This window comes from Xenorhabdus griffiniae, assembly GCF_015163655.1.
GTDB lineage: Bacteria > Pseudomonadota > Gammaproteobacteria > Enterobacterales > Enterobacteriaceae > Xenorhabdus > Xenorhabdus griffiniae.
The window spans coordinates 1-57671 of sequence record NZ_JADEUF010000003.1 but is presented as its reverse complement, the minus strand read 5'-3'; the positions used below and the strand labels follow the sequence as shown (position 1 = coordinate 57671).

53 protein-coding genes, 10 tRNA genes and 1 pseudogene (1 of these 64 running past the window's edge) are annotated in these 57671 nt (G+C 43.3%); 18 read left to right on the top strand and 46 right to left on the bottom strand.

Features of this window, described 5'->3' with window-relative positions; translation table 11 throughout:
- Window positions 1–167, top strand: the 3' portion of a protein-coding gene (mnmC, locus tag IQ211_RS01650) for a bifunctional tRNA (5-methylaminomethyl-2-thiouridine)(34)-methyltransferase MnmC2/FAD-dependent 5-carboxymethylaminomethyl-2-thiouridine(34) oxidoreductase MnmC1 (RefSeq protein ID WP_189758849.1). Its footprint begins 1882 nt before the window's first position; only the last 167 of its 2049 coding nucleotides appear in the window; its start codon lies beyond the left edge, outside the window; the stop codon is at window positions 165–167.
- Window positions 168–265: 98 nt separating this feature from the next.
- Here the strand turns inward: mnmC and IQ211_RS01645 are convergent, their stop codons facing one another.
- From IQ211_RS01645 to hutI, 13 genes are all read right to left on the bottom strand, one after another.
- Window positions 266–799 (bottom strand): GNAT family N-acetyltransferase, encoded by a 534-nt coding sequence (locus IQ211_RS01645; RefSeq protein WP_189758874.1) that lies wholly within the window; start codon window positions 797–799, stop codon window positions 266–268.
- A gap of 5 nt (window positions 800–804) precedes the next feature.
- The gene (locus tag IQ211_RS01640; RefSeq protein WP_223281620.1) at window positions 805–1215 is read right to left on the bottom strand and encodes a hypothetical protein; all 411 of its coding nucleotides are present in this window, start codon (window positions 1213–1215) and stop codon (window positions 805–807) included.
- A gap of 1065 nt (window positions 1216–2280) precedes the next feature.
- A complete protein-coding gene (locus tag IQ211_RS01635) occupies window positions 2281–2556 on the bottom strand; it encodes a YfcL family protein (protein ID WP_189758848.1) in 276 nt (91 codons plus the stop codon).
- Window positions 2557–2577: 21 nt separating this feature from the next.
- Window positions 2578–3129, bottom strand: coding sequence for an elongation factor P hydroxylase (locus tag IQ211_RS01630; protein ID WP_189758847.1), 552 nt, complete (start codon window positions 3127–3129; stop codon window positions 2578–2580).
- A 21-nt stretch (window positions 3130–3150) separates the two neighbouring features.
- Entirely contained in the window at window positions 3151–3951 is an 801-nt protein-coding gene (locus IQ211_RS01625; protein ID WP_189758846.1) for a sulfite exporter TauE/SafE family protein, read from the bottom strand.
- Window positions 3952–4037: 86 nt separating this feature from the next.
- A complete protein-coding gene (gene aroC, locus IQ211_RS01620; protein WP_189758845.1) occupies window positions 4038–5123 on the bottom strand; it encodes a chorismate synthase in 1086 nt (361 codons plus the stop codon).
- A 416-nt stretch (window positions 5124–5539) separates the two neighbouring features.
- Window positions 5540–6475, bottom strand: a complete 936-nt coding sequence (gene prmB, locus IQ211_RS01615; RefSeq protein WP_189758844.1) for a 50S ribosomal protein L3 N(5)-glutamine methyltransferase — start codon at window positions 6473–6475, stop codon at window positions 5540–5542.
- Between the two features lie 107 nt (window positions 6476–6582).
- Window positions 6583–7947, bottom strand: a complete 1365-nt coding sequence (locus IQ211_RS01610; RefSeq protein ID WP_189758843.1) for an amino acid permease — start codon at window positions 7945–7947, stop codon at window positions 6583–6585.
- 92 nt (window positions 7948–8039) lie between these two features.
- A complete protein-coding gene (gene hutH, locus IQ211_RS01605) occupies window positions 8040–9572 on the bottom strand; it encodes a histidine ammonia-lyase (RefSeq protein WP_189758842.1) in 1533 nt (510 codons plus the stop codon).
- Window positions 9573–9586: 14 nt separating this feature from the next.
- On the bottom strand, window positions 9587–11281 hold the full coding sequence (hutU, locus tag IQ211_RS01600) for a urocanate hydratase (protein WP_189758841.1): 1695 nt from the start codon (window positions 11279–11281) through the stop codon (window positions 9587–9589).
- A gap of 302 nt (window positions 11282–11583) precedes the next feature.
- Entirely contained in the window at window positions 11584–12315 is a 732-nt protein-coding gene (gene hutC / locus IQ211_RS01595; protein WP_399477866.1) for a histidine utilization repressor, read from the bottom strand.
- A gap of 36 nt (window positions 12316–12351) precedes the next feature.
- Window positions 12352–13311 carry a formimidoylglutamase gene (hutG, locus tag IQ211_RS01590; RefSeq protein WP_189758840.1) on the bottom strand — a complete coding sequence of 320 codons (960 nt, stop codon included), beginning with the start codon at window positions 13309–13311 and terminating at the stop codon, window positions 12352–12354.
- A gap of 19 nt (window positions 13312–13330) precedes the next feature.
- Window positions 13331–14599 carry an imidazolonepropionase gene (gene hutI / locus IQ211_RS01585; RefSeq protein ID WP_189758839.1) on the bottom strand — a complete coding sequence of 423 codons (1269 nt, stop codon included), beginning with the start codon at window positions 14597–14599 and terminating at the stop codon, window positions 13331–13333.
- A gap of 181 nt (window positions 14600–14780) precedes the next feature.
- Between hutI and smrB the strand changes: the two genes are divergently transcribed.
- Window positions 14781–15326 carry an endonuclease SmrB gene (gene smrB, locus IQ211_RS01580; protein ID WP_189758838.1) on the top strand — a complete coding sequence of 182 codons (546 nt, stop codon included), beginning with the start codon at window positions 14781–14783 and terminating at the stop codon, window positions 15324–15326.
- A gap of 129 nt (window positions 15327–15455) precedes the next feature.
- Here smrB and sixA read toward each other — a convergent pair whose 3' ends face one another.
- The 4 genes from sixA to IQ211_RS01560 form a co-directional block, all read right to left on the bottom strand.
- Complete coding sequence (gene sixA / locus IQ211_RS01575) at window positions 15456–15938, bottom strand: phosphohistidine phosphatase SixA (RefSeq protein WP_189758837.1); 483 nt, start codon at window positions 15936–15938, stop codon at window positions 15456–15458.
- Window positions 15939–16390: 452 nt separating this feature from the next.
- Complete coding sequence (gene fadJ / locus IQ211_RS01570; RefSeq protein WP_189758836.1) at window positions 16391–18538, bottom strand: fatty acid oxidation complex subunit alpha FadJ; 2148 nt, start codon at window positions 18536–18538, stop codon at window positions 16391–16393.
- On the bottom strand, window positions 18538–19848 hold the full coding sequence (fadI, locus tag IQ211_RS01565; RefSeq protein ID WP_189758835.1) for an acetyl-CoA C-acyltransferase FadI: 1311 nt from the start codon (window positions 19846–19848) through the stop codon (window positions 18538–18540). The genes fadJ and fadI overlap by 1 nt, the downstream gene beginning before the upstream one ends.
- Window positions 19849–20140: 292 nt before the next feature.
- On the bottom strand, window positions 20141–20437 hold the full coding sequence (locus IQ211_RS01560) for a YfcZ/YiiS family protein (RefSeq protein ID WP_189758834.1): 297 nt from the start codon (window positions 20435–20437) through the stop codon (window positions 20141–20143).
- A 359-nt stretch (window positions 20438–20796) separates the two neighbouring features.
- On the opposite strand from IQ211_RS01560, the gene fadL reads away from it, so the two are divergent.
- Window positions 20797–22158 (top strand): long-chain fatty acid transporter FadL, encoded by a 1362-nt coding sequence (fadL, locus tag IQ211_RS01555; protein ID WP_189758833.1) that lies wholly within the window; start codon window positions 20797–20799, stop codon window positions 22156–22158.
- Between the two features lie 62 nt (window positions 22159–22220).
- Here the strand turns inward: fadL and mlaA are convergent, their stop codons facing one another.
- Window positions 22221–22973, bottom strand: coding sequence for a phospholipid-binding lipoprotein MlaA (gene mlaA, locus IQ211_RS01550; RefSeq protein WP_189758832.1), 753 nt, complete (start codon window positions 22971–22973; stop codon window positions 22221–22223).
- 185 nt (window positions 22974–23158) lie between these two features.
- Here mlaA and IQ211_RS01545 point away from each other — a divergent pair.
- A tRNA-Arg gene (locus IQ211_RS01545) sits at window positions 23159–23233 on the top strand.
- A 1259-nt stretch (window positions 23234–24492) separates the two neighbouring features.
- On the opposite strand, the gene IQ211_RS01540 is transcribed toward IQ211_RS01545, so the two are convergent.
- The 8 genes from IQ211_RS01540 to IQ211_RS01505 all read right to left on the bottom strand — a co-directional run bounded on the left by IQ211_RS01540 (window position 24493) and on the right by IQ211_RS01505 (window position 31070).
- A complete protein-coding gene (locus IQ211_RS01540) occupies window positions 24493–24651 on the bottom strand; it encodes a group II intron maturase-specific domain-containing protein (protein WP_223281619.1) in 159 nt (52 codons plus the stop codon).
- Between the two features lie 534 nt (window positions 24652–25185).
- Window positions 25186–26040 carry a tagatose bisphosphate family class II aldolase gene (locus IQ211_RS01535; RefSeq protein ID WP_189758830.1) on the bottom strand — a complete coding sequence of 285 codons (855 nt, stop codon included), beginning with the start codon at window positions 26038–26040 and terminating at the stop codon, window positions 25186–25188.
- Window positions 26041–26049: 9 nt separating this feature from the next.
- Window positions 26050–26484 (bottom strand): PTS galactosamine/N-acetylgalactosamine transporter subunit IIA, encoded by a 435-nt coding sequence (gene agaF / locus IQ211_RS01530; RefSeq protein ID WP_189758829.1) that lies wholly within the window; start codon window positions 26482–26484, stop codon window positions 26050–26052.
- 9 nt (window positions 26485–26493) lie between these two features.
- Window positions 26494–27336, bottom strand: a complete 843-nt coding sequence (locus tag IQ211_RS01525) for a PTS system mannose/fructose/sorbose family transporter subunit IID (RefSeq protein ID WP_189758828.1) — start codon at window positions 27334–27336, stop codon at window positions 26494–26496.
- Complete coding sequence (gene agaW / locus IQ211_RS01520) at window positions 27326–28114, bottom strand: PTS N-acetylgalactosamine transporter subunit IIC (protein ID WP_189758827.1); 789 nt, start codon at window positions 28112–28114, stop codon at window positions 27326–27328. The genes IQ211_RS01525 and agaW overlap by 11 nt, the downstream gene beginning before the upstream one ends.
- A gap of 10 nt (window positions 28115–28124) precedes the next feature.
- Window positions 28125–28607: a PTS N-acetylgalactosamine transporter subunit IIB gene (gene agaV / locus IQ211_RS01515; RefSeq protein ID WP_189758826.1), complete on the bottom strand. Its 483-nt coding sequence runs from the start codon at window positions 28605–28607 to the stop codon at window positions 28125–28127.
- Window positions 28608–28632: 25 nt separating this feature from the next.
- Entirely contained in the window at window positions 28633–29790 is a 1158-nt protein-coding gene (locus IQ211_RS01510; RefSeq protein WP_189758825.1) for an SIS domain-containing protein, read from the bottom strand.
- The gene (locus IQ211_RS01505) at window positions 29787–31070 is read right to left on the bottom strand and encodes a D-tagatose-bisphosphate aldolase, class II, non-catalytic subunit (RefSeq protein WP_189758824.1); all 1284 of its coding nucleotides are present in this window, start codon (window positions 31068–31070) and stop codon (window positions 29787–29789) included. The genes IQ211_RS01510 and IQ211_RS01505 overlap by 4 nt, the downstream gene beginning before the upstream one ends.
- A gap of 680 nt (window positions 31071–31750) precedes the next feature.
- Here IQ211_RS01505 and IQ211_RS01500 point away from each other — a divergent pair.
- The 4 genes from IQ211_RS01500 to IQ211_RS01485 all read left to right on the top strand — a co-directional run bounded on the left by IQ211_RS01500 (window position 31751) and on the right by IQ211_RS01485 (window position 35456).
- Complete coding sequence (locus IQ211_RS01500) at window positions 31751–32116, top strand: YkgJ family cysteine cluster protein (protein WP_189758823.1); 366 nt, start codon at window positions 31751–31753, stop codon at window positions 32114–32116.
- A 298-nt stretch (window positions 32117–32414) separates the two neighbouring features.
- A complete protein-coding gene (gene mtnK / locus IQ211_RS01495; RefSeq protein WP_189758822.1) occupies window positions 32415–33680 on the top strand; it encodes an S-methyl-5-thioribose kinase in 1266 nt (421 codons plus the stop codon).
- 9 nt (window positions 33681–33689) lie between these two features.
- Entirely contained in the window at window positions 33690–34784 is a 1095-nt protein-coding gene (mtnA, locus tag IQ211_RS01490) for an S-methyl-5-thioribose-1-phosphate isomerase (protein WP_189758821.1), read from the top strand.
- Between the two features lie 27 nt (window positions 34785–34811).
- On the top strand, window positions 34812–35456 hold the full coding sequence (locus IQ211_RS01485) for an L-fuculose-phosphate aldolase (protein WP_189758820.1): 645 nt from the start codon (window positions 34812–34814) through the stop codon (window positions 35454–35456).
- A gap of 88 nt (window positions 35457–35544) precedes the next feature.
- On the opposite strand, the gene IQ211_RS01480 is transcribed toward IQ211_RS01485, so the two are convergent.
- The 7 genes from IQ211_RS01480 to IQ211_RS01450 all read right to left on the bottom strand — a co-directional run bounded on the left by IQ211_RS01480 (window position 35545) and on the right by IQ211_RS01450 (window position 36283).
- Window positions 35545–35620, bottom strand: a tRNA-Val gene (locus tag IQ211_RS01480).
- Between the two features lie 22 nt (window positions 35621–35642).
- Window positions 35643–35718 (bottom strand) — tRNA-Lys (locus IQ211_RS01475).
- A gap of 30 nt (window positions 35719–35748) precedes the next feature.
- Window positions 35749–35824 (bottom strand) — tRNA-Lys (locus IQ211_RS01470).
- A gap of 30 nt (window positions 35825–35854) precedes the next feature.
- A tRNA-Lys gene (locus IQ211_RS01465) sits at window positions 35855–35930 on the bottom strand.
- 46 nt (window positions 35931–35976) lie between these two features.
- Window positions 35977–36052, bottom strand: a tRNA-Val gene (locus IQ211_RS01460).
- Window positions 36053–36097: 45 nt separating this feature from the next.
- A tRNA-Val gene (locus IQ211_RS01455) sits at window positions 36098–36173 on the bottom strand.
- Window positions 36174–36207: 34 nt separating this feature from the next.
- Window positions 36208–36283 (bottom strand) — tRNA-Val (locus IQ211_RS01450).
- Between the two features lie 270 nt (window positions 36284–36553).
- On the opposite strand from IQ211_RS01450, the gene gltX reads away from it, so the two are divergent.
- The 3 genes from gltX (at window position 36554) to IQ211_RS01435 (ending at window position 38389) form a co-directional block, all read left to right on the top strand.
- Complete coding sequence (gltX, locus tag IQ211_RS01445; protein WP_189761344.1) at window positions 36554–37969, top strand: glutamate--tRNA ligase; 1416 nt, start codon at window positions 36554–36556, stop codon at window positions 37967–37969.
- A gap of 201 nt (window positions 37970–38170) precedes the next feature.
- Window positions 38171–38246 (top strand) — tRNA-Ala (locus tag IQ211_RS01440).
- 67 nt (window positions 38247–38313) lie between these two features.
- Window positions 38314–38389: transfer RNA gene (locus tag IQ211_RS01435), tRNA-Ala, on the top strand.
- Window positions 38390–38501: 112 nt separating this feature from the next.
- On the opposite strand, the gene IQ211_RS01430 is transcribed toward IQ211_RS01435, so the two are convergent.
- From IQ211_RS01430 to zipA, 5 genes are all read right to left on the bottom strand, one after another.
- Window positions 38502–39254 (bottom strand): SDR family NAD(P)-dependent oxidoreductase, encoded by a 753-nt coding sequence (locus IQ211_RS01430; RefSeq protein WP_189760476.1) that lies wholly within the window; start codon window positions 39252–39254, stop codon window positions 38502–38504.
- Between the two features lie 158 nt (window positions 39255–39412).
- A complete protein-coding gene (locus IQ211_RS01425; protein WP_189760475.1) occupies window positions 39413–39628 on the bottom strand; it encodes a DUF3820 family protein in 216 nt (71 codons plus the stop codon).
- A 97-nt stretch (window positions 39629–39725) separates the two neighbouring features.
- On the bottom strand, window positions 39726–40922 hold the full coding sequence (locus IQ211_RS01420) for a NupC/NupG family nucleoside CNT transporter (protein ID WP_189760473.1): 1197 nt from the start codon (window positions 40920–40922) through the stop codon (window positions 39726–39728).
- A gap of 170 nt (window positions 40923–41092) precedes the next feature.
- Window positions 41093–43111 carry an NAD-dependent DNA ligase LigA gene (ligA, locus tag IQ211_RS01415; protein ID WP_189760472.1) on the bottom strand — a complete coding sequence of 673 codons (2019 nt, stop codon included), beginning with the start codon at window positions 43109–43111 and terminating at the stop codon, window positions 41093–41095.
- A 63-nt stretch (window positions 43112–43174) separates the two neighbouring features.
- Entirely contained in the window at window positions 43175–44110 is a 936-nt protein-coding gene (gene zipA, locus IQ211_RS01410; protein ID WP_189760471.1) for a cell division protein ZipA, read from the bottom strand.
- Window positions 44111–44330: 220 nt separating this feature from the next.
- On the opposite strand from zipA, the gene cysZ reads away from it, so the two are divergent.
- The 5 genes from cysZ to crr all read left to right on the top strand — a co-directional run bounded on the left by cysZ (window position 44331) and on the right by crr (window position 49530).
- Window positions 44331–45107 (top strand): sulfate transporter CysZ, encoded by a 777-nt coding sequence (cysZ, locus tag IQ211_RS01405; RefSeq protein WP_189760470.1) that lies wholly within the window; start codon window positions 44331–44333, stop codon window positions 45105–45107.
- Window positions 45108–45469: 362 nt separating this feature from the next.
- On the top strand, window positions 45470–46423 hold the full coding sequence (gene cysK, locus IQ211_RS01400; RefSeq protein ID WP_189760469.1) for a cysteine synthase A: 954 nt from the start codon (window positions 45470–45472) through the stop codon (window positions 46421–46423).
- A 442-nt stretch (window positions 46424–46865) separates the two neighbouring features.
- Window positions 46866–47123 (top strand): phosphocarrier protein Hpr, encoded by a 258-nt coding sequence (gene ptsH / locus IQ211_RS01395; protein WP_047767271.1) that lies wholly within the window; start codon window positions 46866–46868, stop codon window positions 47121–47123.
- A 124-nt stretch (window positions 47124–47247) separates the two neighbouring features.
- Window positions 47248–48975, top strand: coding sequence for a phosphoenolpyruvate-protein phosphotransferase PtsI (gene ptsI, locus IQ211_RS01390; protein ID WP_189760468.1), 1728 nt, complete (start codon window positions 47248–47250; stop codon window positions 48973–48975).
- A gap of 45 nt (window positions 48976–49020) precedes the next feature.
- Complete coding sequence (gene crr, locus IQ211_RS01385; RefSeq protein ID WP_047767273.1) at window positions 49021–49530, top strand: PTS glucose transporter subunit IIA; 510 nt, start codon at window positions 49021–49023, stop codon at window positions 49528–49530.
- Between the two features lie 149 nt (window positions 49531–49679).
- Here the strand turns inward: crr and cysM are convergent, their stop codons facing one another.
- From cysM to IQ211_RS01355, 6 genes are all read right to left on the bottom strand, one after another.
- On the bottom strand, window positions 49680–50561 hold the full coding sequence (gene cysM / locus IQ211_RS01380; RefSeq protein WP_189760467.1) for a cysteine synthase CysM: 882 nt from the start codon (window positions 50559–50561) through the stop codon (window positions 49680–49682).
- 132 nt (window positions 50562–50693) lie between these two features.
- Window positions 50694–51782 (bottom strand): sulfate/thiosulfate ABC transporter ATP-binding protein CysA, encoded by a 1089-nt coding sequence (gene cysA / locus IQ211_RS01375; RefSeq protein WP_189760466.1) that lies wholly within the window; start codon window positions 51780–51782, stop codon window positions 50694–50696.
- 14 nt (window positions 51783–51796) lie between these two features.
- Entirely contained in the window at window positions 51797–52630 is an 834-nt protein-coding gene (gene cysW / locus IQ211_RS01370) for a sulfate/thiosulfate ABC transporter permease CysW (RefSeq protein ID WP_189760465.1), read from the bottom strand.
- Entirely contained in the window at window positions 52630–53460 is an 831-nt protein-coding gene (gene cysT, locus IQ211_RS01365) for a sulfate/thiosulfate ABC transporter permease CysT (RefSeq protein ID WP_223281777.1), read from the bottom strand. The genes cysW and cysT overlap by 1 nt, the downstream gene beginning before the upstream one ends.
- Entirely contained in the window at window positions 53460–54497 is a 1038-nt protein-coding gene (locus IQ211_RS01360; protein ID WP_189760464.1) for a sulfate ABC transporter substrate-binding protein, read from the bottom strand. The genes cysT and IQ211_RS01360 overlap by 1 nt, the downstream gene beginning before the upstream one ends.
- 255 nt (window positions 54498–54752) lie before the next feature.
- A complete protein-coding gene (locus IQ211_RS01355; protein ID WP_223281776.1) occupies window positions 54753–55328 on the bottom strand; it encodes an RpoE-regulated lipoprotein in 576 nt (191 codons plus the stop codon).
- 392 nt (window positions 55329–55720) lie between these two features.
- Between IQ211_RS01355 and IQ211_RS01350 the strand changes: the two genes are divergently transcribed.
- Window positions 55721–55963 carry a hypothetical protein gene (locus tag IQ211_RS01350; RefSeq protein ID WP_189760462.1) on the top strand — a complete coding sequence of 81 codons (243 nt, stop codon included), beginning with the start codon at window positions 55721–55723 and terminating at the stop codon, window positions 55961–55963.
- Between the two features lie 148 nt (window positions 55964–56111).
- Here IQ211_RS01350 and IQ211_RS01345 read toward each other — a convergent pair whose 3' ends face one another.
- Both IQ211_RS01345 and IQ211_RS01340 read right to left on the bottom strand, forming a co-directional pair.
- On the bottom strand, window positions 56112–56534 hold the full coding sequence (locus tag IQ211_RS01345) for a GNAT family acetyltransferase (RefSeq protein ID WP_189760461.1): 423 nt from the start codon (window positions 56532–56534) through the stop codon (window positions 56112–56114).
- A gap of 453 nt (window positions 56535–56987) precedes the next feature.
- A pseudogene (locus IQ211_RS01340) lies at window positions 56988–57227 on the bottom strand (IS1-like element transposase); the annotation flags it as partial.
- Between IQ211_RS01340 and IQ211_RS01335 the strand changes: the two are divergent.
- Window positions 57186–57452, top strand: a complete 267-nt coding sequence (locus tag IQ211_RS01335; RefSeq protein ID WP_193836310.1) for a hypothetical protein — start codon at window positions 57186–57188, stop codon at window positions 57450–57452. The pseudogene IQ211_RS01340 and the gene IQ211_RS01335 sit on opposite strands and share 42 nt — an antisense overlap.
- The last annotated feature ends 219 nt before the right edge of the window (window positions 57453–57671 follow it).

Below are 57671 nucleotides of genomic sequence, written 5' to 3'. Positions count from 1 at the left end.
GTTCACGTGGATTATGTTCTGCTCCTTTAAGCGCAGAATTATTGGCTAGCCAAATTTTCGGGGAACCTCTCCCGCTTGATGACGAGACATTAGCGGCTTTACACCCAAATCGTTTTTGGGTTAGGAAGTTATTGCGTGGCAAAGCGGTAAGAACAGAAAAACCTTAAAGTAGTTTATGTTGTGCACCAGACATGGGAAAAATATGTCTGGTGTAAACCCCAAGATTTTTATTCCCCAAATCGATATCATTTTCAAATTCAGTAAGTTACTTAGGTATAGTGGCCACAGTAAGCAAACATCTCATTACACAACGTTGTTCTTCAGCAAAGCCATAATCGATTTCACTTTGTCGTATTTGCTGTAATGACTCAGAAAGTTGCTGCAACGCTAAGATCTCAAACCCCAATTTATGATAGAAAGGTGCATTCCAGTTAACATAACGAAAAGTTGTCAATGTCACAGCATTAAGATAGCGCTGTTCAGCAACCTGCATGACTTTTTCAATCAATGCCTTTCCAATACCTTTTCTTTGCCAATTTTCATGCACTGAAAGCTCCATAATATGTAACCCATCATCTAACGGCTTAGCTAAAATAAAACCAACAGGCAAAGCATCTTCATTAAGGGCAACCCAGCTATTGCCTTGCGCAATATAGTCCAAATGTTGCTGCTCCGTTTGCACATGACCATCGGCTATCCAAGCCAGCTCAGGTATAAACCTAAACAATTTCGCAGCAGAACGTTCTATTGCTGGTAATTGGCTTACATCTGATTTTTGTGTTAAGCGAATAGAAGGCATTGTGTTCAAATCATAAACCTCATTGTTGCAATAATGGCACCAGAAAAACCAAACATCATTGTGACCATCCATTTGGTTTGAGCAACTATTTTATTGGATAGCTCCTCATTTAAAGTTGATATTCTCTGATGTATAGATGAGATATCACTACGCACAGATGATATCTCCTTGTAAATCAGTGAATTAACCATTTCAATATCCGTTTTTGTTGCATAGTTTGATTTTATAACAGCAACATCCATTTTGATTTGAGCAACGTCTGATTCCAGATTTTCAACTCTTTTTTCCAATGTTATATTCATCGATTTTTTCTCAGCAAATCTTAATACGTCATAATTTATAGGTTCAGGTAATAAAAGTGCTTTGTTATTTTCAGCATACTCTCTGTCCAGGGCAACCGCATGAGTTATCAGCATGTTAAAACAAACAATTAATTAACACTAAAGTCTTGATGAGAACACCTTGTGTGGTTAATTATAGAGCAATAAGGTGAACCAACATTACGTCATATTCGCTTAAATATTGTGTATTGAATCCATTCTGAAACATATATTTAACAAAAAATCAACTCGTGCGGGAGCCCTGACTCTCTGTCACCACTTTGAATAAAGTTTCTTCCTAGTTTCATGTCACTATCTCCTGAAATATCCTTTTCTGTACGCATTAAACTTCCAGTTGCCATTTACAACCCGCTATGAAACTTGATATCTCCCCGCTTTGCGGGGAGATATCACATGCATCTTGAAGTTAGACTGGTATAGCTTTGACTTCCCAAGAGGAATTTATTCGTTTTTTAATCTGAACTCTTATTGATTTTCCACTTATAAATCCCCTTGCATCAGTGGGTTAATTAAGTAAGTAAAAGTCTCTTTATTTCCCTGTGTATCATGACCAAAATCTTAGCATCATTATTTACTTTAATCATCAGTCGTTCCATTAATAACATGATTATTTAAAAGCAATGATAAATAATTATATTCATACTCGTTAAAATCCAACATATTTATACATCATTTTAACGTAACATAAAAAAATTTCCTTAGATAATAGTAATAAATAGAATGTCATTATTTAGCCATCATTTATATTTAATTTCATTCAATATATTAACATCCTAATTATTTTAATATACTAATCCAATTTCAAGTTGCAGTGGAGATATATAAGACGCATCTTGAAAGGCAGTGTGTATATGACAACATTGTTCCGGCAAGGAGTGCTTAAAGCTATATTTTGGATAAATTTAACCGCCAGATAACTGTACTTTATATTTACTATAAAAAGATCAATAAAGATTTCATTATCACTATTTATTCTCATTATTGAGATACGCTACGCATTTTTTTGCCATTGAAGATAGGGGATTACTCAGTCCGAGCAAAAAATGAAGGGCTATATGAATAGCCCTAAATATCTAACTTCAAGATGCGTGTGATTTCATATCGTGTTGCAACTTGAAGTTTAATGCGTATATTAAAGAATTACTCTTTCGCACCATCCAGCAGTTTTCGCCAGGTTGCCAAAACCAAAACTTGATCCGGTGGAGTCAGCTCTCCCACTTTAATCGCTTTGTGGATGCTTTCTTCAACACGCTGATGAAGCTGTTCGACCGTATTTGCACCTTCTTGCTCTAATTCAGCAACAGCTAATGTCAGATGACCGCGGAGGTAACCACCAGCAAATAATTCATCATCACTGGCCTGTTCAACCATATCATCAATTTGCGCCAGAATGCGTGTTTCAAACTCTGCGAGCATTATTTTTTCCTCAACATCAAATTAATTAGCAAAACGATCTTCCGGATAAGGGAAATGCTCTGCTTTTAGTGGAGGCGTATTGTAGAACGATTGCAGACCTTGAATAAAGCGTGCAGCTCGTGCAGGTATCCCATTTTCAAGGTATTGCATGACTTGTACATGCACTTTCCGCTGAAAAACAAGGCGATCCGGCTCAAAATCACCTTCAAGGTTGTCACAACTGACATTAAAGGGAAATCCCGCAGCTACACAGAATAACCACTCCAGCGATTGTGGCTTAATCTCTACCTTTTCAAACGCTTCCTGAGTTTGAGCGTCACGCCCATCAGGGCAGTACCAGTAACCAAAATCGATCAGTTTGCGACGCTCTTCACCCGCAATACACCAATGAGAAATTTCATGTAATCCACTGGCATAAAATCCGTGGGCAAACACTATCCGGTTAAAGTCCACTTCATCATCTGCAGGCAGATAAATTGGCTCATCGTCACCTTTTATCAGACGAGTGTTGTAGTCATTACTAAAACAATTATCAAAAATTTCAATCAGTTGTTGATAATGATGTGCGGTCATGTATTAATGCCAGATCCTAAATCAAAAATAAAATGCCAGCCAAGAACGGACAGTATCTCCGTGCTGATCATAAAGAAGTTTGATGCTCATCAAGAAGGAAATTGTCACTAACAGCGGACGGATGAGTTTCTTCCCTTTGCTCAACACCAAACTCGCCCCTAATCGCGCACCGATTATTTGCCCTACCAGCATCACAACGCCCGCCAGCCATAATATCTGTCCACCAAGCACAAAGAATCCTAATGCTCCGATGTTAGATGCAAAGTTCAGTACCTTGGCATGAGCCGTCGCTTTCGCCAAATTGTAGCCACAAAGCATGACATAAGAGAGTGCGAAAAACGATCCCGTTCCTGGCCCAAACACGCCATCGTAAAAGCCAATGCCACAGCCGGCAAGACAACCAAACGCAATTGGGCCAAGACGACGTTGCCGATCTTCGGCGCCAATACTCGGTACCAATAGGAAATAAAGGCCGATAATGATCACTAATGCCGGCAATAAATAACGCAGAAAATCCGGTGACACAAATTGAACCAACAACGCGCCCAACATGGCACCAATTATCGTCATGACGATAGCAAAACGCTGGGAACGCAAATCCACGACACCACGGCGGATAAAATAAAGGCTGGCAGAGAAAGAACTACCTATAGCCTGTAACTTACTTGTTGCCAATGCCTGGACCGGAGAAACTCCCACCGATAGCAACGCAGGGATGGTCAATAATCCACCGCCCCCTGCAATAGAATCGATAAACCCCGCCACCAGCGCAACCAAAAAGAGGAGACCGTAAATTTCCGGCCCCAATAATGACCATTCCATTATGCATTTCACCAGAAAACTGCTTGCTTATTCTCATGATACCTTTCAGCATCAACCGAAGCGGGTATCAAAAGCCTCTTCCCAGCTTACCAGCGTGGAAGCGATGGTATCACATCAGCACACTGTGCCCGCTGGCGCAGTAAGTGATCCATCAACACAATCGCCATCATGGCTTCTGCGATAGGTACGGCACGAATACCAACACAAGGATCGTGGCGGCCGCGAGTCACCATATCCACTTCTTCTCCCTGACGAGTGATAGTTCTGCCTGGCACCATAATGCTGGATGTCGGTTTCAAGGCAATATGCGCAATAATTGGTTGACTACTACTAATTCCGCCTAAAATGCCGCCAGCATGGTTACTGGTAAATCCCTGCGTCGTCATTTCATCGCGGTTTTCGCTGCCACGTAAATTGATAACACCGAAACCATCACCAATTTCAACACCTTTGACCGCGTTAATGCTCATCAAAGCATGGGCAATGTCTGCATCCAAACGGTCAAAAACCGGCTCCCCCAATCCCGCAGGAACGTTTTCGGCAACCACACTGACTTTCGCACCAATGGAATCTCCCTCTTTTTTCAATGTCCGGAGTAATTCATCAAGCTGAGTCAACTTACTTGCATCCGGGCAGAAAAAAGGATTCTGTTCAACCAGATCCCAATCTTTCAGTTCACAATGAATATCGCCCATCTGAGTCAGGCAAGCACGAATAAGAATACCGTGTTTTTCGAATAGATATTTTTTAGCAATTGCCCCTGCTGCAACACGCATGGTGGTTTCACGGGCAGATGAACGCCCGCCACCACGGTAATCTCGCATCCCATATTTCTGTTCGTAGGTATAGTCAGCATGACCTGGGCGGAAAACATCTTTAATCGCACTGTAATCTTGTGAACGCTGATCGGTGTTTTCAATCATCAGGCCAATGCTAGTACCTGTTGTTACGCCGTTAAAAACGCCAGAAAGAATACGAACCTGATCGGGTTCACGACGTTGTGTCGTATAACGGGAAGTTCCCGGACGACGCCTGTCTAAATCAATTTGTAAGTCAGCTTCTGTAATAGCAATACCCGGTGGAACACCATCGACAATACATCCCAGTGCGATCCCGTGAGATTCACCAAATGTGGTGACACGAAAAAACTGCCCAATACTATTTCCTGCCATTCCTACCCTGCCATTATTCTCTGTGCATTTAAAAAGAGTGAATAACAATAACTCACCCAATGATTAAAACCTATCTTATTTCAGTAATTTTATTTGCCTTTTATGCGCATTAAACTTCAAGTTGCAATTTACAACACGCTATGAAACCTGGTATCTCCCCGCTTCGCGGGGGAGATATCACACGTATCTTGAAGCTAGATGGGTATATCCTTAATCTTTCGAGCAACAATATTGCTAAATAGCGTTTCAACATGATAGGAGTATTCCTTACCCCGCGCGGAGCGCGGGGTAAGGAACTCCAACATTTGATACTCTCAGTATTATGAAAACCTATTTAGCTACGACTCGAAATCCACGGGATATTGATACAATTTATATGAAATAGCCGTTTTAACCACTGGATGAATGAGAAAATATCAGTCTTTGAATGGCTGGAAATATTCCTGATATTCAACAAGCTGCTGGCGAGTCAGCACGAAAACACCGTCACCATAATCATGTTTGAATGTCAGCCATTTGAAGGGTACTTCAGGGTATTGCTCAATCAGGTGAACCATACTGTTACCTACTTCACATACCACTATTCCCTCTTCTGAAAGGAAGTCCGGGGCAGTTGCCAAAATACGACGAACCAAATCCAACCCATCAATACCTGCAGCCATGGCTAATGTAGGTTCATGATCGTATTCCTGGGGAAAATCACTCATATCTTCTTCATCGACATAAGGAGGATTAGTGACAATGATGTCGTATTTCACCGGTGGTATATCATGAAATAGATCTGAACGAATCGGGATTACACGATGAGAAAGTTTATGATTCTCTATATTTATTTCTGCCACTTCCAAAGCATCAGGAGAAATATCAACAGCATCAACTTCGGCTTCTGGGAAGGCATGGGCACAGGCGATTGCAATACACCCGCTTCCTGTACAAAGATCCAAAATTGTCGATGGCTGACGTGAGATAAGCCCTTCAAAATGCTCTTCAATCACATCTCTAATCAGTGAACGTGGAATCAAAACGCGCTCATCGACATAAAATTCATGACCACAGAACCAAGCTCGATTTATCAAATAAGCAACAGGAACACGTTCATTAATACGACGCAAGACAAGTTCCACGATGCGTTGACGCTCTGTTGATGTCAGGCGTGAAGCCAGCATTGAATCAGGGACATCCATAGGCAAACGCAATGAAGGGAGAACTAACTGCAAAGCCTCATCCCACGGATTACATGCAGTATGTCCACAATAGATACCCGATTCGCTAAAACGGCTAGTAGACCAACGCAACATATCTAAAATGGTACGCAGTTCTGCAACAGCCTCATCGGCTAAGATCTTATCCAAAAAACACCTCCAAACAACAAAAGATATATCAGCTCGCTAGTTTGCCATGATCCAGAACACAAATCAGCTTTCTTAACACAGCGTTATTTTAGGGTGATATAGGAGGGTTAGCCATGACTTGGTTTTTTCACCCATAAATAATAGCTAATAGTTAATAATACTATCCATACTATCCCTACGTATAATGCGATCCGAGTATTTGGGAAATAACCTAATACCGCAATAACAAATCCCATAAACGCAATAGCCAACGTTGGCGCAACAGGCCAAAAGGGAACAGGGAATTTAAGCTGTCTGGCCTCTTCTGCGGGCATCTTCCGGCGCATGATATATTGTGACAGCAAAATCATCAGCCATACCCACACAGTTGCAAATGTTGCGATGGAAGCAATAATGACGAAAACTTTTTCCGGCAACAAGTAATTCAAGAGGACGCCCACCAACAAAATTCCTGACATTGCCAGCACCGTCACCCACGGTACTCCATTTTTAGTCAGTTGGGTAAACGAGGCTGGAGCCTGTTTTTCTTGCGCCATGCCATACATCATCCGTCCGGCACCAAAAATATCACTGTTGATCGCGGAAATTGCGGCAGTAATGACGACAATATTTAAAATATTGGCTGCGGAATCAATTCCCAAGCTGGAGAAGATTTGGACAAACGGGCTACCATTTTGCCCCACTTGGTTCCACGGATAAATGCACATCAAAACAAACAGCGTAAGGACATAGAACAATAAGATACGGAATGGGACCGCATTGATTGCACGTGGGATAGATTTTTCTGGATTTTTAGCTTCACTGGCAGTGATACCAATAACCTCAATGCCACCAAAGGCAAACATCACGACCGTAAACGAGGCAATCACTCCCGCTATGCCGTTTGGCATAAATCCACCATGTTCCCATAAATTCGACAGGCCGGTGACATGCTCGGCTTCCTGACCAAACCCATACATCATGATGGCAAAACCGCCGACAATCATGGCGATAATCGCAACCACTTTGATGATAGACAGCCAAAATTCCATTTCACCAAATACCTTCACATTGCATAGGTTGATTGCACCAATAAAAAAGACAATGCCAAGTACCCAAATCCACTGGTCAACATGGGGAAACCAGAGCTTCATATAGATGCCAAATGCAGTGACGTCAGCAAGGCAAACAACCAGCATTTCAAAAACGTAAGTCCATCCGGTCAGAAAACCCGCCAATGGCCCTAAATACTGGGTGGCATAATAAGAGAAAGAACCTGGCGCGGAGCGATGTACCGCCATTTCCCCCAATGCCCGCATGACCATAAATACAGCTGCACCGCCAATGGCGTAAGCTAGCAATACCGCCGGTCCTGCGGCTTTAATGGCTCCCGCTGAACCATAGAAAAGACCGGTGCCAATTGCCGAACCCAGTGCCATAAACCGAATGTGGCGAACACTTAATCCTCGCTTGAGTTGTGAAATGTTTTGCATGATTTATCCTTATGTCTTTTATTATTAGATTGGAAGAGATAAATACTACGATAAGGCCGGAGCTTATCCGGCCTAAGACGATGAGTCTGTACTTAGTTTTCTAAGATATTCCCAGCAGGCAACAAGGCCGAAAGTTGCCGTTCAGCCAACAACTGAATTGCTGCATCAATATCCGGGGCGAAAAAGCGATCTTTATCATAATGTGCAACTTTCTCGCGGAGAATATGGCGGGCTTTTTCCAATATCGGACTACTCTTCAAGCCATGACGAAAATCCATGCCCTGGCAAGCCGTCAGCCATTCAATCGCTAAGATCCCTCGCACATTATCTGCCATCTCCCATAAACGACGCCCCGCGGCGGGTGCCATTGAAACGTGATCTTCCTGATTGGCTGATGTTGGCAAACTATCAACACTGGAAGGATGCGCCAGCGCCTTGTTCTCACTTGCCAGCGCAGCCGCAGTCACCTGTGCAATCATGAAGCCGGAGTTAACACCGCTGTTTTCAACTAAGAATGGCGGCAACTGGGACATATTGCTGTCCATCAACAAGGCAATGCGGCGTTCTGACAATGAACCTATTTCTGCCAGAGCAATAGCCAGATTATCCGATGCCATCGCAACCGGTTCAGCGTGGAAATTACCCCCAGAAATCACCTCATCTTCTTCAGTAAAGACCAGCGGATTATCAGAGACGGCATTGGCTTCAACCATAATGACATCAGCCGCATGGCGGATTTGGGCTAAACAAGCGCCCATCACTTGAGGCTGGCAGCGTAATGAATAAGGGTCCTGAACTTTCGGGCAGTTTTTATGGGATGCACAAATCTCACTTTGTTCTCCCAATGCCAAACGGTAAAGGGCTGCCACATCAATCTGGCCTTTCTGCCCACGGACTTCATGGATACGAGCATCAAAGGGTTTACGGGAGCCAAGAGCAGCTTCAACAGACATGGCGCCACAAACAATCGCTGATGCGAGTAAATCTTCGGCGGCAAATAGTCCTTTTAAGGCGAAGGCGGTAGAAGCTTGTGTACCGTTGAGCAGTGCCAATCCTTCTTTGGCGACAAGACACATCGGCTCAAGTCCCGCTTTTTCCAGTGCTACTTTTGCCGGCAGCCATTCGCCACGATAATGGGCTTTCCCTTCTCCCAACAATAACAAGCTCATATGCGCTAGTGGTGCTAAGTCACCAGAAGCCCCTACTGAACCTTTGCTTGGAATACAGGGATAAACTTCAGCGTTGACCAAGGCAATCAATCCCTGGATCACGTCCAGACGAATGCCGGAATAACCACGGGCAAGGCTATTGATTTTCAACACCATAATCAATCGGACAATTTCATCCGACAGAGGCTCCCCAACACCCGCCGCATGTGACAACACAATAGAACGCTGCAATTCTTCCAAATCTTGTTCTGCAATACGGGTATTCGCCAGCAAACCAAAACCGGTATTGATACCATAAGCCGTTTTATTTTCACTGATAATGCGGTTCACGCAAGCAACACTGCTCTCAATGGCAGGAAAGCATTGTTCGTCCAAACTAATGTGAACAGGATGCTGATAAACATGACGTAATTCTTCAAGTGTCATTTTTCCCGGATGAATAGTGATATTTTTCATTCTAACAACGCTCCTTATTTCGCATCAGTCACTGGCAGGTTTAACATTGGCAAGTTTAGTCCTTGCTCTTTCGCACACTGGATAGCCAATTCATAGCCCGCATCAGCATGACGCATAACTCCCGTTGCCGGATCATTGTGTAATACACGGGCAATGCGTTCAGCCGCTTCATCCGTTCCATCACAAACAATAACCATGCCGGAATGTTGAGAGAATCCCATACCAACGCCCCCACCATGATGCAAGGAAACCCACGTCGCACCACTGGCTGTATTCAGTAAGGCATTCAGCAATGGCCAGTCAGAAACAGCGTCAGAACCATCTTGCATGGATTCAGTTTCACGATTAGGGCTGGCGACAGAGCCAGAATCCAAATGATCACGGCCAATCACGATTGGGGCGGAAAGTTCCCCACGGCGAACCATTTCATTGAATGCTAATCCTAATTTGGCGCGATCGCCCAATCCCACCCAACAGATACGTGCAGGCAAGCCCTGAAAACTGATGCGCTCTCTTGCCATATCTAACCAACGGTGTAAATGGTCATCATTCGGCAGCAACTCTTTTACCTTGGCATCAGTTTTATAAATATCCTCAGGATCACCGGAAAGCGCCGCCCAACGGAAAGGTCCGATACCGCGACAGAACAGAGGACGAATGTAAGCGGGAACAAATCCAGGAAAATCAAAGGCGTGCTCAACACCTACCTCTTTCGCCATTTGGCGAATATTATTGCCATAATCAAAAGTAGGTACACCCTGTTTCTGGAAAGCCAGCATAGCTTCAACATGTGCGGCCATTGACGCTTTTGCCGCTTGGATCACCACTTCTGGTTCACTTTCGGCACGGCGGCAATATTCTTCCCATGTCCAGCCAGCCGGTAAGTAACCATGTAATGGATCATGGGAGCTGGTTTGGTCTGTCACCATATTAGGGTGCACACCACGGCGTACCAGCTCAGGTAAAATCTCTGAAGCATTACCACACAATGCTATCGAAATTGCTTTACCTTCCTGGGTATAACGTTCAATACGCGCCAAAGCATCATCCAGATCAACGGCCTGTTCATCCACATATTTAGTACGCAGACGAAAGTCAATGCGGCTTTGTTGGCACTCTATGGTTAATGAAGAGGCACCGGCCAATGTCGCAGCCAGTGGCTGTGCTCCGCCCATTCCCCCCAAACCGGCTGTCAGTATCCAACGTCCGGTCAAATTGCCGTTGTAGTGTTGGCGGCCTGCTTCGACAAAAGTTTCGTAAGTCCCCTGAACAATGCCCTGGCTTCCGATGTAAATCCAACTACCGGCAGTCATCTGACCATACATAGCCAGCCCTTTGGCATCCAGTTCGTTAAAATGTTCCCATGTCGCCCAGTGTGGCACCAAGTTCGAGTTGGCAATTAATACACGCGGGGCATTTTCATGTGTTTTAAACACCCCCACAGGCTTGCCTGATTGCACCAACAGGGTTTCGTCATTTTCCAGACTCTTTAAGGTTTCAACGATTTTTTCATAGCATTCCCAGTTTCTGGCTGCACGACCAATGCCACCATACACCACCAATTCACAGGGATTTTCCGCCACATCGGGATCAAGGTTATTCATGAGCATACGAAGTGGTGCTTCGGTTAGCCAACTTTTTGCTGTGAGTTGTGTCCCTCTGGGAGCACGAATGGTTACGTTGCTGAATTTATTATTTTGCGTCGTCACGGTTTTTTCCTATCTCATCGTTGTGAATTTTGTTAATTGTATAGTTGTATATACATGTACATTCAATAGGCAAAAATGTGACAGAGATAAAGTTAATAATGCGGTAAAAATATTTTTTTATTTAAAATCAAAAAGATGATATTGATTTATTTCGTGATAAACAGGGGAATATTTTTGCTGGCTTTGTGTTTAACATCACATTTATTTTACATTATTGTTACAGTGATGAATAAAAAACCTCTTCTACCCAACGGAAAAAGAGGGTTTTTACCGCTCAACTTTTTGTAGCTCCATTAGGGGAACTATGAACTAAAACGCCCTTTCAATTTATATCGATACCCAGGAAACAATAACCTGGCACTGGAAACAATAAATGCTTTCGACCAGGTTCGCCGGCTGATTAACAAACAAGGCGTATTTGCCTCAATTTGTAATAACCGACAAGAGAGGGCATCCCCCGCCACGGCTTCGACGATATGCTCCCCTTCGGTCAATGGCGCTACCTGGGATAAATAATCATGGGCCGTTTGCTGACGAAAATCTTGCCGCAAATACTCTGGTGCCGCCTGAACATTGACAAAACGATCTTCAATCTGCACAGGGACATCATTTTCATAATGTACAATGATGGAATGGTAGAGCGGCGCACCTACTGCAATACTGAATTCCGCAGCCTGCGTCATGTTAGCCTTCACTTCAGCAAGTTTCAGCACCTTGCAACTATGCCGGTTAGAGCGGGAAGCAATTTCATCGGCAATACTATGAATTTCAAATAACGCCGATTGTCCTTTCGGCTCAGAGACAAACGACCCCACACCTTGCAAACGGAATAGAAAACCTTCTGCTGTTAGCTCCCTCAATGCCCGGTTAGCCGTCATGCGACTACAGTTAAATTGCCTGACCAATTCCGCTTCCGAAGGGATCCGATCATACGGTTTCCACTCCCCCGTATAGATCTTTTCAATAATCACTTGTTTGACTCTTGCATACAAAGGCACTGGTTTGGCATATGTATCTGGTAAATCGTCTGTCACTATCCCTTCCTTCTCGCTTTTTATTCGTTCACCAACCTATTTATTCCACCAATGCACCAACTGCCATGCAAGGCGAGCCGCCGCTTTCCCCCCCATTCCCTGGATATCATATAAAGGGTTAAGCTCAACTAAATCTACGGCTTGCAATTTTTTGCTCTGACAGATGAGTTGAACCAATGGCAATAAACGCTCCAGCGGAACACCCAATGCCGCAGGCGCAGAAACGGCCGGCATTTGCCAAATTGGCAGCACATCCAAGTCGATGGTCATATAAATGATATCAACCTGATTAATTATATCTTGTAATTGCTGCTGTACCCTATCCAACATGGATTCAACGCAGTGGGTATCCCAAATAATGGTGACATCAAGATGGTTAGCTTCATCCAGTAATGCCTGGGTATTTGATGCCAAGCTGGCGCCAACACAACTGTAATTAAATGGGCGCTGGTGTTGCTGGCAGTAATGCGCAAGTTGCCGAAATGGGGTTCCTGATGTAGGCTGCGGTGAATTTCTCAGATCCAAGTGGGCATCAAAATTGATGATACCGACACGCTGCTGCGAAAACGCACGGTAAATTCCCATCCCATGAGCAAAAGCCGTTTCATGCCCACCACCAAAAATCAGCGTTTTCATATTATTCTGCTGGCATTCATAGACAGCATCACTGAGTGCCTGCTGTGCTTCACTCAATTCACCAGAATTAGCACGAATATTCCCCAAATCCACCAATCTATCGTGACCATCATAACTCGCCAGGTTTGCCAACGATTGGCGCAAATATTCTGGTCCCAATTTCGCTCCCGGACGTCCCTGATTCAATTTAACACCTTCATCACATTCAAATCCCAATAGCGCAATGTGGTGAGGAAATTCGGCTGGAGAGAAACTGGCTGGCTGTTTTATTGTCTGGAATAACCGTAACGCGTTATTGGCTTCAGCAAGATCATTGCGCCCTTGCCAAATGTTTTCGGATGTTGGATGCCATAAATTCATATTTTTTCCCTCACCACCATTAATTAAGGCCATTTAAATCATTACGATGCGTAATTTCGCCATGATAAATACGATAAACCAACGGGTTATGTCCCAGTTCGTATAAAATATCAACGGGGTTTCGGGCATCCCAAACAACAAAGTCCGCCGTAAAACCCGCGGCTAATTGACCATGACTACCCGCTCGTCCCAGTGCCTGAGCTGCATGAATAGTCACGCCTTGCCAGGCTTCTTCTGGTGTCAAACCAAATTGTACGCAAGCCATATTCATAATCAGGCGCAAGGAAGCAAAAGGGCTCGTACCAGGATTAAAATCGGTTGAAATAGCCATTGGAACACCGTATTGGCGCAATAATGCAATGGGTGGACGTTGAGTTTCTCGCAGGAAGTAAAATGCTCCCGGCAGTAATACTGCCACTGTTCCACTACGGCTGATAGCCTCAATACCCTTTTCATCCAAATGCTCAATATGATCAACGGATAAACCCTGATATTCAGCAACCAGTTCACTGCCTCCTAAATTGGAAAGTTGCTCAACATGACCTTTTACGGGAATATTCAAACGTTTTGCTGTTGCAAAAAGGCGTTTAGTCTGATTTAAAGTGAAACCAACGGTTTCACAAAATACATCAACAGCTTCGAATAACTGTTTTTGCCAGAGAGTAGGCAAAATGGAGTCACAAACTAAATCAATATAGGCATCAGGATCATGCTTATATTCAGGTGGGACGGCATGGGCAGAAAGTAATGTCGGGCTAATTTCGATAGGATTTTTCTGTGCCAATGCCTGCACAACCTTTAACTGTTTTTCTTCATTTATCAGATCTAGCCCATAACCTGATTTCATCTCAACTGTTGTCACCCCTTCAGCCATCAATGCATTGAGACGTTTCTGGGATACGCTTTCTAACTGTTGAACGGAACTGTTACGGGTGGCATTAACGGTAGAATTGATCCCTCCCCCTTTAGCACTAATTTCTTCATAAGAAACCCCATTCAAGCGCTGTTCCCACTCAGAGGCTCTATTGCCACCAAAAACTAAGTGAGTGTGGCAATCGATTAAGCCAGGTGTAATTAAGCGCTGCTCTGCGTCAATGATCTTACATTGGTTAGCTGGTACGCTATCTGTCGGTAATATCGCTAAGATTTTTTCATCCCGCACAATAAGGTCATGCTGTTCTAACATGCCGTAATGACTTTCACCATCAACGTTCTTAATTGCAGGATCCATCGTAGCAAGTTTGGCATTGCGCCATATGACATCAGTGTCTCTCAGTTCAATCGACATTGTACTATCCTGTTATCTTTCTTGTTTGTATCAGAACTCATGTTGTATATACATTTATTTTATAACCAAACATAATTGTCAAATCATTTTGTGAACAATTTGTTACTTAAAATGATAACTGTCAGGAAACATCACAAAAAATCATGTACACTTGCCAAAAGCAGTGAGTAAATGAATTGTAATGAAGAAGAAATATCAACTAAACTCAGAAGACATCAGTCTATTCAGAACGTCTGTTACAGGAACCCGTCGTATTGCACAAGATACGGTTTCCCATCCCCCGAAAAGAAAAAAAATTAACGCTGTTGCCCCTGAACGCTTGATGCAGGAGCAAACTGATGCCAGTTATTATTTTTCTGATGAATTCCAGCCAAATTTGGAAATGGAAGGCCCGACTCGTTACATTCGGGAAGGCGCCAGCCATCATTATGAATTAAAGAAATTGCGGCGTGGAGATTATTCCCCTGAACTTTTTCTGGATTTACATGGGCTAACTCAGTTACAGGCCAAACAAGAAATTGGGGCATTAATCGCTGCCTGTCGTCGCGAACATGTCTATTGTGCCTGTGTTATGCATGGACACGGTAAACATATTCTCAAGCAACAAGCCCCGCTATGGCTTGCCCAACATCCTGATATTATTGCCTTCCATCAAGCGCCCAAAGCGTGGGGAGGGAACGCTGCGTTACTCATTTTGGTAGAGATGGATGAGTTTACGCAGCGCTAATTTGGTCTTTATATACCAATCGCCTTTCAAGATGCGTCCTATATCTTCCGCTTCGCAAGGAGAAATCACACGCATCTTGAAGTCAGATTGGTATATTTAATTAAACTTCCTAATGGTTAAGGTGTCTGGTCAGGATTTCGCCGCTAATTGTGCAGGAGATGTTTGCCATAACAGACACCCTTTTTCTGTTTGGTGATCCAGCTCGACACAAGCAATGCTGGATGTAGCAAACATCGGCGGCGTTTGCCCAGGACAAAGCTCAGAAACCAAATAACCGACTAACGGTAAATGGGAAACCACCAATACAGATTTGTGTCCTTGTGTTGACAAGACGTGTAAATAGCTGGCAACCAACGCAACATCACCCGATGGCGTTAACTCAGCCAATAACTCTTCATTATCAGGAAGCGCCAAATTTTCTCGCACCGCCTTTAATGTTTGTCCTGCACGAATATAAGGACTGACCAAAATACAATCAATACCAGGCGTTTGTTGTGAAAGCCAACCTGCCATCTTCTGTGATTCTTGCCACCCTCTAGGTGTCAGCTCCCGTGCTGCATCACTGATTGCATCCAAAGCAGCATCACCGTGACGCATAATAAAAACGTACATAATCCACCGTTTAGTTAATTGCAAACCGATCTCAAAATACCCTATACACTCGTATTTCTTGAGATAAGCCATTGGTTATACGGCATTAAAACGTAAGCTCAAAAGCAATTATCAAGCTAATATTTGATATATGCCCTATGGATTTCCGAAGGATATAAAAACGTTTCAGTTAGGGCCAATCCGCATTCTGCCCTAAAACAAAGGTAAATAAAATGGCTAAAAAAATCGATATATCTCTTGTTATTTCGTAGATTCTTTTTATACCCATCTCACTTCAAGATGCATATTGTTTCTCCCCGCTAAGCGGGGAGAAACAATAAGTTATGTTGTCTTATAATGAGCAACTTGAAAGGTAACGTGTATAGATAAAAAATACGAATAAGGATTTAATTGCCATAAAAAATCGACTCTTAATTAAAAGAGCCGATCGGGTTATTTAAATAAAATTCAAGTTATGCGTGAAATTTCTTTTTCTGTTCAGCCATCTGGACTAAACGCTCACAGGGCGCAAACCTTTCGCCATATTGCGCCTCCAGACGACGTAAAATTTCTACAACTTTATCACTGCCAAGCTTATCAATATAACGGAATGGCCCTCCCAGGAATGGCGGGAATCCGATGCCAAATACAGCACCAATATCACCATCACGTGGACTTCTGATAATCCCCTCATCCAGACAGCGCACAGCTTCATTCAGCATGAGCATCACACAACGCTGGGCAATGTCAGCCGGCAACATTTTTATCGCTGGTTTGATCTTTAATAAGGAATAAATCGAAGCATCCACTTCTTTGGCTTTTTTTCTGCCCGTATACAAATAGAAGCCGCGGCCATTCTTCTTGCCTTTTCGGTCATCCTGCAAAATTGCAGATAAAATCTCTGGTGCCTCAAATCGACTGCCTAATTCTTCTACTAAAATAGGGATAATTTTAGTCCCCACATCTATGCCAACTTCATCCAGCAGATTGATAGGGCCAACAGGAAAACCAAAATTCAGTAAAGCATTATCAATATGTTCAATCGGCTCACCTTCCAATAAACAATAACCCGCCTCATTAATGTAAGGTGTCAGAATCCGGTTTACATAAAAACCCGCTTTATCACCAACAACAATCGCTGTTTTTCCCTGTTTCTTGGCTAACGCTACAGCAGTTGCGATCGTTTTTTCACTTGTTCCCTCATGTGGAATAACTTCCACCAGCGGCATTTTGTCTACAGGACTGAAATAGTGAAGACCGATCACCTGCTCTGGCCGAGTCGCAGTTTCAGCAATCTTATGGATTGGCAATGAAGAAGTGTTAGACGCAAAAATGGTTTCAGGTTTTGTATTCTCTTCAATCTCTGTAACCATTTTGCGTTTTAAGACTAAATCTTCAAATACCGCTTCAACAACAATATCAGCTTGCTTAAATCCACTGTAATCGGTCGTTCCTGTCAATAGAGACATCTGACGAGAACGCTCACTTGATTTCAAACGACGCTGTTTTACCCGCTTAGAAAGGAGATCCCATGTATATTTCAAAGCCTGATTAATACCCTTTTCATTAATATCTTTAATGCGGGCAGGCAAATTTCCTCGCGTCACGGTTACATTGGCAATACCGCCCCCCATCAGGCCGCCTCCCAAAATCCCCACCTGTCTGATTTCAGCGGGCTGTTCTGAAGAGCCAGTTTCATTCTTCAACGTTGTAGAAGCAAAAAACAGGCTCCGCAATGCTTCTGATTCTTGCGTCATCGCCAGCTCACCAAATGCCTTGGCTTCAAGCTGAAAGCCTTTCTCTGAGCCTTTTTCCAAACCGGCACGAATCACATTGATGATTTTTTCTGGGGCGGGATAATGGCCGCGAGTTTTTTCTCGCGTTTTTTTATGAACCATCTGGAATAACAACGGCCTGCCTAACGCACTTGCCAGTATACGCTGCGACCATGCCAATGGCTTCCGTTTCACGATGCCTTTTTTAACATATTGCACAGCAACATCTAATAAGATATCTAAAGGAACTGCGTCATCCACAACACCCAACCGTAGCGCCTGTTTTGCCTTGAGCTGACGGCCTGTCAATATAATGTCCAAAGCAGCACTGACACCAATCAAGCAAGGTAATCTCTGCGTTCCACCTGAGCCTGGCAATAACCCAAGCTGAACTTCTGGCAAACCAAGACGGGTTTTTTCATCCAAAGAACAGATACGCGCATGGCAAGCCAATGCTAACTCCAGCCCACCACCTAAGCACGCACCATGAATCGCTGCCACTACAGGCAAAGGATAATTGGCAATCTGCGCAAACAGTTTTTGACCTTTTTCAGCTAATGCTGACGCTTCTTCCTGGGTTTGGCAGTTAGCTATCATGCTAATATCCGCACCAGCAATGAAAGTATCCGGCTTGCCGGACACAATAACCAACCCTTTCAAACCTGAAACTTGTTGCGCTTTTTCAAACATGATCAGGAACTGCTCAACAAATTCAGCTTTCAGGGTGTTGACTTTCTCTCCTGGGACATCAATGGTGATAATTCCCACCTTGTCGTCCCTGACAGAAAAACGGAATACCGGTTGCATTGTTGCTGACATAACCGTTTCTTTTTCAGCCTGAGCCATTATTCTACCTCCAATACCATTGCTGCACCCAAACCACCAGCGGCACAAGCTGTCGTTAACCCAAAACCACCCCCACGGCGACGCAATTCATTCAACGTTTGGGTCACCATTCTGGCGCCTGTCGCCGCGAAGGGGTGCCCATAAGCAATTGATCCGCCTAACACATTGAATTTATCCATATCCACTTCGCCAATTGCCTGAGTACGTCCCAACTTTTCACGGGCAAATTTCTCACTGGCAAACATTTTTAAATTCGTTAATGTTTGAGCAGCAAATGCTTCATGCATGTCGATAATGGTCAATTCATTGAGAGTGATACCCGCACGCTCAAGCGCCAACGGGGTTGCATAGGACGGCCCCAGTAACATGTCCTGCCAAACATCAATGGCAGAAAATGCATAACTACGTAAATACCCCAATGGAACCATACCAAGCTCTTTGGCAACGGATTCACGCATTAACATCACTGCTGCGGCACCGTCCGTCAGTGGTGTGCTGTTTGCCGCGGTGACTGTGCCATGTTTTCGATCAAAGGCCGGACGCAATTTGGCATAAGAAGCTAAGGTTGAGTTTTTTCTGACATTATTATCTTCTGCCAATGTCTTGCGGTATGGCGGGAAATAGGCCGATATGATTTCCTCTTGCAAAAGCCCTTGCTCCCAGGCTTTGGCGGCCAGTACATGCGAGCGGTGCGCAAGCGCATCCTGATCTTCGCGGCTGATATGATACGTTTTTGCCATCTGCTCAGCGGTATCTCCCATTCTCAACCCTGTGGAATACTCTGCAACAGCAGGGGATACAGGCAATAAATCACGTAATTTCAATCGACTGAGTAATTTTAATCGTTGGGTGAGACTTTTGGCTTTGTTCATGTCAACTAACATACGCGCCAATGACTTCGTCACTCCGATAGGTAAAACGGATGAGGAATCCGCACCTCCTGCGATCCCTATATTGACTACGCCTGCCATAATACTTTCAGCCACGTTTGCAATTGCCTGAAAACTCGTCGCACAGGCACGGGAAACACTATAGGCATCAGTATTCACACTTAAGCCTGCCCCCAAAACAATTTCCCTTGCAATATTTGGCGCTTCCGGCATTTGAACAACTTGCCCAAAAACCAATTGGTCGATCTTCTCAGGCGACAAACCGCTCCTAATGACCAGCTCGCTTACAACAGCCTTTCCCAAGTCAACAGCCGGAATACCGTGGTAGAAAGTTGCCTGTTTCGCAAAAGGAATGCGCAACCCGCTGACAATAGCAACACGTTCCTTCTGCGATGTCACTTTTGTTGAAGAACGACCCATAGCAACTCCTAATTATTATTAACTAAATCAATTGATTGATTAAAAATATTTACTCACCTCGTAAGAGGTCAGACCTGATGATGCATTGTTAACGTAATGTTGGAAAATAGCAAATAGGAATAAATCAAAAATGAGAACAAACTCAACTTTAAACTATTTATAATTTATACAACTTAAATGGAGAATAAGCGAAAGGAGTACAAAGAAAAGGCAATGATTTACAATCTATTACAAGCGATTTCCCCACTGTTTGACATGACAAAACAATGAGAAAACCGTCGTTCAAAGTGAATTAACGCAAGCCTAACTGAAAGATGAGGGCTTCCGCTTGGCAGCTAAAGGTAAAGTCCATCGATAATTGCATCCCACCGTTAACCGCTTCGATACTATGGCGTATAACACAGGGATCAGATTCCACTGATTTTGCCTTCTTAATTAACGTATTAAGCATGATTTCTGCGTCTTGTTCACTCGCAAAAATACACTGATAAGAAGCGGTGCAGTCTTCATTATCAATAACGGTTCCCACATCAACACAACAGCAAGCTGCCGTTTCTTCGGCATTACAGCGGTTAATCGCATCAGACATTTAATTTCTCCGACTAAAAAACTTGCTGATAATTCTACGTTTTCCTGACTGCCAATAACCAGCATTTGCACTGTTTGACGCCATTTATCTCACTATTTATTGATCTGACCACGTCAACAAAAACCCGTTTACACTTCATTAACGGAAGTTGTCTATTTTTTGTTAAGCAAGTCCCAATTTGAGAATCATTTTAGTTATATTTAGAAAACATTCTTGCAACATATTCTATTATCAAGCCTATACTTCGTGCACTGGTCTGATTTGTCATTATTGTCATGGTGACAAATCGACTCTACAATCCCGCGCTCTCAGCTACTTGAGTGGCATGTTAATAATAATTAGACAATGAGGTTTTGGTTATGGACCAGAAAAACCTATTTACACGTTCAGCGTTAGCAGTGGCGGTTGCAATCCTCTCATCCAACGCTAGTGCTGCTGGTTTTCAATTGAATGAATATTCATCATCAGGACTAGGCCGTGCATTTTCTGGGGCAGGTGCCGTTGCAGATAACGCTTCCGTAGGCAGTCGTAACCCTGCGGCCATGACCTTATTTGATCGCCCATCATTTTCTGGTGGTTTGGTGTATGTCAACCCAGATGTTGATATCACCGGAAAGTCTCCCATCACCAAAAACAGCACTGATGCTAAAAATATCGCACCGCGTGCATGGATCCCAAACCTGCATTTTATTACGCCAATCAATGATCAATGGTTTGTTGGCGCATCTGCAACGTCTAACTTCGGCTTGTCTACCGACTTCAGCAACAACTATTCTGCTGGCCTGCTAGGCGGTAAAACTCAACTGAAGACCATGAACCTAAACCTAAGCGGTGCTTACAAATTTAATAACCAGTTTAGCTTTGGCTTAGGTGTCAATGCTGTTTATGCTGATGCCAAAATTGCCCGTCATATGGGAGAATTCGGCCCAATAGCCACTAAGATGCTAAACGCTAAAGGGCTGGCCACAAATAATCCAGTCCTTGCACATCTTTCAATCCCAGATAGCGCTGAAGCTGCCAGATTGGAAGGTAAAGATTGGGGTTACGGTTGGAATGCAGGGTTCCTATATCAGTATGACGAAAATAACCGCTATAGCCTGACTTACCGTTCAAAAGTCAAGGTTAAGTTTAAAAGCGGAGATTACAGCAATGATTTGCCATATATACCAAAAGTCTTTGATAATGGGACTAATGGTAATATAGTCAAAGGCAAGCTGGACCTGAATTTACCGGATATGTGGGAACTCTCAGGTTATAACCGTGTTGCTCCACAGTGGGCAATTCACTATAGCTTGCTATACACTGGCTGGAGCGAATTCAAAGAATTAAAAGCAGTAAGGAGTGACACGGGTAATGTTGCATTTGAGAAACACGAAGGCTTCCGTGACGCTTACCGTATCTCACTAGGTACAACTTACTACCATGACGATAACTGGACATTCCGTGGTGGTATCGCCTTTGATGAAAGCCCTGTACCAGCCAAAAATCGTTCTATTTCCATTCCAGATCAAGATCGTTTTTGGTTTAGCTTAGGAACCACTTACGCATTCAACAAAGATGCTTCTGTAGATGTCGGTGTTTCCTATATGCGTGGCAAAAAAGTACATATTAGTGAAAAACTACCAGAAGAAGTCCAGAAATTAGGTGGCACGACACCATATGAGTTCGATTCCAAAGGAACTGCATGGTTGTATGGTATAAACTTTAACTATACGTTCTAACTACATACTGTAATCCCAAAAAAGGATAGCAAGTGCTATCCTTTTTTGATCATAAGTACGAACTAATCTATAGAATCCAATTCATCTTCAATGCTTGCCGCATTAGGATTTTTTTCTGGCTCCAACTTACCTCCATTGGCCATAAAATCGTGGCGTTGGAAGTAAGCATCGCGCACCATCAAATAAGGATCTGAAGAATTTTTTAACAAGCCGTCAGAATCCAGCAAGCGAGCGCGGGTTTCTATACCTTGGAAAATCCACGTGCCTACCGACACCCATCCCGTAAAATAACTCAATACAGGATAAGTCATATCCGCAAGGTTACCGCCCTCATCACGCAGTGTAAAACTGCCGTAACCGGGCAAAACAACATATGGGCCATACCCCACATTATAGTATCCCAATGTGCTACCAAAACGCATCGGATCTTCTTTTGCCAGTTTGGGATTAGCCATGGAAGCCACATCAATAAGCCCCCCCATTCCCAACAACGTATTCAAAAAGAAACGGTTGAAGTGTTTTGCACCTTCATGAACATCGCCACGCAAGAAACTGTTCACCATACTGGCTGGCTCTTCAAGGTTGCTCATAAAATTACCAATGCCATTTCGTGCAGGCATTGGCACATAATTACGCCAGGCTACAGCAACAGGGCGCAGTACATATGGGTCGAGAACATCATAATTAAAGTTAAACATAGCACGGTTAAACCCTTCCAGCGGATCAGAACGCCCCTGCTCCATCGTATTCGATGAACTGGCACATCCTGCAAGTAAGACGGCTGTAAGAGCAACCCCGCTCAGACTATACTTCATACTGTTCTCCATATAATTATTTTTAGATATCAATTATCGCGCTGTATACCAGCTATTGCACCCAATATGTAAAATATACTGCCTATCTTTCATTAATGGTAATCAAAAAGAGTGGTGATTATATAGGCAAACAGTTCGTTATACCTTATCTCTGACAAGAAAAACAGGTATACTGCGTTCCATTGGTCCCCTTAGTTAAATGGATATAACGAGCCCCTCCTAAGGGCTAATTGCAGGTTCGATTCCTGCAGGGGACGCCAAACAAACCTCTCTCGACGTCTACTAAAGTCTCTTAATCCCAGATAAATCAAGCCATAGAGAAAAACCCTAATCTCTCGAAGTCTACAACCGTCTTCCTAAATCTCTACAATTTGTTGTATAGAAACTCCCAATATTTCTTCTATACAATATTGGGTGGGTTATGAAGCTGGCAACTAGCTGAATGGTTGGGTGAACACTCACCGGATAGTATTCAATATTTTCTGGAACGTGCTCATTGAGATACTGAAAACGCTCGCGATATTTTACGCGATTATAGGGATTCCTTCAGATTAAGGTGTCATCAATCTTAAAGATTCAACTACGAAATTTTCGTAGGTTATACTTTCGTCAACAAGGAATCCTTAATCTCGGAGGCTCCTCACTTTACTGAGTATGAGGACTACGAGACTTATTAAAAGGTTGCCTGCGAGCCTTACTTAATGTTGTTAAATGGGATTTAAAAGCCAATTAACTCACTGCCGACGAAATTCGTTGTGAGTTACTCAGTTACATTAAGTCACCCTGTGTTGGGAAAATAACAATGCAGGGTTTAAAGATGATGGGAATTTCCATCATGACTCAGATTTGAGCCATCTGCGGGAACCGTTAATTTCTACCATAGTTGATCACCCTGAGAGTTAAAGGGCAGATGACCGCCCTATAGTGATAATGGTTTCTTTTTATCCTTACCCGTTATTCTTAAGCTTTCCCTATCCAACTAGCATAAAATCCATAACTATGTGCTATGGCGAATATGTTTTCTGTTTGTACATTAGTGTGTTCACTTGTAGGTTTTATGAGTTTTAAATTTTATTTAATTATTATGAATAAAACTGTAACAATAAAATACACTGGCACTGCAAAATATGCGTTAAAGATATTGCGAACTTTTTGCGGACTAAAGATATTGATCCTTTATCCATAATTAACGATTTCATTTCGGAATTCGAAAGTAATGTGAGCATTTTTCCATTAGCAAGCCCAATCTCGTTTCAGCTAAGTAAGATTGGTGTATTTGAGTATCGTGAGTGTAATACAAAAAATGGATACAAAATTCTTTACACAGTCGATTCAGAAACTGATGTAGTCGTACATGTCATTTTAAACCAACGACAAGACATACAGGCACTGTTTCTAAAACGCATGATAGAATACCAAATCTAATTTCGCGTGACTCCACCAAGCCCAGCTCCACGGCAGTGCCATATTCAGGGGGCTACAACTTATTCGCCACTGTTTCCAGAGGATGCTGCGTAGCTTACGTCTTATCCATCGGCATCACCGATGGCCACTGGCTCTGGCTATAGTGGCTTTTCCAGCTCCTCAGATAGCGTTTTAGCCCTTGGATTAGCTGAGCGAGGCTTTTTCTTCCCGTATTGCGCCCCGTTAGTTCCCTTATCCGCGCTTTGAACCACATCAAAGGCTATGGCACACAACAAAAAACCTCGCCGAAGCGAGGTAAAATGTCTGAAATTAAATAAACCTGTGATAACACTATGCCACTGTTTCTCACCATTCAAGAAAAGCCAATCAGCTATGTGACATAGCTATCACTCTCGTCACAATATATCGACTTCTGTAATTACACAACCTGATTGATGACTTTTTTTTGTATGCATTTATCAAATTCCAAAATACCCCCCTGACACTGCCAATATCCCTTCAGAGGCCTGTAATCTTTTGGAAATTTTACTGTGGGATGTGTGTGCTTTAATCAATCAGGACACCTTGGTAAAGGAATAGAATGACATTAATTAACATGTCGTTATAAAGCGTAAATCGGCTAAAAAATTACAGATAATTTTGCAGGTTGAACAATCCCAACCCAAGACATTAACTTCCGATGAACAACAGGAATTAATGAAAGTCCGTAAAGAAAAAATAATTAAGAATAGAAAAGGCAACCCTAAAAAAGCGAGCGCCTTCTTTGTGAAAGCATTGCTGTAAAATGTTACATCATTCCTGCACTACCGCAAATGTGGATTTTAGTTTCGACCACCTTGCGCATAGCCTCTTTACCTGGTGTGATATATTTGCGCGGATCGTTTGCCTCAGGGTGTTCAGCAAAATAGGCTTTGACCGCGTCAGCAAAAGCGATTTTCAGATCTGTCGCCACATTCACCTTGCAGATCCCAAAATTAATCGCACGCCGAACCATCTCTTCAGGGATACCCGATGCACCATGCAGTACCAGTGGAATATCAACCTGCTGCCTGATGGCGTCCAGGCGACCAAAATCAAGGTGCGGCTCCCCGTGATACAGGCCATGCGCTGAACCTATCGCAACCGCCAGTGAATCAATACCTGTCCGAGCAACATACTCTTTCGCCGCTATAGGATCAGTATAGAAGCTATCTTTGCTATCGACGACTAAGTCATCCTCCTGCCCGCCAAGTCGACCTAATTCTGCCTCAACGCTGACATCGTAGTTCTGGCAAAATCGAACCACCCGGGATACTGCCTCAATATTCTGCTCAAAAGGCAGATGTGAACCATCAATCATCACAGAACGAATACCAGACTGCACTTTATGACAGATATCATCATACTCTTCATGGTGATCCAGATGCAGTGCCACTGGCAGATGGTTGATATAGGCCGCTTCACGACAGATAGACACCATATATTCCAGCCCTGCGTAGGTAAAAGTGCCAGGTGTTCCCGCCAATATTACCGGTGATGACAGTGCGGCGGCGGTTTCTACTACCACCTGCACTGTTTCAAGGTTATGGACATTAAAAGCGGGTACAGCATATCCACCCCGTTGCGCTTTTTTTAGCATTTCTCGATTAGAAATCAGATACATGTGACCTCCTCAGATACCATCAATATCCTGTGATGACGGTTTTTCACGCTGTTGCTCATGCCACAGACTGGTCAGCCCACGATGTCCACATTCCAGTGCCATGTCACGGAACTCAAAGGCTGTCATACCGTCACGTTCAAGCATCATTTCCACAACCATCTGCATATTAGTACCGGTAATAACCTGATATGCAGGATGATTTAATGCCAGTTGCGCAGACTGTCTGAATGGAGAACCACCGAGTAAATCGGTGAGAAAAACCAGCCCGTCCCCCTGATCACATTGACTGCACGCAGCCGCCAGTGCCTTTTTCAGTGTCTCAGTACACATTCCTTCTGGAAAATCTACGGCTACACACTGCGCCTGTGGGCCAATGACCTGCTCTACTGCCTGCAACAGGCCACTGGCAAAACTACCATGTCCGGTTATCACTACACCTAACATCTGCACCCCTTATAGAAAACCAACTAATTTACCGACAACCCCGAACACCACTGTGATACCAATCAGTTTCACCGGTGAGCTTCCCTTCTTCATCAGCCAGTACACCAGTAGAGTAAAAGCCAGAGGCAGCAGATTAGGCATCAGTTTATCCAGTACATCCGTCTGTAGAGCAACCTTCGCCTCACCAGCCTTCATGACTAACGGAGTGGAAAGATGAACATAAGAAGCGACCAGCGCGCCTATCACTGTCATACCGACAATTGAAGCCGCATGAGAGATGTTTCTGGTGTGCGTTTTCAGCATGGCAATCGCTTTGGTACCGGCCTGATAGCCGTAATGCGCCAGCCCGAAACGCAGGGCAAAGTGCACAATATTAAACATTAGCAGAAAAATAATCGGTCCGAATAAACTGCCCTGAAGTGCCAAAGATGCCCCAATGCCGGCGCAAATAGGTAGTAGAGTCAACCAGAATAGAGCATCACCGATCCCGCCTAAAGGTCCCATTAATGCAACTTTCACAGCACGGATAGTAGATACCTTCTCTTTGCTCTTTTCCATCGCCAGTACAAGCCCAGACAGAAAAGTGACGTCAAAGGGATGAACATTGATAAACTCCATATGCATTTTCATGGAGTTGGATAAATCCTGTGGATTTTTATGGATCTTGCGCAGTGCTGGTATCAGGGTATATAACCAACCTCCTGCCTGCATACGTTCATAGTTAAACGATGCTTGCAATAATAGTGAGCGCAGCGCCATTACGTTAATATCGCGGTTTGTCAGTTCGGGAGCAGGATCACTATCAATATAGTCGTCCCGATCAACCTGACTGGTTTCCATGTTAAATGCCATCGTTCATCTCCTGTGCGGTAGTCTGAGAACCAGCACCCTGATCGTCGTTGCTGTCGTTACGGGTACGATTAAAGAAATCAATCAGTGCGATTGCGAATGCGCAGAGTGCGACTGCAATAATCGGCATGTTCAGGAAAGTTACGGAAATAAAACCTAGCATGAAGTAGGCCACATAGGTTTTTTTCATCATGAGTTTCATCAGTAATGAGAAACCAATCGCAGGCATCATTCCCCCTGCGACCGCAAGGCCATCAAGCAACCATTGTGGCGCTTTTCTGACTATGGCACTCGCCGCATCTGCACCGAAATAGATAGGCAGGAAAGCCACAATAAAGTAGAACAAAAACAGAATGAGCATACCGAAGTAGTTAACCCATTCAACACCACGCCAGTTTAGTTTTTTCACCATTTCATCGCACTTGTGCATCATCGGTGAATAGATAGTAAACAACAGTGTGATGCAACCCTGTACGGCTATCGAAAATGGCACAGCTATCCCTATCGCCACTTTCGGATCGGTATGTGCCATGATCGCAAACGTTGTTCCAATCACCCCACCGATAACCACATTAGGTGGCTGTGCTCCGGCCAGTGGCACCATCCCCATCCAGACCAGTTCCAGCGTTCCGCCAACCAGCAAACCCGTCTGTACATCCCCTAAAATCAGTCCAACCAAAGGGCCGATCACGATGGGACGGTGAATATGAGTCAGTCCGTTGAACAAATCAACACCAGCTATCCCTGCCAGTAAAGCGATAAGTAGTGCGCTAGTAAGCATACTGACCTCCTCAGCTAATCAGCTTAGAGACAGATTCACCTGCTTCATCCGGCACCCGACGGATTTCACAAGTGATTCCCAATTTATCCAACTCACGGAATGCATTGATATCAGCATCATCAACAGAAACTGTTTTGTGGATCTGTTTTTTTCCTTCCGAGAAATGCATATTTCCGACATTGACAAATTTAATAGGAACACCTCCTTTAACCAGAGTAAGCACATCCTGAGGTGTTTTGCAGACAATAAAAATTTTCTGCCTGTCCGCCGCCTTGTGGATGACATCGATTGTTTTCTGCAATGTGAAATAGCGGGTCTGCACATCGTCAGAAACCACCATATCCATTAAAGATTGCGCAACAGGGTCGGCTGATGCTTCATCATTTGCCACCACAACCAAATTCGCGCCCAGTGAATTTGTCCAGGTCACGCCAACCTGACCATGAATCAGACGGTTATCGATTCGGGTCATCAATATGTTTGGGGTAGACATACTCACTCCTGTTATTATTTTGTTGTTAATAAGGGTATAGCTGGACACCTTGTACAACCCGATTTACTTCCCCTGTTGGGCAAGGATTATCGGGCGATAAGCGATGTGACAGCGAGGTATTGAATGCCAACAACTGGAAAAAGATAAGATACGGGAACATTAACCAGACATCAGAGAGCTCACTATTCAGTTCAACAGCTCCCAACAATGGCAGGCTACTAAGCGGAATAATCTGTTTTGCTAGTTCATCATGTTTCAGTTCATTGAGCAGATCGATATCATAGCGGCGGCAATACGCTTCAGCCGACAGCATCACGACAACTAAGGTAGTTTCATCGATCATAAATTTAGGACCATGACGTACGCCAAGTGTAGAATCAAAACGGGTTGCTACTTTCCCGGCGGTCAGTTCAAGCATCTTCAGGGCACCTTCTTCCGCGATACCGGTAAAACAGCCGGAACCCAACGCTACCATTCTGTTGAAATCGGACTGTGATACTTTCTGAATCTGCGGCAACCATTCTGAAAAACACTTTTCACAGAGAGTGGCCATCTTTTCGACTGACTTATCTGCCCGTGCAAAATCCAGTTTGCCAAGCAGTAGCAATGTCGCCAATGTCATGCAGCTGAAGCTGGATGTCATTGCAAAACTACGATCATGGGAACCTTTAGGCATAATCAGCGAACAGACATTGTTCTTACCCTCAGCCCGCTTCTCCTTGACATAATGGGCAAGCGCGCCATCAGGATTACAGGTAAGTATCAAGTGATAAACATCACCTGCCAGTTGATCTGCCAGCGCAATTACACCAACACTTTCCGGACTGTTACCAGAACGTGCATAGGAGACTAGTAAGGTCGGACGCTGTTTTTCAAGATACTGCCACGGTGTCGGCAGAATATCTGTCGATGCATAGGCGCAAACATCCAACCCGCAATGTTCACGTAACCACGGAGCCATCGCTTTACCGACAAAAGCGGAAGAACCGGCACCACAGAGGATAATCTGTAGATCAGGCTTAGCTAACAATGAAGACAAAAAAGGCTGCCACTGTGCCGCACTGGACTCCAATTCACGATAGAGTTCACGCCATAAACGGGGTTGATGGGCTATTTCCTCTGCGGTAAACAGCGCATCGTGTTCTTCTAGCCATGACTGTGAATATGACAGTATCGTCTTCATGCGACAGCTCCTTCACACGCGAGTGCGTACTGAAGTAAAACGGTTCTCACTTTATCCATCACCCACACTTTCGGATCCTGTTCCAGCCGCCCTGCTTTTACTGCTTCAGCCTGCTCAGGCAGGTATTGACTTAACATCGACAGAGGTATTGGGTTATTACGCAGGTTATCCAACAGCTTATTGACTGCCGCTTCTGCCTTTGGATCTGCCCAGTAATAACGAATGCGGTCACTAAAACTGTATTGGCGGTCGATATATTGCTGATGTGCATTGCCTTGGTAATAAGGATGCCAGTGCTGAGGCTGCTCATGCATGATTTGCTCCAGCGTACTGTGCAGGTGAGCCGCATTCAGCTCACCATTCCATTCACGATCTAGCTTATCGAGAGCAAACAACCCCTCGCGCAGGGCAAACGTCAGTGCAGGCCCCACTTTTAGGATGGCAAAATGGTCACGCACCAATTCACGGTAAGCACGCGGAGTTTGGTAATCCGTAGAATGCGCCTCATAAACCAAATGGGGGACTGTCTCGATAAACTGGCTGAGTGTTTGTGCTTTCGCTGACTTGTAATGTTCAACATTATGATGATCAAATTCGACGCCTGGCTGAACCACAAGGCCAATAACCCGCGGCCAGACATCCGCTAAACCATGTTCCTGCCATGCGTGTTGATGAATTTTCAGCGTCGTTTCTGCAGCCAGAGGCGAAGTGATCTGCATCCCTGCCATTGACGCTTTAGCACCTCCCGGAACAGGAACTTCAGTGCCAATCACATAAACAGGGCGTTCACCGCCGTGCGCTTTCCAACTGCGCTCAGCAACCTGACACAGCCTCGCTGCACGAGATGCTACGATTTCATCACAGAGCGGCACCGGATCATCGGCACAGGACATTGAACAATCGAGATGAATTTTCCTGAAACCTGCCGCAACATAATCGTAAATCAGTGTTTCAGAGAGCTGCATCGCCTCTTGTGCGCTACGGTTTTGCCATGCATTAGGCCCCAGATGATCACCACCAAGCCAGACTTTTTCGCGAGGAAGCCCTATTTTGTCAGCAATGTTCCAGACCATTGCGCGGAAATCTGTCGGTTGCATTCCGGTATATCCACCGAACTGATTAACCTGATTAGAAGTTGCCTCAATAAGTACCGAAGAGTCTCTCTCTTTGGCAAAACGAATAGCACTTTCCAGCACCCAGGGATGTGCCGAGCAAACAGAGTAAACCCCAACGTTCTCGCCTGATTTATGGCGGTGGATCAACTGCAATAATGGCTGCATAGTATCTCCAGACTATTCAGATATGTTTAAAAACCTTACGTTTTTAATTAAAATAGATATTTCTTATTCATCAACCACAATGACGTCGGCACCAAAAACAATCAGTGCCTAATGGTAATCCCAGCGTCAAGATCAAACTGCCCATATCAAGAAACAATTACAGCAGAGTGGAACAATCGAAAATGTGATCCTTATTAAAGTTCATTTTTAGAGAAAAACCACTTCGAAAATATTTCATTTTCATTCAAATCGACAGCATGATCTGTCATTCAGCTTATTCGTTCTTCTACTTAAAAGCAGTCAAGAACTGTAATTAAAGGAATTAAACAACCCGCAAACTTTAATATTTTTTACAGCAACGGCATCGCGAATAAATTTAAAATCAATCACTGCATTGATTTTGTAGATCAAATAGCCTTTAATCTTGACTATATATACCAATCCAACTTCAAATTGCAGCTTGCAAATCAATGTGATTGTTTATATCTCCCCGCGTAGCGAGGGAGATAATAAGACACATATTGAAAGGCGATTGGTATATAAATTTATCTTGAAAATAGGTATAGTTTGGCAACATAATTTATTTTTAAGAGGGCTTGATTTCCATTGGAAAACAGGCTTTTTGAGGAAAGGTTATTTGACCTAAGTATGAGTTTAAACATCAGATAGTGACATCTGGTATGAGTAAAACATTAATTTCTCAATCTAAGTTACAAGACAATCCCTGTATTAGTTGCGGTGCTTGCTGTGCATATTTTCGTGTTTCATTTTATTGGGCAGAAGCTGAGGATGGTGGCGGCACAGTTCCCGTCTCTATGACCGAAAAATTAAATGATTTTATGCGCTGTATGAAAGGCACCAATGAACCCCACCCTCGATGTACCAATTTATGTGGTGAAATTGGTACATCAGTTTCCTGTTCTATCTATGATAAAAGGCCCTCTCCTTGCAGAGAATTTCCTCAAGCCTGGGAAACGGAAGATTATAATGAAAGTTGTGATCGTGCCAGAGCTGCTTATGGTCTGCCCCCTCTGCCAAAACCTTAAACATCATTGATACTCGTTTGATATTAGTCGAATAAAAAACAGAATATTTCATTCAAGAGGAATTCGTTAGTCCCATCACAGACACTTTACTTTTGCCTATCTATAGTTAACAAATGTAAATTTCATTACAGCAGAATGAGTTATCGCTGTGCAGTTTATACGCATTAAACTTCAAGTTGCAATTTACAACACGATATGAAACCTGATTTTTCCCCGCTTCGCGGGGAGAAATCACACGCATCTTGAAATTAGATTGGTATATGAACTTTCTTTCATGAAATTATCAGGATGAAAAATAATGTCTGCTTATCTTCCTACAGGGTATATTCCACAAACTTGCGAATCTTTATCACATTATCTCGCTAAAAATTTGCCAACAACTATTTCACCAGGCGGTTCCCCTGAAACCTGGCAAATCCAAGAAGTGGGTGATGGAAATCTTAATTTAGTCTTTATCGTCTCTGGAAAAGAAAAAACGATTGTCGTCAAACAGGCTCTGCCTTACGTACGGGCTGCGGGTGAATCATGGCCGCTTTCCCTTGTTCGTGCGCATTTTGAATATCATGCCTTGATTGAAGAAAAAAAAGTCGCCAAAGAATATGTTCCTGATGTCTATTTTTATGATGAGAAAATGTCTCTCTTTGTCATGGAGTATTTACCTCAGCATATCATCCTACGCAATCGCCTTATTGCCGGAGAAAAGTTACCCCATCTCGCCGAAGATATTGGCATTTTCCTTGCGAATACGCTGTTCCATACTTCCGATATCGGCATGGCTGCTAAAGATAAAAAAGATCTTACTGCTCGCTTCGCTAAGAATCATGAACTTTGTAAAATCACTGAAGATCTGATTTTTACTGAGCCTTATTTTAACGCAGAAAGAAATAACTGGACTGCTCCTCAACTTGACGACGAGATCTATGCCATTTGGCAAGATCGCGCACTTATTCAAGCCGCTATGCAGTATAAGTATCAATTCATGACGCAAGCACAAGCGTTGCTGCATGGCGATCTCCATTCCGGTTCAATCATGGTGACACCAAATTCCACCAAAGTTATTGATCCAGAATTTAGTTTTATGGGACCAATGGCATTTGATATCGGTAACTACATCGGTAATTTATTGATGGCTTATTTCGCCCAACCCGCCCTGCGGGAAAATAATGCGCAATGCGTTGATTACCAAACATGGCTTTTAGGGCAAATAGAAACGACCTGGTCAGTGTTTGAACGTCATTTTCGCCAATTATGGCATGAAAAAGACATTGGGGATGCCTATCCTGTCGTACTTTATCAACAAGGTACATTCGATGCTTCCTTCTTAAAAACAGTGCAAGATGAATTTCTATCTACCCTATTTAAAGACACGCTCGCCTATGCTGGCTTAGAAATTAATCGGCGTATTGTTGGGTTTGCTGGTGTTGCCGATTTTAAACAAATTGAAGATCAAAACCAGCGCGCTGTCTGTGAAAAACGAGCACTAAAACTGGCACGAGAATTGGTTGTCAATCGAGAAAATTATCCCACTTTTTCGCTAATCAGGCGTTATATCGCACAGTGTTAAGAGGTTGATATGAAAATTAATGGTATTCATTATCGTTCTGTTTGGCTTGCTGACGATCGTTATACCGTCGAAATTTTCGACCAAACCAAACTCCCTTTTGAAATACAGACTATTCAACTACGCACAATGCAAGACGCCGCAACAGCCATCAAAGACATGTGGGTACGGGGAGCGCCTTTGATTGGTGCCGTCGCTGCATATGGTATGGCTTTGGCAATGCATCAAGAAAGTAGCGATGAAAATCTGCAACAGGCTTACAATGTTTTAGTGAAAACCCGTCCTACTGCGATCAATTTAAAGTGGGCGTTGAATCGAACTTATCGCGCGCTAGAAAATCTCGAACAGGCACATCGTGAAGCAGCGGCTTATCGTATTGCCAATGAAATTGCAGATGAAGATGTGGAACTCTGTCGCAAAATTGGTGAGTACGGACTAAAAATAATCCAGAATATTGCCGAAACCAAACCAACAGGCGAAACGGTCAATATTTTGACTCACTGCAATGCCGGCTGGCTTGCGACGGTAGATTGGGGAACTGCTCTGGCGCCTATTTATATGGCACATGATGCCGGAATTAAAGTTCATGTCTGGGTTGATGAAACCCGCCCACGTAATCAAGGAGGGTTAACTGCTTTCGAATTGGGTTCACATGGTGTACCACATACTTTAGTTGCTGATAACGCCGGCGGGCACTTGATGCAACATGGCAAAGTGGATCTCTGTATTGTTGGCACAGACCGGACAACAGCCAGGGGCGATGTGTGCAACAAAATTGGTACTTACCTCAAAGCATTAGCAGCCAAAGCCAATCAGGTGCCTTTTTACGTGGCCCTGCCATCTCCTACACTGGATTTTACAGTCTGGGATGGTGTCAAAGAAATTCCCATTGAGCAACGTTCAGGTGAAGAACAATCCCACGTATATGGCATCACACCTGAAGGTGTACGAAGCTGGGTCAACACAGCGCCACATGGAACCTCTTGCGAAAACTATGCTTTTGATGTTACACCTGCTGAACTTATCACCGGATTGATTACTGAACGTGGGATTTGTGATGCCAGTGCGGAAGGATTACGGGCGCTTTTCCCTGATCTGTGTGGGTAACCGTCATTATCATACAAGGGAAAAATGATGAATAAAGAACAAATTGCCCAAGAGATTATTGAAACTTGTCTCAAAATGAACGCGCTTGGATTAAACCAAGGGACATCAGGCAATATCAGTGCCCGTTATCAAGATGGTTTCCTGATTACCCCCAGTGGCATAGCTTATGAAAAGCTAACGGCTGATCAAATCGTATTTATCAGTAATCAGGGGGAATTTGAAGCCGATAAGGTGCCTTCAAGCGAATGGCATTTTCATCTCTCTTGCTATCAAGCACGTGCTAATCTCAACGCCGTTGTACATAACCATGCTGTTAATGCCACCGCAGTCTCTATTCTCAATCATGCTATCCCCGCTATCCACTATATGGTTGCCGTGACTGGCACTGATCACGTTCCTTGTATTCCCTATGCCACTTTTGGCACGACTGAATTAGCTGATAATGTAAAAAAGGGGATCGCATACAGTAAGGCATTATTGATGCAGCATCATGGCATGATTGCAATGGAAGTTAATCTGGAAAAAGCACTATGGTTGGCCAATGAAATTGAGATATTGGCACAACTCTATTTAAAAGTGCTGCCAATTATGGAAACCGTTCCAATACTTTCTCCGGCAGAAATGCAGCAAGTGCTGAAGAAATTTAAAAGTTATGGACTAAAGGTAAAATAACGGCAATATTCTGTATATTAGAGAAAAAATATCAAGGGGATATGACTTTAAGGTAAACAAGTGACTGATAAGAAATGATGGCATGAAGTGGTGGGCGATACCAGATTCGAACTGATGACCCCCTCCTTGTAAGGGAGATGCTCTACCAACTGAGCTAATCGCCCACTTCATATCTTGATACCTAAATGGTGGGTCGTGCAGGATTCGAACCTGCGACCAATTGATTAAAAGTCAACTGCTCTACCGACTGAGCTAACGACCCAATTAGGTAATTCTGATTTTGATATCTAAATGGTGGGTCGTGCAGGATTCGAACCTGCGACCAATTGATTAAAAGTCAACTGCTCTACCGACTGAGCTAACGACCCAATTAGATAATTTTGATTTTGATATTTAAATGGTGGGTCGTGCAGGATTCGAACCTGCGACCAATTGATTAAAAGTCAACTGCTCTACCGACTGAGCTAACGACCCATTCTAAATATCAATGTGATACTGGAGACGAAACAACCCGATGAAGTGGTGGGCGATACCAGATTCGAACTGATGACCCCCTCCTTGTAAGGGAGGTGCTCTACCAACTGAGCTAATCGCCCACTTCACGATGACTATTACCGACATCAATACCACTGATTTATGATTGGTGGGCGATACCAGATTCGAACTGATGACCCCCTCCTTGTAAGGGAGATGCTCTACCAACTGAGCTAATCGCCCAATCATAAAATCATTTTTATCACTACGAGAAATATGGTGGGCGATACCAGATTCGAACTGATGACCCCCTCCTTGTAAGGGAGATGCTCTACCAACTGAGCTAATCGCCCCGTCGTGATGGAGTCGCATTATAGGGATAGTTCGAAGTGAGTCAACGCTTTTTATCACTAAAACAATCGTTCGTCGTAAAATTAAACAGAATGAAACAATTATAATCACGATATGGTATCATTTAGACACGTTATTTTAGCTTTTCTTAATAACCTGCCGTTAACGCCATTGAGGAATTGAAGTGCAGTGATAAAATAACTCCCACTGTTGTTACTTCAATCATCCAACACGCTCTCTAATAAAGAGAAACGTAATTAAGGCAATTCCTGATGAGTAAAATTAAAACCCGTTTTGCACCAAGTCCTACTGGCTATCTGCATGTTGGTGGTGCGCGTACTGCTCTTTATTCCTGGTTATACAGTCGCCACAATCAAGGTGAATTCGTTCTTCGCATCGAAGATACTGATCTGGAACGTTCTACCCAAGATGCCATCGATGCAATTATGGACGGGATGAACTGGTTAAATCTGAATTGGGATGAAGGTCCTTATTATCAGACCAAACGTTTCGACCGTTACAACCAGGTTATTGATGAAATGTTAGAGCAAGGTACAGCTTACCGCTGCTATTGCTCTAAAGAGCGTTTGGAACAATTGCGTGAAACTCAGATGGCTAATGGTGAAAAACCACGTTATGACGGGAAATGCCGTGATAGCGAGTGCCAGCATAGTCATGATGAGCCACATGTTGTGCGTTTCCGCAACCCACAAGAAGGTTCTGTCGTTTTTAACGACAGTATCCGTGGCCCGATTGAATTCAGTAACCAAGAGCTGGACGATTTGATCATCCGCCGTACCGACGGTTCACCAACTTATAACTTCTGTGTGGTCATTGATGATTGGGATATGGAAATCACCCATGTTATTCGTGGTGAAGACCATATCAACAATACCCCACGTCAGATCAATATACTAAAAGCACTTGGGGCACCTGTCCCAGAATATGCCCATGTTTCGATGATCCTCGGCGACGATGGTAAAAAACTGTCCAAGCGCCACGGGGCAGTCAGCGTAATGCAATACCGTGATGATGGTTATCTGCCAGAAGCACTGTTGAACTATCTGGTTCGTCTGGGTTGGTCACATGGCGATCAGGAGATTTTCAGCGTTGAAGAAATGACTGAGCTGTTTAGTCTCGATGCCATCAGCAAATCTGCCAGTGCATTCAATACAGAAAAACTGCAATGGCTGAACCATCATTATATTAATACCCTGCCAGCGGAAAAAGTTGCTGTACATTTAGCATGGCATATTGAACAACAAGGTCTTGATACTCGCACGGGGCCAGAACTGGTTGATTTGATCAAACTGTTAGGTGAACGCTGCAAGACGCTGAAAGAAATGGCTGAGTCTTGCCGTTATTTCTATGAAGAATTTGCCGAATTTGATGCAGATGCGGCGAAAAAACATCTGCGTCCTGTTGCTCGCCAGCCATTAGAAGTTGCCCGTGCGAAACTGGCAGCCATTACTGAATGGACACCTGAAAATATCCATCACGCCATTCAAGCGACGGCTGACGAACTGGAAGTTGGGATGGGTAAGGTAGGTATGCCACTGCGTGTTGCGGTAACAGGTGTGGGCCAGTCTCCAAGTGTTGATGTAACGATCCATGCTATTAACCAAGCTCGTTCATTATCTCGTATTGATAAAGCCCTGGCTTATATTGCTCAGCGTGAAGCGCAATAAATCGTCATTTATCGATGTTACGTCATAATGTGGCGTGAATAATGAAATGAAAGGCACTCAATTATTGCAGTGCCTTTATTTTTGCCCTCCCAATGGGTCATTGATGGCTTTTTCAGCGTTTACACGGGGAATATTAATGAATTCATTGACAGAATTCTCCGGTTTTCATATGATTCGCCCCGTTCTACAGGATTTTGATTTGGGGCTATAGCTCAGCTGGGAGAGCGCTTGCATGGCATGCAAGAGGTCAGCGGTTCGATCCCGCTTAGCTCCACCAAATACTTATCTTATTTACTCATCAGAGATAAACAGTATCTGGCATTCAAAGTCCGAACCACATTCGTGGGGCTATAGCTCAGCTGGGAGAGCGCTTGCATGGCATGCAAGAGGTCAGCGGTTCGATCCCGCTTAGCTCCACCAAAATTCTGAAACCCCTGAAAACTTGCGTTTTCAGGGGTTTTTTCTATCTGTCTGTATTAGCTAGTCAATTATTAAAAAATTGGTGTAACTGTCATCACTTATTGTATTTACCCTATTGCGCCGTATAGCCCCCATCAATCGCGTAAAATGCGCCAGTCGTAAATGAGCTTTCGTCAGACAATAGAAATGCTACCGTTTTTGCCACTTCTTCTCTGGTTGCCATGCGTTTCATTGGGTGACTATTTGCCATCCACTCCCTGATGTCTGTTGGCAGGGTTTGCATATACGGAGTATCAACATAACCTGGTCCAACTGCATTGATGCGAACACCTTTATCTGCAAACTCCAGGGCAGCCGAACGCGTTAAACCAAGCACACCATGTTTAGCCGTTGTATAAGGTGCAATACCAGGAATGCCTACAATCCCATTAGAGGAAGAAAGGTTAACAATAGCTCCTCCTCCACTGTGAATGATAGCCGGAATACCATATTTCAAGCCGAAAAATGTTCCGCTGAGATCGGTATTAATCACATCATTCCAGTCATCAATGGAATAATCACAAATATTGACACCCTGCGGGCCGGTAATACCCGCATTATTGACCAACATATGCAATCCACCAAATTGCTTCACTGTGTTGTCAATCAATGCCTTGACTGAAAGATGATCCCTGATATCTGTTTCCATTGGGATCACATATTGCCCGGTGGGATCAAGCTGTTTTGCTGTCTGTTTAGCACGGGAATATTGACGCCCAGTAATAATTACCGTCGCTCCGCGCTGGAATAATTCTTCTGCAATGCCCTCGCCAACGCCCGTTGTCGCACCTGTAACAATCGCAATTTTCCCGTCAAAATAGTTCATCATAACCCTCCGTATGGATGTGGCTCTCCATATAGATTCATGTGATTGGAAACCACCCAATATTTCAATTAATCACGCAGAATATTAATGCTATCAGGAAAATGGTTAAGCGATTTATGTCACTGATTTGATAATCATAAACAAGAAAATTTTATCCATCAGGAGCCTTTCAACGGTTTTACCAGAGAGTCCAATCCTTCAATTTTTATTGCAAGCGTTATCTCCATCAACTCGCCCAGTTTTCCCTGTGGGAACTCCCCTTTGCGCGCAAACCAAAGTAAATACTCTTCCGGCAAGTCAATCAACATTCGCCCTTTATATTTACCAAATGGCATCGCTGTATTCGCTATTTCCAACAAGTTTTCTTTGTTCATCATATCAACCTCATTACCTCACTATGAGTATAAAAAAGTGGCGCCTGCCTCCAGAACGCCACTTTCTATTGTCTTCTGTCAAACCCAATGAAACAGATTAGATGCTCAAAATCAGCCCAGTAATTGCTGCGGACAGGAAACTCACCAGCGTTGAACCAAACAATAATTTCAAGCCAAAGCGCGCAACAGCATTACCCTGTTGTTCATCCAGCCCTTTAACCGCACCAGAAATAATCCCAATGGAGCCAAAGTTAGCGAAAGAAACCAAAAATACGGACAGAATCCCTTTCGAATGTTCACTTAGTTGAGCAGACATCTCTTGCAAGCTCTGCATCGCCACAAATTCGTTGGAAACCAACTTGGTTGCCATGATACTGCCGACTTTCAGCGCTTCATCACTTGGAATACCAATGATCCATGCAAACGGATAAAACACATATCCCATACACTCCTGGAAAGTAATACCAAAGACCAGATGGAAAATTGCGTTAACTCCTGCAATCAAGGCAATAAAACCGATCAACATCGCAGTGACAATCAAAGCAACTTTGAAGCCCGCCAGAATATAATCGCCCAGCATTTCAAAGAAACTTTGCCCCTCATGGAGGTTGCTCATATGAATATCTTCTTCATTCTCAACAGAATAAGGATTAATGAGAGATAAGATGATAAAAGTGCTGAACATATTGAGGATCAATGCCGCGACCACATATTTTGCATCCAGCATCGTCATGTAAGCACCGACAATAGCCATAGATACGGTAGACATTGCCGTCGCCGCCATCGTATACATCCGGCGTTCAGACATCTTGCCCAGCACATTTTTATAAGCAATAAAATTCTCTGATTGCCCCAAAATCAATGAACTCACCGCATTAAATGATTCCAGTTTACCCATACCGTTAATTTTAGACAGCACAGTACCAATCACACGAATGATAATGGGTAGCACTTTGATGTGTTGCAAAATACCAATCAGGGCGGAAATAAAAATGATAGGACACAATACATTCAGGAAGAAAAAGGCCAGATTCGCTTCTATCATGCCACTGAAAACAAAGCTGGTACCTTTTGCAGCGTAAGATAATAGATGGACAAATAAATCGTCAAATCCTTTAACTATCCCCAAACCCACGTTAGAATTCAGGAAGAACCATGCCAGAAAGAGTTCGATTATAAGCAACTGAATAATATAACGAATCTTAATTTCCTTCCGGTTATTACTCGCCAAAACCGCCAGGCCGCCAATGACGACCAAAGCGAGTAAAAAATGTAAAATATGAGACGTAGTCATAAAGAAGAGCTCCAAACACGATTCTGTGCAAATTTAGATCTGTATTTTATGCAACACATGACAGTAAAGTTTGATGATTATCACGTTAATTTACTATTCAAGTGACTACAAATCTCTATTTAGCTAACTCGATCACATTTTAATAATCGTCTCCCTAAATGGAATGCGCATTATTCCCCCAATAAACGGAGCATTTCCTCTTCATCAATCACAGCAATTCCCAGTTCATTGGCTTTAGCTAACTTGGAACCCGCAGCTTCACCCGCAATAACCAGATCTGTTTTCTTGGATACACTTCCTGTCACTTTTGCGCCTAAGACTGTCAGCTTATCTTTAGCTTCGTCTCGGGATAAACGGCTCAACGAACCTGTCAATACGACTGTCTTACCAGCAAATGGACTGTCGATTTCATCAAGGTTCAGGTTTTCAGTCGATTGCCAATGGATACCAATATTGTTGACTAGATCATCAATCACCACCTGATTGTGTGGCTCATTAAAGAAATTCACAACATGGCTGGCAACAACACTTCCTACATCCTGCACCGCAATCAGGGCTTCAATGTCCGCTGCACGTAATTTTTCTAACGTACCAAAATGAGCAACCAAATTAGCAGCAGTCGCTTCGCCCACTTCACGAATACCCAAAGAGTAAATAAAGCGTGCAAAAGTGGTTTTCTTCGCTTTCTCCAAGGCATTAATGACATTTTGCGCAGACTTAGGCCCCATTCGCTCAAGACCTGTTAATTTTCCGGCTGTCAGTCGGAAAAGATCTGCTGGCGTTTTGACATACTCTTTATCTACAAGCTGCTCAATAATTTTTTCACCCATGCCATCAACATCCATGGCACGGCGGGAAACAAAATGTTTCAGTGCCTCTTTACGCTGTGCTCCACAGAACAAGCCTCCGGTACAACGAGCAACCGCCTCACCTTCAACACGCTCTATATCTGAGCCACAAACCGGACAATGTATGGGAAAAATCACTTCCTGAGTATCTGCTGGCCTGTTTTCATGAACGACGCCCACGACTTGTGGGATAACATCTCCGGCACGACGAATAATCACCGTATCACCAATACGCAATCCCAGACGTTCAATTTCATCTGCATTATGCAGCGTGGCATTACTCACCGTAACACCGGCCACCAATACCGGCTCCAGACGAGCAACCGGAGTAATGGCGCCAGTACGTCCTACCTGAAACTCGACATCACGGATGATAGTTATCTGCTCTTGGGCCGGAAACTTGAAAGCCGTCGCCCAACGTGGCGCTCTGGCAACAAAACCCAATCTTTCTTGTAATTCGAGGGAATCGACCTTAACGACAATACCATCAATATCAAAGCCCAGTGTCGGCCGCTTCTGCTCAACGTCATGGTAGAAATCCATCACTCGTTGAGTACCCTGGCATAACTTCACGTTGTCATTGACAGGCAGCCCCCAACGCTTGAATTGCATCAGGCGTTCATAGTGACTCGTTGGTAACTCTCCGCCTTCCAGCACACCAACCCCATAACAATAAAACGTAAGTGGACGTTTAGCGGTAATGCGTGGATCAAGTTGACGCAGCGATCCAGCCGCCGCATTACGGGGGTTGGCGAAAACTTTATTGCCTGTGCGACGCGCTTCTTCGTTGAATTTTTCAAACCCAGCTTGCTTCATAAAGACTTCACCACGGATTTCGACGCGAGCAGGAATATTGTCCCCTTTCAAACGCAAAGGAATAGCACGAATGGTACGGACGTTGGCGGTAATATTCTCCCCCGTTGTCCCATCGCCACGCGTCGCAGCCTGTACCAATTCCCCATTTTCATACAGCAAACTGACCGCTAAACCATCAAGTTTTAATTCACAACAAAACACTAAATCCTGGCTGTTTTTCAGACGATCACGTACGCGTTTGTCAAACGCCAGATAGCTCTCTTCGTCAAATACGTTATCCAAAGACAACATCGGGATCTCATGGCGTACCTGCTCAAATACCGTTAACGGCGCTGCACCCACACGCTGGGTAGGAGAATCCGCAGTAACCAGTTCTGGATACTGCTCTTCCAGCATTTTTAATTCTCGCATCAAACGATCATATTCTGCATCAGGGATCTCTGGTGCATCCATAACATGATACAAATATTCGTGATGACGTAATGTTGTTCTTAATTCTTTGATTTTTTGGATGATATTTTCCATGATTTCTCACCAGAGATGAAAAACCCCCGACTAGCGGGGGCTTGATACTAATAAAAAGAGGGGTTATTCACTGACATTGAGCGTATCACGGATACGCGCTTTATAGAGTTCGATCATCTGTGGTGTCAGCAACTTGCGCTCACCATCCAGAACAACGCCTCCCACATCAGCAGCAATGCGCTGCGCCGCCTGTAACATCAGTTTAAAATTCTGATTGGAATCACCATATGAAGGTACAAGCATAAATATGGAAACGCCAGGAGTAGTGAAATCGACCATTTGGTCTGGATCAAACGAACCCGGTTTTACCATGTTAGCTAGACTGAACAACACAGCACCGCTACCCGATGGGTTTAGATGGCGATGAAAAATATTCATCTCACCAAACCGGAAGCTTGCCTGTAAAATGCTTTGGAACAGCACTTCACCATTCAGTTCTTGCCCATGATGAGCGGCAACATGCAACACCAACACGGTCTCTTTTTTAGTCTGTTCAGATTTAGACTGTGCTTCATTTTTCGCTGCCTTTGATTGCCCGTCCACAATGTCAGAGTCTGACTCTGCAACTCTGGCTTCTTTTGATTCAGTGGATTCAATCGGATCAAACAAGCCAAGTTGTGGTTCTTCTTGTTGATCATCGACACCTTTCACCTTGACTGTAGAAGCATCGGATTGATGCCTTGTAAGTAAAGGATCTGTACCATCATCAGACACTGTGGCTGACGATTCAGGCGCATGACGTTCGATAACCGGCCCGGCACGATGTTCAGTCTGCGGTTGCGTCGACTCCTGAACTTTCGATTTTGGCGTATTATCAAACAGCTCCTCGCCATCATCATCTTCTGGCTCTTCCTGACGCCCCTGTTTATGACGTTTAACTGGGCGATCACGAAAGAGTGATGAACGCTCTTTACGGCTGGTCCACAACCCATGTAATAGCAAAGCTATTATGGCTATCGCACCAACAACGATTAATATCAGACGCAAATCCTGCATCATTGCTATCTCTGTTGTTTAAATTAATTGCCATCACGGCGGAATATTCTTTAGATAAGAGTATTTGTCAAATAGGACAAGTGCAAGTCTCTACATACTTTTCTTACCATAATGAGAGATTTTCTCTGTTTTTTCGGATGTTTTTTACTCATGAAACGACTGGTCAGTAGAAAATCCTGCCTATATCATACCGTCTCAATCATCTAAGAGAGAATAAGAAAATATGACGAATTCGACAAGGTTGCCAAAACATGTGAATGGATTTCATTATATTGCCCAAGGTTGGCAACTGATAACCCGCCCTGGCATTAAGAGGTTCGTTCTATTACCTTTATTGGCTAATATCTTATTGCTAGGTGGTTCATTTTGGTGGCTATATCATAAATTAGGGGATTGGATACAATGGGCTCTCGATAAAATACCAGACTGGATGCAATGGTTAAGCTATTTAATTTGGCCACTTGCGGTTATCTCTATCTTACTGGTTTTTACCTATTTTTTCAGTACACTGGCTAATTTTATCGCTTCACCATTCAATGGGTTGCTGGCAGAAAAATTGGAGGCTGACTTAACAGGCATTCCGGCACCCGATACTGGGGTTATTGACTTACTCAAAGATACGCCCCGTATTCTGAAACGCGAAATAGTGAAAATTCTTTACTATATTCCGCGTGCAGTTGTCCTATTGTTACTTTACTTCATTCCAGGAATAGGCCAAACCGTCGCTCCTTTCCTTTGGTTTATTTTCAGTGCCTGGATGCTGACAATCCAATATTGTGATTTTCCATTTGATAACCATAAAGTCAGTTTTACCACTATGCGCAATACATTACGCCAAAATAAAATAGATAACCTGCAATTCGGTGCAGCAGTCAGCATTCTGACCATGATCCCGATTGTGAACCTGTTTATCATGCCCGTTGCGGTTTGTGGCGCAACTGCGATGTGGGTTGATCGCTACCGTGCTCAACATGCCCTGAATCGCACATCATCAAATTAATTTAATCTTCTGTTTACGACTTTTTGTCGACTACACGCCTCCTGACCGGTTATAAGCATGTCAGGAGGGTATCAGATGTTGGCGTTCCTTACCCCGCGCTCCGCGCGGTAAGGAATATTCCTATCATTTTGAAACGCTATTTATATGTATTAAACTTCAAGTTGCAATTTACAACACGACATGAAACCTGATTTCTCCCTGCTTCTCGGGGAGAAATCACACACATCTTAAAGTTAGATTGATATAAAATGTCCATCAATTATTCTTTTATATAATAAGAATAGACTGAAACCTTATTTCCATAAATATGATGTTAGCGTATGGTTAACCAGTATTTACGGTATGTTAGGGGCAAACGAACAATGAGCAAAATTTATGAAGATAATTCGTTGACTATTGGTCACACTCCGCTAGTACGTTTAAAAAATTTCGCGAATGGTCGCATCCTGGCGAAAGTAGAATCCCGTAACCCCAGCTTCAGTGTTAAATGCCGCATTGGTGCCAATATGATCTGGGATGCCGAAAAACGGGGCATTCTGACCAAAGATAAAGAACTTATCGAACCAACCAGTGGTAATACAGGGATTGCACTTGCCTATGTTGCAGCTGCCCGTGGTTATAAGCTGACATTGACCATGCCTGAAACAATGAGCCTTGAACGACGTAAGTTGTTGAAAGCACTTGGCGCAAATTTGGTGCTGACCGAAGGTGCAAAAGGCATGAAAGGCGCGATTGAGAAAGCTAACGAAATCCATGACAGTAACCCTGACCGTTATATACTCCTGCAACAATTCAGCAATCCCGCCAATCCTGAAATCCATGAAAAAACCACTGGCCCTGAAATTTGGGAAGATACTGACGGTAATGTAGACGTTTTTGTTGCTGGTGTAGGAACTGGCGGCACAATTACGGGTGTTGCCCGTTACTTAAAAAATACGCGGGGCAAACCAGTCACTATCGTTGCGGTAGAACCAGAAAGTTCACCTGTTATCAGCCAAAAATTGGCGGGTGAAGAACTTAAACCAGGTCCACATAAAATTCAGGGAATTGGCGCTGGTTTCATTCCTGATAACTTAGATTTAACATTAGTTGACCGCGTATTTAAAATCAGCAATGAAGAAGCGATGCAGATTGCACGTGAAATCACTGAAAAAGAAGGTATTCTTGCGGGAATTTCTTCAGGTGCTGCTGTTGCTGCGGCCATCAAAATAGCGCAAGAAGAAGCATACCAGGATAAAAATATCGTGGTAATTTTGCCTTCGTCGGCGGAACGTTATCTCAGTACAGCACTGTTTGCTGACTTACTCAGTGAGTAAAAATCACTCGATAGAATTTTTCACTCCATTGACAAAAAAGCACCTTCAGGGTGCTTTTTTGTGCATCAGATCAAAGTTTAAAACTTTCCTAGATGATTTATTCAAGTAGCTTTAGTATTTAACCAGTAATTATTTTGATGCACGAAATTAATCGCCAACCAGACGGCAAATAAGGTTATTCAAACTAAAGCCTTCTTTAGATAACGTGTATTAACACCAAATCAACAATTGAGTGCATCAAGTATGTTAATTATTTGATAATGATTATTATAATCCCACTAAATTTCAAGTTAAAATTAGCAACACAATAACTTGAAAAGTGAAGGGAGTACGCTTTACTTCATTATCATTTTAACGGTTGTATAAGCCGCAGGGAATTCAGCGATAACCAATGGAATTCTCTTCGCTTATCAACGCATATTTAAGTTATTGAGGAAATATTATGTTCCAGCAAGAAGTTACTATTACTGCACCAAACGGCCTCCACACTCGCCCTGCGGCACAATTTGTTAAAGAAGCAAAAGGCTTTGCTTCTGACATTACTCTGACTTCTGGGGGCAAGTCTGCCAGCGCAAAAAGCCTGTTCAAATTACAAACGCTGGGATTGACTCAAGGTACAGTTGTAACGATTTCTGCTGAAGGCGAAGATGAACAACAGGCTGTTGAACATTTAGTTAAATTAATGGGTGAATTGGAATAATCGTCCGTTCAATCAAGCCAGTCTATTTCATTCAGCTTATCCCCAGATCAATAAAATCTGGGGATATTTAGGGTTCCCCCTAAATCTTAATGAAAGGTAATCACCCGTAGTAAGGTCATATAATATGATTTCAGGTATCTTAGTATCACCAGGAATTGCTTTCGGTAAAGCGTTATTACTGAAAGAAGATCCCATCATTATCAATCATAAAAAAATTATTCCTGAACAAGTTGAACAAGAAATTTCCCGCTTTAAGCAAGGCCGTGACAAATCTTCCGCACAATTAGAGATCATTAGAGAAACAGCCGAAAAAAATCTGGGTGCAGAAAAAGCTGAAATCTTCGAAGGCCATATTATGTTGCTGGAAGATGAAGAGCTAGAGCAGGAAATTATCACACTTATTAAAAAAAACCTGTTAACAGCAGATGCAGCCGTTCATTCCGTTATTGAAGATCAGGCCAATGCGCTGGAAGAACTGGATGATGAATATTTGAAAGAGCGAGCCGCCGATGTGCGTGATATTGGTAAGCGCTTACTGAAAAATATTCTGGATATGCCAATTATCGACTTAGGTTCCATTGAAGAAGAAGTCATCCTGGTTGCCAGTGACCTGACGCCATCAGAAACCGCACAACTCAATCTGGACAAGGTATTAGGTTTCATCACTGATCTTGGTGGCCGAACTTCTCACACGTCCATTATGGCTCGCTCTCTGGAATTACCAGCGATTGTTGGTACAACCAATGCGACCAGGCAAATCCAAAATGGTAATTACCTGATTCTGGATGCCGTCAATAATCACATTTATGTGAACCCATCTGATACCGAAATCGAGAAACTGAAAACCGCGAAAAGTGAGTATCTGACAGAAAAAACCGAACTGGCGAAGCTGAAAGACTTACCGGCCATCACTTTGGATGGACATCAAGTTGAAGTTTGCGCCAATATCGGTACGGTACGTGACATCGCTGGCGCTGAACGCAATGGTGCCGAAGGTATTGGTTTATACCGTACTGAATTTCTGTTTATGGATCGTGATTCTCTGCCAACCGAAGATGAACAGTTTGAGGCCTATAAAGCAGTGGCAGAAGCAGTTGGTAATCAAGCCGTCATTATTCGTACAATGGACATTGGTGGCGATAAAGATTTACCTTACATGAACCTGCCAAAAGAAGAGAACCCATTCCTTGGCTGGCGTGCGATCCGTATTTGCCTTGACCGTAAAGAGATCTTACATTCTCAATTACGTGCTATCCTGAGAGCTTCTGCATTTGGTAGACTGCGCATTATGTTCCCAATGATTATTTCTGTTGAAGAAATACGGGAATTGAAAGCTGAGCTTGCGTTACTCAAAGAGCAATTACGCAATGAAAACAAAGCATTTGATGAATCGATTGAAGTTGGCATCATGGTCGAAACGCCTGCTGCTGCAACCATTGCTCATCATCTTGCAAAAGAAGTTGACTTTTTTAGTATTGGGACAAACGATCTAACTCAGTATACTCTTGCGGTAGACCGTGGTAATGAGCTGATTTCTCATCTCTACAACCCAATGTCACCAGCAGTGTTGAGCTTAATCAAGCAGGTTATTGATGCCTCACACGCAGAAGGTAAATGGACGGGCATGTGTGGAGAGCTTGCCGGTGATGAGCGCGCCACGCTGTTGCTCTTGGGTATGGGATTGGATGAGTTCAGTATGAGTGCAATATCAATTCCACGCATTAAAAAGATCATCCGTAATACTAATTATGATGATGCAAAAGCACTGGCAGAGCAGGCTTTAACTCAGCCAACAGCAAAGGAATTGATGGATTTGGTTGACACCTTTACCAGAGAAAAAACACTCTGCTAAAAATTAGCCAGAATACGGTCCCATTAAACAATTAGGAGAAGATTCATGGGTCTGCTTGATAAATTGAAATCTCTGGTTTCAGACGATAAAAAAAATAGTGGCAGTATTGAAATTATCGCGCCATTGTCAGGTGAGATAGTCAACATCGAAGATGTTCCAGATGTTGTGTTTGCCGAAAAAATCGTTGGTGATGGTATCGCGATTAAACCAACTGGCAATAAAATTGTCGCTCCTGTTGATGGCACCATTGGTAAGATCTTCGAAACTAATCATGCTTTTTCTATCGAATCTGATAGTGGCATTGAGCTATTCGTCCATTTTGGTATTGATACCGTTGAACTGAAAGGTGAAGGTTTTAAGCGCATTGCCGAAGAAGGTCAACGGGTACAAAAAGGTGATTTGGTTTTAGAGTTTGATCTGGCATTTTTGGAAGAAAGGGCTAAATCAACCTTAACTCCTGTTGTTATTTCTAACATGGATGAAATTAAAGAGTTAACGAAAGTCAATGGCTCCGTAGTCGTAGGTGAGTCAGTCATCATGAGAATCAAAAAATAACAGAAAAATCATTGAGGGATATTTGCCTCTTTTTTCTGTTAACCGATTCATTTTAATTGATGACCTGCCCGTGAATCGCCACTGCTTTATCAGGCTAGTTAGTAGAATGCTCGATAAAACAGGGCGATTTTTTTATGGATGATAAAAAGTTAATTAAATACTCCTGTGGACAAGTACCTGTCACCACGATCACAAATAATCGCTACAATAACTGCCCCAGGATTTTCGGCTGCGATGCGTAACGCGCCAGCAACGGCGCCACCAGAGCTGACGCCACAGAAAATACCTTCCTTTTTGGCCAACAAACGCATGGTATTTTCCGCTTCTGTTTGGGTGATATCCAGGATCTGATCCACCAGCTCTTCCTGATAGATTCCGGGCATATACGCCGGAGCCCAACGACGAATACCAGGAATATGGCTATCTTTCGCCGGTTGTAATCCAGTCACCTTCACTCTGTCAGACTGAGATTTCAAATAGCGGCTTACTCCCGTAATCGTGCCTGTTGTTCCCATACTGGAAACAAAGTGTGTGATGCGTCCCTGTGTTTGCTGCCAAATTTCTGGGCCAGTAGTATTAAAATGTGCCAGCGCATTATCCGTATTATTAAATTGGTCCAGAACTTTTCCTTCCCCATTCTTCTCCATTTCTTGCGCCAAATCCCGCGCACCTTCCATTCCCAATTCTTTACTGACTAAAATTAATTCAACACCGTAAGCCCGCATTGACGCCTGTCTCTCAAGGCTCATATTTTCAGGCATCAATAATTTTAGGCGATATCCTTTTACCGCCGCGATCATCGCCAGTGCAATCCCCGTATTACCACTCGTTGCTTCAATCAAAACATCGCCCGGAGCAATTTCCCCACGCAATTCCGCTTGCAGGATCATCGAAAGCGCAGCTCTGTCTTTTACCGAACCCGCAGGGTTATTGCCTTCCAGCTTCACCCAAATCTCAGCATCAACACCTTTTGTAATTCGTTGTAATTTTACCAGCGGTGTATTACCTATAAATTCTTCCAAGCTTGCCACAGCATTACCTAGTTCGTATGAGAATGGATAAACAAATAATCATATTAAGGAAACTGTAGCAAGCCATTAAGCAAAAAATCCCTACTCCTTTGCATGACGGGAAATAGGGATTCAATATAAGGATGAATTAGATCAGGCAGATTCAGCAAATCGCAACACTTTTAATGGCAAATTCCCCGCATACAAGCGAGCACCTGTGCCACCAATAAAATAGTCACTTCCCCTAATTGGTATAGATGAATCATCCCGCCAAATCACAGACAGGTAATCATCGCCCCATCCTAGCGGTTGAACAGATAAGAGGGAAAAATGACCGCGCGGACTCACTTCCACAACTTGCACTGGCAAAGGGCAAACAGGTGTTTGCCTGGCACTAAGCATCATATCCCAAGGCCGGAAAAATACATCAACATTTCCTTGATGTAGCGGTGTGATATTCAATGGAAAAATTTTCCCACCAATCCAAAGTTGGGAACCTTTAATTTCACCACTCAGTTTGTTTATTTCTCCCATAAATTCAAGGACAAAGCGGCTATCCGGCTCATGCCATACTTGCTGAGGGGTGCCGACCTGTTCAATGCGTCCTTGATTCATAAGTACCACCCTGTCAGCCACCTCCATTGCCTCTTCCTGATCATGGGTGACAAACACGCTGGTAAACTTCAACTCTTCATGCAGCTGACGCAACCAACGACGTAACTCCATGCGAACCTGAGCATCTAATGCACCAAAAGGTTCATCTAATAAGAGGATCTGTGGCTCAACCGCCAATGCTCTCGCTAATGCCACACGCTGTTTTTGTCCACCAGAAAGCTGCGATGGATAACGTTCTGCCAAATGAGCAAGTTGCACCATATCCAGCAATGCCATAACTTTACTACGCAATGCCTCAGCACTGGGACGCTGGCGACGAGGAAGAACCGTCAAGCCAAAAGCCACATTATCAAATACCGTCATATGGCGAAATAAGGCATAGTGCTGGAATACAAACCCAACATGCCGATCTTTTGCATGTAATCGGCTGACATCCTGGCCGTGAAATTTCAATTGGCCGGCACTCTGCTGCTCAAGCCCGGCGATAATCCTCAGTAATGTCGTCTTGCCAGAACCCGATGGACCAAGCAGAGCTACCATCTCACCAGATTCAATATCCAGTGAAATGTCATTCAGTATCTGAGATCGACCAAAAGATTTACTGATTTTACTGATTTCAATACTCATATCCCGCTCCTAACCTAGCCTTGTTGGCGGCTTAAACGCCATTGCAATGCACTTTTGACAATCAGAGTAATAATCGCCATCACCGCCAATAAAGCCGCAGCCGTAAATGCGCCAACCGTATTGTAATCTTGATACAACAACTCAACCTGCAAAGGCAGCGTATAGGTTTCACCACGAATTGCCCCCGATACCACAGACACAGCACCAAATTCCCCAATCGCCCGCGCATTGGTCAAAACGACGCCATATAACAATGCCCAACGAATATTTGGCAATGTCACGCGCCAGAACATCGTCCAGCCAGAGGCACCCAACAATATGGCAGCTTCATCCTCCTGATTGCCCTGACTCAACATCACCGGCACCAATTCACGGACAACAAACGGACATGTCACAAACACAGTCACCAAGACCATACCAGGCCATGAGAACATCAATTGGATGTCATAACTCCCTAACCAGCCATTTGCACCATAAAACAGCAGATAAAGTAATCCAGCTACAACCGGCGAAATCGCAAACGGAATATCAATTAATGTCAGTAATAATTGTCTGCCGGGGAATTGGAAACGTGTCACTAACCATGCCGTCATCACACCAAAAACCAAATTAAGAGGAACAGTGATAAGCGCAATCATCACTGTTAGCCAGATAGCGTGCAGCATATCGGGATCGAAAAGGTTCTGGACAACCATGTCGATTCCTTTGGAAAAAGCGGTCAAGAAAATCCATGCTACCGGTATAACCAACAGCAAAAGGGAAAAAAATACACCAGTGCCGATCAGTAACCATTTTCCCCAATTTATAGTGGGACGTTGTGCCACTGTGTGTGCTGAAAATTCAGTCATTACTGTCCCCCTATCCGTTTACCAAAGCGGCTTTGCAATATATTGACGCTAAACAGCAGTAATAACGACGCTGCGAGGATGACTGAAGCGATCGCACTAGCCGCCGGATAATCAAACTCTTGCAGGCGGACAAAGATCATCAGAGAGGCGACTTCGGTTTGCCAGGCAATATTGCCTGCAATGAAAATCACGGCACCAAATTCCCCCAGGCTACGCGTAAAAGAGAGCACAGTTCCGGCAATCAATGCCGGCGAAACTTCTGGTAATATAACCCGCCGAAAAGTTTGCCAACGGCTTGCTCCCAAGGTCTGTGCCGCTTCCTCATATTCAGGCCCCAGTTCTTCAAGCACAGGCTGAACAGTGCGCACAACAAACGGCAGACTCGTGAATGCCATTGCGACCGCAATCCCCAGCCAGGTATTGGCGACTTTGATATCGAAATGGCCCAGCCAGGCCCCATACCACCCAGTTGCAGAAAAGAGTGTCGCTAGCGTTAGACCAGCAACTGCCGTCGGTAAAGCAAATGGCAAATCCATCAGACCATCTAATAAACTACGCCCGGGAAATTGATAGCGCGTTAATATCCAGGCCATCAACATGCCAAAAACCATATTGAACAAACTGGCAATCCCTGCCGCCAATAATGTCACCTTATAAGCGGCAACAACCTGCGGATTAGCGATGACCTGCCAATATTGTTCCCATGTCATACTCGAAAGCTGTACTACCAGAGCACTTAGTGGCAATAACAGAATAAGGCAGACATAAAACAGGCTACAACCTAAACTCAGCCCAAATCCGGGCAAGACACGTTTGCTAAATACCCGCATTATTTGCGCCCTTCTTCCAATAACTGATCAAGCGTACCGCCAGTATTGAAGTGAGTTTTCATCACTTGAGGCCAGCTACCGAATTGTTCTTCGAGGCGAAACAGTTTAGTTACAGGAAAACGGGAGTGCTGTGTTTGCATCACATTTTGATCAATCACACGATAATGAAAACTGGCTATGATTTGCTGGGCTGACGGACTATACAAATAATTTAAATACGCTCTGGCAAGCGCTTCCGTACCATTTTTCTGAACATTCTTATCCACCCAGGTCACAGGGAATTCAGCCAAAATATTTACCGGAGGTACAATGACCTGGTAATTATCTGCCCCATACTGTTTGCGAATGTTATTGACCTCAGATTCGAAACTAATCAGTACATCCCCTATACCCCGTTCAATAAAGGAAGTTGTTGCGCCACGACCTCCGGTATCAAACACCGCCACATTCTGTAAAAAATGCTGCATCAGTTGGCGAACCTTCGCGGGATCATGCGGATTTTTTTGCTGAAAAGCGCCCCATGCAGCCAGATAGGTATAGCGTCCATTACCTGATGTTTTTGGATTTGGGAAAACTAATTTCACATCATTTCGCACCAAATCTTCCCAGGATTGGATATGTTTGGGATTACCTTTGCGTACCAGAAACGCCATAGTGGAATAATATGGAGAACTATTATTCGGCAAACGCTGCTGCCAATTAGCAGGAATGAGATTGCCCCGATCGTGCAAGATCTGAATATCTGTGACTTGGTTATAAGTGACGATATCCGCCCGCAATCCATGCAAAATGGCCAATGCTTGCTTAGATGAACCGGCATGGGACTGTTTGATAGTCAATTTATCCTGCGGGTTCTGTTCATTCCATTGTTTTTCAAATTCCGAATTTAAGCGCAAGAATAATTCTCGCCCAATATCGTAAGAACTATTCAGCAACTCAACAGCTAAGGCGCTAGAGCTATAAACGTTGAGACAGGCCAGAAACAACAGGCTAGTCACTCCGTTTAATAATTTATTTTTTATTGCCACTATTTTCATCCAACACCTTATTCTTCACACTGTTTGACAACAATTTCTCTACTGTATCCAGAATCTTTATAACAGGGTAGTTTACTGGCTACTGTTTTATATACCGAATTTTTATGAGAAATGATGAAAAACGATAAGGTGTAGAAAATATCAGGTCACAGGTGCCAGCCGCTTATCAAGTAACTGAACTCTGGCACTCTGCCCTTATCATACAAGTGGATTAAAAGATTTTTGACTTGATATAAAGCGATTTGTAGGCTTTTATCAGGATTGCCAAATAATACGCGAAACTTTCCAGCCCTTCAGAACATCATCAGAAGGCATTAACCCTTCAGGGCCTTCCCAAACTCCGGTAAAAACATAGCTGACATGCTGACTCTGCGGAGCAGTGCAAATAACTGTAGGCGATGCAGTGAGATCATTGGAACGGTGACATTTTCCAAATGCCTGGTCATAGAGACTGGAGAAAGGTGTACCTATTTTCGTTCCCCAAACGGTTTTAACCTCATCATCCAACACGTCAATACGATTAACTTTACCATTGACCAGACCGTGAAATTCCAGTTTTACCTGACCTTCTTCCATGCCCTGAATAACACTCACTAACTTGCCATCTTGCATCTCCATGCCACTACGCAGACGATATTTTCCTTCCAACCCTTTTTCGATTGCAGATTGGGACATCTCCGTCTGTTTATTGATTGTTCCTATACCCTGCTCGGAAACGCTTAAGGAACTGCCAAACCAATTAAAAGGTGACAAAGCAGGCCATGACATTCTTAAAGTTCCGGCACAAGCCGTCAACAAGAGTGAGCATCCGACTAAGCTGCTGGCAGCCATAACCCTCTTCCGTTTAGAACAGACATTAAATGCAAAAAATTTATCCATCGCTGTTTTCTTACCTTCGATTCTATGGCGTTGTCATTTGATATCTACACGCATTAAACTTCAAGTTGCAATTGACAATACGATATGAAACCTGATTTGCTCCCCGCTTCGCGGGGAGAGATCACATGCATCTTGAAGTGAGATTGGTATATCAGACCACATTCTAAAAAAAACATTCAATTTTAAATATACAAACCATTCATCAACAGAAACATAAAAATTATGTTTAAAAGATATTATTTATCAAGTATTGCTAATATATTTATAAAGCAAACTGTATGATCAAATAGTATTATAAATTTTTATTCTTATCTGGCCAGGTGATGTAACTCAGGAAAGAAATTATGAATATTCCTTATCTATATCATGTTAATCATCAACATCCTTCTAACTGGACTGTATTAAAAGGAAAATCCACATACTCTATACCTGAGCATTATTCCCTATCCAAGGATGAGAATGGGAATATTAAAGTAATGCTTTACATTGACGATGAAAAACCAATAATGTCAAAAGATCTTCTTGTTATAAAAAACAAATACATGAGAAGATGGGTACACTCTATTCATATTTCATCAAAAAAGTAATGGTTGAAAATTCAAGATGCGTGTGATTTGCTCCCCGTGAAGCAAATCAGGTTTCATATCGTGTTGTCAATTGCAACTTGAAATTTAATGCGTATAGAATAATTCTATTCAGCCATTTCATGGCTTGTATATTTATCTAACGATTCATTTAATCAATAATCAATCGCTTGCTAAACATGACATTTTCTTGGCCCAAATAATCATATTCCATCTTTTCGCACATACAGATTGTTGCATCATTTTCTTCTGGAACCACAATTAAAATACTGGGGCAACCTCTGGCCAATAATTTCTTTTCCAGGCGAGAGATCAATGCATTGGCTATTCCCCTGCCCCTGAATTCAGGGTGCACTCCCAGATAGTAGGCATGACCACGGTGTCCATCATAACCACCCATCACTGTACCAACCACTTCTCCCGCAACTTCAGCAACCAAAAATAAATCAGCGTCATGAGTCAGTTTACGCTCAATATCTATTTCTGGATCATCACCAGAGTTAATCAAATCACAACGATCCCAAAGTGTGATAACGGCTTCAAAGTCGTCTTGCCGAAATACCCGAATTTCCATAGTTAGTACGCCTATTTAATAAGCAATCAAATCAATGTTAATTATCACTGCTTTTATTTTGGAATCAATATGAAAATGCGTTCATTGCTACTATTATGTTTCTATATTTGTCCATGATTTTTATTTTTATATTAAAATCAAATAATTAATAACACATTAAACTGTATGCGTATAAACATTTGTATAAATATTTGGGATGATTATGGCTGCTATACGCATTAAACTTCAAGTTGCAATTGACAACACGATATGGAACCTGATTTCCCCCGATTCGCGGGGAGAAATCACACGCATCTTGAAATTAGATTGGTATAAACTCAACAAACTTAGTGGCAAAAAACTGGTGATGCATTCAAAGTGTTGATTGGCCTTAAACATAATATTTTCTTTCGATGAAAGTGCTGATAATTTTGTCATACATTTTAGGGAATTCTGAATAACTCAACGTCACTACTTTTTGTTCCCGGCAAAAGACCCCAGCTCATCAACTTCGCACCACATTATCCAGAGGGAGCGTTGTTACACATCGTGGACGAAGTTTTTAGCGTGCGAACAACGGCATTAATGCTGATCTTTTATTCCAGCTTGACAAGCACGATAGAAATAGTCGAGCTGGAAAGTACGATTACACCATAAACAATAGTAACGTTGATGACCGCTAAAACCGCTATTACTGCTTCTTGGGCTGTCGGTACACTTTTAACAGCGACAGCTATGGTAGGTGGTAGCATTATTGCTGTTGCCGGAATAGTTTTGCTTACCGGAATTGTAGTAGCTTATGGTTTAGATGTTCTTGACAAACAATATGGAATAAGTGATAAAGTAATAGCATTTATAAAAGAAGAGATAAGAAGAAAACCAAGAACACCAACATCAGATTTACAATATTTTTTTAATAAAATGGGAAAAATCAGGTGAATAAAAAATATTTAAAGGCTTTGGGTGGGTTAATATTATTGATTATATTTACACCTATTATGATTTTAGTAATTAGTTATGTTTTTTCATTATTCCTTATGGAAGATGAACTGAACAACCACCGACTAAAGTCGGTGGGTTAGTGATTAACGGACTGAAAGTCCGGATACGCGTCGGCTAAACGACGCGTCAATCGTCCATTCTGAAATTATCATCCGG

Excerpts from the sequence above, each read along its gene's own strand:
- IQ211_RS01645 (WP_189758874.1), bottom strand. The coding sequence starts at position 799 with ATGCCTTCTATTCGCTTAACACAAAAATCAGATGTAAGCCAATTACCA.
- IQ211_RS01640 (WP_223281620.1), bottom strand. The coding sequence starts at position 1,215 with ATGCTGATAACTCATGCGGTTGCCCTGGACAGAGAGTATGCTGAAAAT.
- IQ211_RS01635 (WP_189758848.1), bottom strand. The coding sequence starts at position 2,556 with ATGCTCGCAGAGTTTGAAACACGCATTCTGGCGCAAATTGATGATATG.
- IQ211_RS01630 (WP_189758847.1), bottom strand. The coding sequence starts at position 3,129 with ATGACCGCACATCATTATCAACAACTGATTGAAATTTTTGATAATTGT.
- IQ211_RS01625 (WP_189758846.1), bottom strand. The coding sequence starts at position 3,951 with ATGGAATGGTCATTATTGGGGCCGGAAATTTACGGTCTCCTCTTTTTG.
- aroC (WP_189758845.1), bottom strand. The coding sequence starts at position 5,123 with ATGGCAGGAAATAGTATTGGGCAGTTTTTTCGTGTCACCACATTTGGT.
- IQ211_RS01610 (WP_189758843.1), bottom strand. The coding sequence starts at position 7,947 with ATGCAAAACATTTCACAACTCAAGCGAGGATTAAGTGTTCGCCACATT.
- hutH (WP_189758842.1), bottom strand. The coding sequence starts at position 9,572 with ATGAAAAATATCACTATTCATCCGGGAAAAATGACACTTGAAGAATTA.
- hutG (WP_189758840.1), bottom strand. The coding sequence starts at position 13,311 with ATGAATTTATGGCATCCAACATCCGAAAACATTTGGCAAGGGCGCAAT.
- hutI (WP_189758839.1), bottom strand. The coding sequence starts at position 14,599 with ATGTCGATTGAACTGAGAGACACTGATGTCATATGGCGCAATGCCAAA.
- smrB (WP_189758838.1), top strand. The coding sequence starts at position 14,781 with ATGAAGAAGAAATATCAACTAAACTCAGAAGACATCAGTCTATTCAGA.
- sixA (WP_189758837.1), bottom strand. The coding sequence starts at position 15,938 with ATGTACGTTTTTATTATGCGTCACGGTGATGCTGCTTTGGATGCAATC.
- fadJ (WP_189758836.1), bottom strand. The coding sequence starts at position 18,538 with ATGGCTCAGGCTGAAAAAGAAACGGTTATGTCAGCAACAATGCAACCG.
- fadI (WP_189758835.1), bottom strand. The coding sequence starts at position 19,848 with ATGGGTCGTTCTTCAACAAAAGTGACATCGCAGAAGGAACGTGTTGCT.
- IQ211_RS01560 (WP_189758834.1), bottom strand. The coding sequence starts at position 20,437 with ATGTCTGATGCGATTAACCGCTGTAATGCCGAAGAAACGGCAGCTTGC.
- fadL (WP_189758833.1), top strand. The coding sequence starts at position 20,797 with ATGGACCAGAAAAACCTATTTACACGTTCAGCGTTAGCAGTGGCGGTT.
- mlaA (WP_189758832.1), bottom strand. The coding sequence starts at position 22,973 with ATGAAGTATAGTCTGAGCGGGGTTGCTCTTACAGCCGTCTTACTTGCA.
- IQ211_RS01540 (WP_223281619.1), bottom strand. The coding sequence starts at position 24,651 with ATGTGGTTCAAAGCGCGGATAAGGGAACTAACGGGGCGCAATACGGGA.
- IQ211_RS01535 (WP_189758830.1), bottom strand. The coding sequence starts at position 26,040 with ATGTATCTGATTTCTAATCGAGAAATGCTAAAAAAAGCGCAACGGGGT.
- agaF (WP_189758829.1), bottom strand. The coding sequence starts at position 26,484 with ATGTTAGGTGTAGTGATAACCGGACATGGTAGTTTTGCCAGTGGCCTG.
- IQ211_RS01525 (WP_189758828.1), bottom strand. The coding sequence starts at position 27,336 with ATGGCATTTAACATGGAAACCAGTCAGGTTGATCGGGACGACTATATT.
- agaW (WP_189758827.1), bottom strand. The coding sequence starts at position 28,114 with ATGCTTACTAGCGCACTACTTATCGCTTTACTGGCAGGGATAGCTGGT.
- agaV (WP_189758826.1), bottom strand. The coding sequence starts at position 28,607 with ATGTCTACCCCAAACATATTGATGACCCGAATCGATAACCGTCTGATT.
- IQ211_RS01510 (WP_189758825.1), bottom strand. The coding sequence starts at position 29,790 with ATGAAGACGATACTGTCATATTCACAGTCATGGCTAGAAGAACACGAT.
- IQ211_RS01505 (WP_189758824.1), bottom strand. The coding sequence starts at position 31,070 with ATGCAGCCATTATTGCAGTTGATCCACCGCCATAAATCAGGCGAGAAC.
- IQ211_RS01500 (WP_189758823.1), top strand. The coding sequence starts at position 31,751 with ATGAGTAAAACATTAATTTCTCAATCTAAGTTACAAGACAATCCCTGT.
- mtnK (WP_189758822.1), top strand. The coding sequence starts at position 32,415 with ATGTCTGCTTATCTTCCTACAGGGTATATTCCACAAACTTGCGAATCT.
- mtnA (WP_189758821.1), top strand. The coding sequence starts at position 33,690 with ATGAAAATTAATGGTATTCATTATCGTTCTGTTTGGCTTGCTGACGAT.
- IQ211_RS01485 (WP_189758820.1), top strand. The coding sequence starts at position 34,812 with ATGAATAAAGAACAAATTGCCCAAGAGATTATTGAAACTTGTCTCAAA.
- gltX (WP_189761344.1), top strand. The coding sequence starts at position 36,554 with ATGAGTAAAATTAAAACCCGTTTTGCACCAAGTCCTACTGGCTATCTG.
- IQ211_RS01430 (WP_189760476.1), bottom strand. The coding sequence starts at position 39,254 with ATGAACTATTTTGACGGGAAAATTGCGATTGTTACAGGTGCGACAACG.
- IQ211_RS01425 (WP_189760475.1), bottom strand. The coding sequence starts at position 39,628 with ATGAACAAAGAAAACTTGTTGGAAATAGCGAATACAGCGATGCCATTT.
- IQ211_RS01420 (WP_189760473.1), bottom strand. The coding sequence starts at position 40,922 with ATGACTACGTCTCATATTTTACATTTTTTACTCGCTTTGGTCGTCATT.
- ligA (WP_189760472.1), bottom strand. The coding sequence starts at position 43,111 with ATGGAAAATATCATCCAAAAAATCAAAGAATTAAGAACAACATTACGT.
- zipA (WP_189760471.1), bottom strand. The coding sequence starts at position 44,110 with ATGATGCAGGATTTGCGTCTGATATTAATCGTTGTTGGTGCGATAGCC.
- cysZ (WP_189760470.1), top strand. The coding sequence starts at position 44,331 with ATGACGAATTCGACAAGGTTGCCAAAACATGTGAATGGATTTCATTAT.
- cysK (WP_189760469.1), top strand. The coding sequence starts at position 45,470 with ATGAGCAAAATTTATGAAGATAATTCGTTGACTATTGGTCACACTCCG.
- ptsH (WP_047767271.1), top strand. The coding sequence starts at position 46,866 with ATGTTCCAGCAAGAAGTTACTATTACTGCACCAAACGGCCTCCACACT.
- ptsI (WP_189760468.1), top strand. The coding sequence starts at position 47,248 with ATGATTTCAGGTATCTTAGTATCACCAGGAATTGCTTTCGGTAAAGCG.
- crr (WP_047767273.1), top strand. The coding sequence starts at position 49,021 with ATGGGTCTGCTTGATAAATTGAAATCTCTGGTTTCAGACGATAAAAAA.
- cysA (WP_189760466.1), bottom strand. The coding sequence starts at position 51,782 with ATGAGTATTGAAATCAGTAAAATCAGTAAATCTTTTGGTCGATCTCAG.
- cysW (WP_189760465.1), bottom strand. The coding sequence starts at position 52,630 with ATGACTGAATTTTCAGCACACACAGTGGCACAACGTCCCACTATAAAT.
- cysT (WP_223281777.1), bottom strand. The coding sequence starts at position 53,460 with ATGCGGGTATTTAGCAAACGTGTCTTGCCCGGATTTGGGCTGAGTTTA.
- IQ211_RS01360 (WP_189760464.1), bottom strand. The coding sequence starts at position 54,497 with ATGAAAATAGTGGCAATAAAAAATAAATTATTAAACGGAGTGACTAGC.
- IQ211_RS01355 (WP_223281776.1), bottom strand. The coding sequence starts at position 55,328 with ATGGCTGCCAGCAGCTTAGTCGGATGCTCACTCTTGTTGACGGCTTGT.
- IQ211_RS01350 (WP_189760462.1), top strand. The coding sequence starts at position 55,721 with ATGAATATTCCTTATCTATATCATGTTAATCATCAACATCCTTCTAAC.
- IQ211_RS01345 (WP_189760461.1), bottom strand. The coding sequence starts at position 56,534 with ATGGAAATTCGGGTATTTCGGCAAGACGACTTTGAAGCCGTTATCACA.
- IQ211_RS01335 (WP_193836310.1), top strand. The coding sequence starts at position 57,186 with ATGACCGCTAAAACCGCTATTACTGCTTCTTGGGCTGTCGGTACACTT.